55 protein-coding genes (1 of these 55 cut by a window edge) are annotated in these 55,408 nt (G+C 72.8%); 28 read left to right on the top strand and 27 right to left on the bottom strand.

The window, feature by feature from the left end; translation table 11 throughout:
- A protein-coding gene (locus tag IG88_RS0128605) for a flavin-containing monooxygenase (protein WP_031047300.1) crosses the window boundary here: on the top strand, positions 1 to 1,064 show its 3' portion. 235 nt of this gene lie to the left of the window's left edge; only the last 1,064 of its 1,299 coding nucleotides appear in the window; its start codon lies off the left edge, out of view; its stop codon occupies positions 1,062 to 1,064.
- Between the two features lie 92 nt (positions 1,065 to 1,156).
- Here the strand turns inward: IG88_RS0128605 and IG88_RS0128600 are convergent, their stop codons facing one another.
- The 6 genes from IG88_RS0128600 to IG88_RS0128575 form a co-directional block, all read right to left on the bottom strand.
- Entirely contained in the window at positions 1,157 to 2,284 is a 1,128-nt protein-coding gene (locus IG88_RS0128600; protein ID WP_031047298.1) for a tryptophan dimethylallyltransferase family protein, read from the bottom strand.
- Positions 2,285 to 2,491: 207 nt separating this feature from the next.
- On the bottom strand, positions 2,492 to 3,841 hold the full coding sequence (locus IG88_RS0128595) for a cytochrome P450 (RefSeq protein WP_031047297.1): 1,350 nt from the start codon (positions 3,839 to 3,841) through the stop codon (positions 2,492 to 2,494).
- The gene (locus IG88_RS0128590; protein WP_031047295.1) at positions 3,838 to 4,449 is read right to left on the bottom strand and encodes a GTP-binding protein; all 612 of its coding nucleotides are present in this window, start codon (positions 4,447 to 4,449) and stop codon (positions 3,838 to 3,840) included. The genes IG88_RS0128595 and IG88_RS0128590 overlap by 4 nt, the downstream gene beginning before the upstream one ends.
- Complete coding sequence (locus tag IG88_RS0128585) at positions 4,424 to 4,801, bottom strand: DUF742 domain-containing protein (RefSeq protein ID WP_031047291.1); 378 nt, start codon at positions 4,799 to 4,801, stop codon at positions 4,424 to 4,426. The genes IG88_RS0128590 and IG88_RS0128585 overlap by 26 nt, the downstream gene beginning before the upstream one ends.
- Positions 4,798 to 5,199, bottom strand: coding sequence for a roadblock/LC7 domain-containing protein (locus IG88_RS0128580; protein ID WP_031047288.1), 402 nt, complete (start codon positions 5,197 to 5,199; stop codon positions 4,798 to 4,800). Before IG88_RS0128580 ends, IG88_RS0128585 begins: the two co-directional genes overlap by 4 nt.
- Positions 5,196 to 6,395, bottom strand: coding sequence for a sensor histidine kinase (locus IG88_RS0128575; RefSeq protein ID WP_031047284.1), 1,200 nt, complete (start codon positions 6,393 to 6,395; stop codon positions 5,196 to 5,198). Before IG88_RS0128575 ends, IG88_RS0128580 begins: the two co-directional genes overlap by 4 nt.
- 315 nt (positions 6,396 to 6,710) lie before the next feature.
- Between IG88_RS0128575 and IG88_RS0128570 the strand changes: the two genes are divergently transcribed.
- The 8 genes from IG88_RS0128570 to IG88_RS0128540 all read left to right on the top strand — a co-directional run bounded on the left by IG88_RS0128570 (position 6,711) and on the right by IG88_RS0128540 (position 13,626).
- Positions 6,711 to 7,478: a sulfite exporter TauE/SafE family protein gene (locus IG88_RS0128570; protein ID WP_031047281.1), complete on the top strand. Its 768-nt coding sequence runs from the start codon at positions 6,711 to 6,713 to the stop codon at positions 7,476 to 7,478.
- A 127-nt stretch (positions 7,479 to 7,605) separates the two neighbouring features.
- Positions 7,606 to 8,334 (top strand): S1 family peptidase, encoded by a 729-nt coding sequence (locus IG88_RS0128565; protein ID WP_031047278.1) that lies wholly within the window; start codon positions 7,606 to 7,608, stop codon positions 8,332 to 8,334.
- Positions 8,335 to 8,541: 207 nt separating this feature from the next.
- Positions 8,542 to 9,381, top strand: a complete 840-nt coding sequence (locus IG88_RS0128560) for an ABC transporter ATP-binding protein (protein ID WP_031047275.1) — start codon at positions 8,542 to 8,544, stop codon at positions 9,379 to 9,381.
- An 86-nt stretch (positions 9,382 to 9,467) separates the two neighbouring features.
- A complete protein-coding gene (locus IG88_RS45345) occupies positions 9,468 to 9,542 on the top strand; it encodes a putative leader peptide (RefSeq protein WP_420712106.1) in 75 nt (24 codons plus the stop codon).
- Between the two features lie 76 nt (positions 9,543 to 9,618).
- Positions 9,619 to 10,695: an ABC transporter substrate-binding protein gene (locus tag IG88_RS0128555; RefSeq protein WP_031047271.1), complete on the top strand. Its 1,077-nt coding sequence runs from the start codon at positions 9,619 to 9,621 to the stop codon at positions 10,693 to 10,695.
- The gene (locus IG88_RS0128550; RefSeq protein WP_031047268.1) at positions 10,692 to 11,546 is read left to right on the top strand and encodes an ABC transporter permease; all 855 of its coding nucleotides are present in this window, start codon (positions 10,692 to 10,694) and stop codon (positions 11,544 to 11,546) included. The genes IG88_RS0128555 and IG88_RS0128550 overlap by 4 nt, the downstream gene beginning before the upstream one ends.
- Positions 11,522 to 12,307: an ABC transporter ATP-binding protein gene (locus IG88_RS0128545; RefSeq protein WP_031047266.1), complete on the top strand. Its 786-nt coding sequence runs from the start codon at positions 11,522 to 11,524 to the stop codon at positions 12,305 to 12,307. Before IG88_RS0128550 ends, IG88_RS0128545 begins: the two co-directional genes overlap by 25 nt.
- Positions 12,304 to 13,626: an LLM class flavin-dependent oxidoreductase gene (locus IG88_RS0128540; RefSeq protein WP_031047262.1), complete on the top strand. Its 1,323-nt coding sequence runs from the start codon at positions 12,304 to 12,306 to the stop codon at positions 13,624 to 13,626. The genes IG88_RS0128545 and IG88_RS0128540 overlap by 4 nt, the downstream gene beginning before the upstream one ends.
- An 18-nt stretch (positions 13,627 to 13,644) precedes the next feature.
- On the opposite strand, the gene IG88_RS0128535 is transcribed toward IG88_RS0128540, so the two are convergent.
- On the bottom strand, positions 13,645 to 14,010 hold the full coding sequence (locus IG88_RS0128535; RefSeq protein WP_031047260.1) for a transglycosylase family protein: 366 nt from the start codon (positions 14,008 to 14,010) through the stop codon (positions 13,645 to 13,647).
- 211 nt (positions 14,011 to 14,221) lie between these two features.
- On the opposite strand from IG88_RS0128535, the gene IG88_RS0128530 reads away from it, so the two are divergent.
- Positions 14,222 to 14,713, top strand: a complete 492-nt coding sequence (locus IG88_RS0128530) for a DUF5949 family protein (RefSeq protein WP_031047257.1) — start codon at positions 14,222 to 14,224, stop codon at positions 14,711 to 14,713.
- Between the two features lie 43 nt (positions 14,714 to 14,756).
- On the opposite strand, the gene IG88_RS0128525 is transcribed toward IG88_RS0128530, so the two are convergent.
- Both IG88_RS0128525 and IG88_RS0128520 read right to left on the bottom strand, forming a co-directional pair.
- Positions 14,757 to 15,293, bottom strand: coding sequence for a cysteine hydrolase family protein (locus IG88_RS0128525; RefSeq protein ID WP_030403262.1), 537 nt, complete (start codon positions 15,291 to 15,293; stop codon positions 14,757 to 14,759).
- A 74-nt stretch (positions 15,294 to 15,367) separates the two neighbouring features.
- Entirely contained in the window at positions 15,368 to 16,171 is an 804-nt protein-coding gene (locus tag IG88_RS0128520; protein WP_037836901.1) for a restriction endonuclease, read from the bottom strand.
- 144 nt (positions 16,172 to 16,315) lie between these two features.
- Between IG88_RS0128520 and IG88_RS0128515 the strand changes: the two genes are divergently transcribed.
- Positions 16,316 to 17,386 carry a right-handed parallel beta-helix repeat-containing protein gene (locus IG88_RS0128515; protein WP_031047253.1) on the top strand — a complete coding sequence of 357 codons (1,071 nt, stop codon included), beginning with the start codon at positions 16,316 to 16,318 and terminating at the stop codon, positions 17,384 to 17,386.
- 64 nt (positions 17,387 to 17,450) lie between these two features.
- Positions 17,451 to 18,479 carry a methyltransferase gene (locus tag IG88_RS0128510; protein ID WP_031047250.1) on the top strand — a complete coding sequence of 343 codons (1,029 nt, stop codon included), beginning with the start codon at positions 17,451 to 17,453 and terminating at the stop codon, positions 18,477 to 18,479.
- Between the two features lie 83 nt (positions 18,480 to 18,562).
- On the opposite strand, the gene IG88_RS0128505 is transcribed toward IG88_RS0128510, so the two are convergent.
- From IG88_RS0128505 to IG88_RS0128485, 5 genes are all read right to left on the bottom strand, one after another.
- Entirely contained in the window at positions 18,563 to 19,714 is a 1,152-nt protein-coding gene (locus IG88_RS0128505; RefSeq protein ID WP_031047247.1) for a SchA/CurD-like domain-containing protein, read from the bottom strand.
- A 231-nt stretch (positions 19,715 to 19,945) separates the two neighbouring features.
- Positions 19,946 to 20,647: a class F sortase gene (locus IG88_RS0128500; protein WP_031047243.1), complete on the bottom strand. Its 702-nt coding sequence runs from the start codon at positions 20,645 to 20,647 to the stop codon at positions 19,946 to 19,948.
- A 110-nt stretch (positions 20,648 to 20,757) separates the two neighbouring features.
- The gene (locus tag IG88_RS0128495) at positions 20,758 to 21,489 is read right to left on the bottom strand and encodes a hypothetical protein (protein WP_031047239.1); all 732 of its coding nucleotides are present in this window, start codon (positions 21,487 to 21,489) and stop codon (positions 20,758 to 20,760) included.
- Between the two features lie 486 nt (positions 21,490 to 21,975).
- Complete coding sequence (locus IG88_RS0128490; RefSeq protein ID WP_037836897.1) at positions 21,976 to 22,449, bottom strand: ATP-binding protein; 474 nt, start codon at positions 22,447 to 22,449, stop codon at positions 21,976 to 21,978.
- A 103-nt stretch (positions 22,450 to 22,552) separates the two neighbouring features.
- Complete coding sequence (locus tag IG88_RS0128485) at positions 22,553 to 23,290, bottom strand: SAM-dependent methyltransferase (RefSeq protein WP_031047232.1); 738 nt, start codon at positions 23,288 to 23,290, stop codon at positions 22,553 to 22,555.
- Between the two features lie 164 nt (positions 23,291 to 23,454).
- Between IG88_RS0128485 and IG88_RS0128480 the strand changes: the two genes are divergently transcribed.
- Positions 23,455 to 24,651 (top strand): cytochrome P450, encoded by a 1,197-nt coding sequence (locus IG88_RS0128480; RefSeq protein WP_031047228.1) that lies wholly within the window; start codon positions 23,455 to 23,457, stop codon positions 24,649 to 24,651.
- 39 nt (positions 24,652 to 24,690) lie between these two features.
- On the opposite strand, the gene pgm is transcribed toward IG88_RS0128480, so the two are convergent.
- From pgm to IG88_RS0128465, 3 genes are all read right to left on the bottom strand, one after another.
- Entirely contained in the window at positions 24,691 to 26,331 is a 1,641-nt protein-coding gene (pgm, locus tag IG88_RS0128475) for a phosphoglucomutase (alpha-D-glucose-1,6-bisphosphate-dependent) (protein WP_031047225.1), read from the bottom strand.
- Positions 26,332 to 26,431: 100 nt separating this feature from the next.
- Positions 26,432 to 26,884 (bottom strand): hypothetical protein, encoded by a 453-nt coding sequence (locus IG88_RS0128470; RefSeq protein ID WP_051852106.1) that lies wholly within the window; start codon positions 26,882 to 26,884, stop codon positions 26,432 to 26,434.
- 87 nt (positions 26,885 to 26,971) lie between these two features.
- Positions 26,972 to 27,910, bottom strand: a complete 939-nt coding sequence (locus IG88_RS0128465) for a LysR family transcriptional regulator (protein ID WP_031047219.1) — start codon at positions 27,908 to 27,910, stop codon at positions 26,972 to 26,974.
- A 94-nt stretch (positions 27,911 to 28,004) separates the two neighbouring features.
- Between IG88_RS0128465 and IG88_RS44540 the strand changes: the two genes are divergently transcribed.
- The 4 genes from IG88_RS44540 (at position 28,005) to IG88_RS0128450 (ending at position 32,507) form a co-directional block, all read left to right on the top strand.
- The gene (locus IG88_RS44540; RefSeq protein WP_234332341.1) at positions 28,005 to 28,889 is read left to right on the top strand and encodes a thiamine pyrophosphate-binding protein; all 885 of its coding nucleotides are present in this window, start codon (positions 28,005 to 28,007) and stop codon (positions 28,887 to 28,889) included.
- Entirely contained in the window at positions 28,811 to 29,587 is a 777-nt protein-coding gene (locus tag IG88_RS44535; RefSeq protein WP_234332339.1) for a thiamine pyrophosphate-dependent enzyme, read from the top strand. Before IG88_RS44540 ends, IG88_RS44535 begins: the two co-directional genes overlap by 79 nt.
- Positions 29,588 to 29,697: 110 nt before the next feature.
- Positions 29,698 to 31,152 (top strand): benzaldehyde dehydrogenase, encoded by a 1,455-nt coding sequence (locus IG88_RS0128455; protein ID WP_031047218.1) that lies wholly within the window; start codon positions 29,698 to 29,700, stop codon positions 31,150 to 31,152.
- Positions 31,153 to 31,244: 92 nt separating this feature from the next.
- Positions 31,245 to 32,507 carry an MFS transporter gene (locus tag IG88_RS0128450; protein WP_031047211.1) on the top strand — a complete coding sequence of 421 codons (1,263 nt, stop codon included), beginning with the start codon at positions 31,245 to 31,247 and terminating at the stop codon, positions 32,505 to 32,507.
- Between the two features lie 77 nt (positions 32,508 to 32,584).
- On the opposite strand, the gene IG88_RS0128445 is transcribed toward IG88_RS0128450, so the two are convergent.
- On the bottom strand, positions 32,585 to 33,346 hold the full coding sequence (locus IG88_RS0128445) for a PepSY domain-containing protein (protein ID WP_031047209.1): 762 nt from the start codon (positions 33,344 to 33,346) through the stop codon (positions 32,585 to 32,587).
- A 93-nt stretch (positions 33,347 to 33,439) separates the two neighbouring features.
- Positions 33,440 to 34,426 carry a LysR family transcriptional regulator gene (locus IG88_RS0128440; protein WP_031047207.1) on the bottom strand — a complete coding sequence of 329 codons (987 nt, stop codon included), beginning with the start codon at positions 34,424 to 34,426 and terminating at the stop codon, positions 33,440 to 33,442.
- Positions 34,427 to 34,640: 214 nt separating this feature from the next.
- On the opposite strand from IG88_RS0128440, the gene snpA reads away from it, so the two are divergent.
- Complete coding sequence (snpA, locus tag IG88_RS0128435) at positions 34,641 to 35,321, top strand: snapalysin (protein ID WP_031047204.1); 681 nt, start codon at positions 34,641 to 34,643, stop codon at positions 35,319 to 35,321.
- Positions 35,322 to 35,393: 72 nt separating this feature from the next.
- Here snpA and IG88_RS0128430 read toward each other — a convergent pair whose 3' ends face one another.
- Positions 35,394 to 36,092 (bottom strand): adenosylcobinamide amidohydrolase, encoded by a 699-nt coding sequence (locus tag IG88_RS0128430; RefSeq protein WP_031047201.1) that lies wholly within the window; start codon positions 36,090 to 36,092, stop codon positions 35,394 to 35,396.
- Positions 36,093 to 36,267: 175 nt separating this feature from the next.
- Between IG88_RS0128430 and IG88_RS0128425 the strand changes: the two genes are divergently transcribed.
- Positions 36,268 to 36,618, top strand: coding sequence for a hypothetical protein (locus IG88_RS0128425; RefSeq protein ID WP_031047200.1), 351 nt, complete (start codon positions 36,268 to 36,270; stop codon positions 36,616 to 36,618).
- 62 nt (positions 36,619 to 36,680) lie between these two features.
- Here the strand turns inward: IG88_RS0128425 and IG88_RS0128420 are convergent, their stop codons facing one another.
- Positions 36,681 to 37,877: a globin domain-containing protein gene (locus IG88_RS0128420; RefSeq protein WP_031047198.1), complete on the bottom strand. Its 1,197-nt coding sequence runs from the start codon at positions 37,875 to 37,877 to the stop codon at positions 36,681 to 36,683.
- Positions 37,878 to 37,949: 72 nt separating this feature from the next.
- Positions 37,950 to 38,396: a nitric oxide-sensing transcriptional repressor NsrR gene (gene nsrR, locus IG88_RS0128415; protein ID WP_031047196.1), complete on the bottom strand. Its 447-nt coding sequence runs from the start codon at positions 38,394 to 38,396 to the stop codon at positions 37,950 to 37,952.
- 151 nt (positions 38,397 to 38,547) lie between these two features.
- Between nsrR and IG88_RS0128410 the strand changes: the two genes are divergently transcribed.
- Entirely contained in the window at positions 38,548 to 38,991 is a 444-nt protein-coding gene (locus IG88_RS0128410) for a hypothetical protein (RefSeq protein WP_031047193.1), read from the top strand.
- A gap of 12 nt (positions 38,992 to 39,003) precedes the next feature.
- Here the strand turns inward: IG88_RS0128410 and IG88_RS0128405 are convergent, their stop codons facing one another.
- Positions 39,004 to 40,725, bottom strand: coding sequence for an MFS transporter (locus IG88_RS0128405; RefSeq protein ID WP_031047190.1), 1,722 nt, complete (start codon positions 40,723 to 40,725; stop codon positions 39,004 to 39,006).
- Complete coding sequence (locus IG88_RS0128400) at positions 40,722 to 41,186, bottom strand: MarR family winged helix-turn-helix transcriptional regulator (protein ID WP_234332338.1); 465 nt, start codon at positions 41,184 to 41,186, stop codon at positions 40,722 to 40,724. Before IG88_RS0128400 ends, IG88_RS0128405 begins: the two co-directional genes overlap by 4 nt.
- Before the next feature lie 114 nt (positions 41,187 to 41,300).
- On the opposite strand from IG88_RS0128400, the gene IG88_RS0128395 reads away from it, so the two are divergent.
- The 3 genes from IG88_RS0128395 to IG88_RS0128385 all read left to right on the top strand — a co-directional run bounded on the left by IG88_RS0128395 (position 41,301) and on the right by IG88_RS0128385 (position 43,413).
- Positions 41,301 to 42,005, top strand: a complete 705-nt coding sequence (locus tag IG88_RS0128395) for a GAF and ANTAR domain-containing protein (protein ID WP_031047184.1) — start codon at positions 41,301 to 41,303, stop codon at positions 42,003 to 42,005.
- A gap of 79 nt (positions 42,006 to 42,084) precedes the next feature.
- Complete coding sequence (locus IG88_RS0128390) at positions 42,085 to 42,489, top strand: hypothetical protein (protein WP_031047169.1); 405 nt, start codon at positions 42,085 to 42,087, stop codon at positions 42,487 to 42,489.
- Positions 42,490 to 42,609: 120 nt separating this feature from the next.
- The gene (locus tag IG88_RS0128385) at positions 42,610 to 43,413 is read left to right on the top strand and encodes a hypothetical protein (protein WP_031047167.1); all 804 of its coding nucleotides are present in this window, start codon (positions 42,610 to 42,612) and stop codon (positions 43,411 to 43,413) included.
- 26 nt (positions 43,414 to 43,439) lie between these two features.
- Here the strand turns inward: IG88_RS0128385 and IG88_RS0128380 are convergent, their stop codons facing one another.
- From IG88_RS0128380 to IG88_RS0128370, 3 genes are all read right to left on the bottom strand, one after another.
- Entirely contained in the window at positions 43,440 to 44,474 is a 1,035-nt protein-coding gene (locus IG88_RS0128380) for an SDR family oxidoreductase (protein WP_031047165.1), read from the bottom strand.
- Positions 44,471 to 46,273, bottom strand: a complete 1,803-nt coding sequence (locus IG88_RS0128375) for a thiamine pyrophosphate-requiring protein (protein ID WP_031047163.1) — start codon at positions 46,271 to 46,273, stop codon at positions 44,471 to 44,473. Before IG88_RS0128375 ends, IG88_RS0128380 begins: the two co-directional genes overlap by 4 nt.
- A 102-nt stretch (positions 46,274 to 46,375) precedes the next feature.
- Positions 46,376 to 47,476: a LacI family DNA-binding transcriptional regulator gene (locus IG88_RS0128370; protein WP_063760652.1), complete on the bottom strand. Its 1,101-nt coding sequence runs from the start codon at positions 47,474 to 47,476 to the stop codon at positions 46,376 to 46,378.
- Between the two features lie 193 nt (positions 47,477 to 47,669).
- Between IG88_RS0128370 and IG88_RS0128365 the strand changes: the two genes are divergently transcribed.
- The 5 genes from IG88_RS0128365 (at position 47,670) to IG88_RS0128345 (ending at position 55,236) form a co-directional block, all read left to right on the top strand.
- Positions 47,670 to 48,596 carry a carbohydrate ABC transporter permease gene (locus tag IG88_RS0128365; protein ID WP_031047156.1) on the top strand — a complete coding sequence of 309 codons (927 nt, stop codon included), beginning with the start codon at positions 47,670 to 47,672 and terminating at the stop codon, positions 48,594 to 48,596.
- A gap of 7 nt (positions 48,597 to 48,603) precedes the next feature.
- On the top strand, positions 48,604 to 49,554 hold the full coding sequence (locus IG88_RS0128360; RefSeq protein ID WP_031047153.1) for a carbohydrate ABC transporter permease: 951 nt from the start codon (positions 48,604 to 48,606) through the stop codon (positions 49,552 to 49,554).
- A 92-nt stretch (positions 49,555 to 49,646) separates the two neighbouring features.
- Positions 49,647 to 51,002 carry an ABC transporter substrate-binding protein gene (locus tag IG88_RS0128355; RefSeq protein ID WP_037836893.1) on the top strand — a complete coding sequence of 452 codons (1,356 nt, stop codon included), beginning with the start codon at positions 49,647 to 49,649 and terminating at the stop codon, positions 51,000 to 51,002.
- A gap of 28 nt (positions 51,003 to 51,030) precedes the next feature.
- A complete protein-coding gene (locus IG88_RS0128350) occupies positions 51,031 to 53,076 on the top strand; it encodes a beta-galactosidase (RefSeq protein WP_031047149.1) in 2,046 nt (681 codons plus the stop codon).
- Between the two features lie 123 nt (positions 53,077 to 53,199).
- Positions 53,200 to 55,236 carry a glycoside hydrolase gene (locus IG88_RS0128345; protein ID WP_031047146.1) on the top strand — a complete coding sequence of 679 codons (2,037 nt, stop codon included), beginning with the start codon at positions 53,200 to 53,202 and terminating at the stop codon, positions 55,234 to 55,236.
- Positions 55,237 to 55,408 lie beyond the last annotated feature (172 nt).

Genomic DNA, 55,408 nt, shown 5'->3' with positions numbered 1-55,408 from the left:
GGCACAGCCAGGTCGCCGCCTACCTGCGGTCGTTCGCCGAGTGGGCGGGGCTGCTCGACCACGTCGAGCTGCGCACCGAGGTGGTCTCCGTCCGTCAGGACGAAGACGGCGGGTGGACGGTCGTCAGCCGGGACGCGGACGGCGAGCAGTCCTCCCGCCGGTTCGAGCAGGTGGTCGTCGCCTCCGGCCACCACACCGACCCGGCCCTGCCCGATCCCCTTCCGGCCGGCGCCGACTCCTTTGCCGGAACGATTCTTCATTCCCTCGACTACCGCGACGGCAGCGACTTCACCGGCCGGCGTGTCGTCGTGGTGGGCCTCGGAGCCTCCGCGGTGGACATCGCCGCGGACCTCTCCCGGCACGCGGAGCGGACCCTGCTGTCGGTGCGCCGGGGGCTGCACATCGTGCCCAAGCAGATCTTCGGGAGGTCCCTCGACGAGATCGCCGAAGCCCCGTGGTGGAACGAGATGCCCTTCGCCGAGCGGCGCGAGTGGGTGGAACAGGCCCTGCTGGTGGCCCGGGGCAGACTGTCGGACTACGGCCTGCCCGAACCCGACCACCCGATCCTCTCCTCCGCGACGACGGTCTCGGACGAGATCCTCAGCCGGATCCGGCACGGTGCCGTGACCCCGAAGCCCGCGATCGCCTCGTTCGAGAACGACCGGGTCGTGTTCACGGACGGCAGCTCCGAGACCGCCGACACGGTCGTCTACTGCACCGGCTTCCACATGACCTTCCCCTTCCTGCCCCCGGGCTGCCCGGTCGCGGCCGACGGCTCGGTCGAGCTCTACCGGCGGATCGTCCCGGCCGACCGGCCCGGGCTGTACTTCGTGGGGCTCGTGCGGCCCGCGGGCGCCCTCACCCGGCTGGTGGAGGCCCAGGCCCAGTGGGTGGCACGCCTCGTCGAGGGCACCGCCGCGCTGCCCGGGACCGAGGAGATGCGCGAGGAGATCGGCACGTACCTGGCCGGCATCGTCGAGCGCTACGGCCGGACTCTCGGCTCCTCGATCCAGGTCGACGTGGGTCCCTACCTGGCGGAGTTCCGGGAGCCGCTGCCCGTGTGACCGTCCCGCCGGCCGCTGTCGGCGGCGGTGACCGTGCCCGGGGCTCCCGGCGGATCGCGCCGGGAGCCCCGCCTCGGGCGCGGGCGCCCCGCTCAGCGAACGGACACCGGCCGGCGGACGGTCTCCACGACCGGCGGCCGGACCGAGTAGGCCTCCGAGGAGAGGTACGCCGTCACCCGCGGCGGCCGGTCCCCTTGGTGGGCGAGGGCCAGGTAGGCGATCAGGCCCACCCCGTCCTCGAGCCGCCGCTCGGTGAGGGCGGCCAGGGCACGGTCGAGCACGGAGGCGTCCAGACCGTGGTCGCGCAGCACTCCGTACGCCCGCTCCAGAGCCTCCCCGTCGTGGCGGACGTAGTCACGCACCGGGACGTACAGGGTGAACCCGCTCGGCCGTGCCGCGCCGAGGTCGGTGAAGGAGTGGCAGGACTGAACGGGCCGGGCGTCGAGCCCGCCCCCGTCGGGACCGAGGCCCCCGGCCGTGCGGAAGAAGTCCTCGACCGCCGCCGGCGCGGGACCCGGTTCCATCCGGGACAGCCGGCCCGCCCGGTCCGCCGTGAGGTTGTCGTGGCGCAGGTACACCTTCACCCGTGGGGCCGCCCAGTCCCCGAGGTCCAGGGCGAGGAACGGGTATCCACTGCCCGCGGGGAGGCTGTCGAAGGCCCGGTGGTGCCCGAGCCGGCGCAGGGCCTCGCGCAGCGTCGCGGCGGAACGTTCCTCCCCGTTCGCCGCCGGATTCAGGTAGACCTTGACTCCCGGTACACCGCCGGGCCTGAGTTCCAGGGCGCACCACAGGGCGAGGGGGCCGTGCGGAGCGGGTGGCAGGAACAGATCCAGGATTCCGTCGAGGGCGTCGGTGGTGAAGGACCAGCGCCGCGCCATCCTCCGGACCGCCTCCAGTCCGGCACGGCCGTTGTCCGCCAGACCGGCTGCGCCACAGCCCGGCTCCACCAGGACCCGCATGGCGGGCGACGCCTCGGGCCGGAAGGAGAGGGAGAACTCCACCGGGGTGTGGTCGTCGGACAGGAAGCTGCGGGTGGGCGGCGCCAGGCTCAGCGGCCGCTGGGCCACCGGCCCCAGGGCGTCGGCCAGGACCTGTGCGTAGGTCTCGACGTCGGCGCGGGACAGGCCGGCGACCGGGCCGAGTCTTCGCAACTGGCCGCCGGTGAAGGTGCCGAGCGTGGGTGTGCCCTGCGGGTCCCCGCCCGTCGGCGCGGCCGTCAACGGTCCGCCCCCGGCCGGAGCCGCGCAAAGCGATACCCGCCTCGGGAGGCGGGTACCAGGGGATTCGGCGGCGGGAAAGCGGCGTTCGTGGATATGTGGTCCACGACACCTCCTTTGGCTCATAAGCAACTTGAATACCGCGTTGCTCACTACCCGTGCCGTTTGATCTTCATGCGGAAGGGGCGGATCGGGAGGGTGTTGCGCACGTCACCGTGTGAGCCAGTTGAGGAACTGGCTCCACATGCCCTTGTGTTCGGCCGGACGGGCCGGACCCGCCGGCTTCTCCTGCCCGGGCACCGCGGCGGCCCGCGCCGCCTCGCCGCGCCGTGCGGCGCGTACCGGGGTGAACCGGGCCGGAAGAGTGGCCAGGGCCCGGTTGAAGGGGCCCGGACGCCACGTCAGGCTGTCCTCGGGGACGGCGAGTCCGACGTCGGGCAGTTCGTTGAGCAGGTGCTCGATGGCCGTGACGGTGATGTGCCGGGCCGGTTCCTTGGACGGGCAGGCGTGCGGGCCCGCGCTCCAGGCCAGGTGCGCGCGGTTGCTGCCCGCCTGGCGGGACGCCGTGAGGGCGGGACCGGTGTTGGCGGCGGCGAAACTGACGAGCACGAGGTCGCCCGCCTGCATCTGCTGTCCGGCCAGTTCCGTGTCGACGGCCGGGTAGTGCGGGGCGAAGTTGGCCATGGGCGAGTTCTCCCACAGCGTGTCCTCGAGCGCCTCGTCGATCAGGCCGCCCTCACGGGCGTAGCGCTCGTGGGTCAGCAGCCGGTGCAGGGTGTTGCCGAGGAGGTTGCGCAGGGGTTCGGCTCCCGCGCTGAGCAGCAGGGCGATCTGGTGGAGCATCTCCTCGTCGTCGAGCCGGGCCTCGTGCTGCATGAGCCAGGAGGTGACGTCGTCGCCGGGCTTGCGCCGCTTCAGCGCGACGAGTTCCCCCACGGCCTGGAAGAGCACCGCGGCGGCCTTCTCGGCGTTGACGCCGTCGAACATGCCGGAGATGCCGAACATCACCCGGTCACCGATGTCGGCGGGGCAGCCGAAGAGTTCGTTGAACACGAACAGCGGTAGCTGCTTGGCGTAGTCGCCCAGCAGGTCGGCCGAACCGCGGGCGGCGAACTGGGAGATGAGGTAGGCCGAGGTCTGCTCGGTGCTGCGGCTCAGCCGGCGGGTGTCCACCCGCGCCATGCTGTCCGTGACCGCCTGGCGCAGCCTGAGGTGGTCGGCGCCGTCGGCGAACATGCAGTTGTGCCGGTGGGCGAGCAGCGGCACGACGGGGCTGTCCGGGCTGATCTTGCCCTCGTTGAAGGCCCGCCAGCGGCGCGCGTCCTTGCGGAAGGTGCCGGAGTCCTGGAGCAGTTGGAGCGCCGCGGCGTAGTCCGTGACCAGGGTCGCCTCGACCCCCGGGGCCAGTTCGACGGGGGCCGCGGCGCCGTAGTGGCGCAGGTACTCGTAGTACGCCTGCGGGTGGGCGGCGAACTCCGGTCCGTGCAGGGGAACACGGGCGCCGGAGCCGTGGGCCGGGCAGCCGGGCGGCGGCACCGGCGCGGTGTCGTGGGCGTTCATGGGTGCTCCAGCTCCTGGCGGGTGCGGTCCAGCAAGTAGCGGACGAGGGTGGTCAGTGCGGCGGCCGAGGACTTCTCGTCGCGGGCGTCGCAGGTGACGACGGGGGTGTCGTCGAGCAGGTCGAGTGCCTCGCGCAGCGCCCGCTCGTCGCGCAGCGGCGTGCCGTCGAAGTGGTTGACGGCGATGGCGTAGTCGAGCCCGTAGTGCTCGATGAGGTCGATCACGGGGAAGGAGTCCGCCAGCCGCTCCGGGTCGACCAGCACCAGGGCGCCGAGCGCCCCGCGGGCCATGTCCTCCCACATCTGCACGAAGCGCTGCTGGCCCGGGGTGCCGAAGAGGTAGAGCACGACGCGGTCGCTGATGGTCAGGCGGCCGAAGTCCATGGCGACCGTGGTGGTGGTCTTGCCCCGGACGCCCTTCAGGTCGTCGACCTGCTCGGCGGCCTGCGTCATCGTCTCCTCGGTGGACAGCGGCTCGATCTCGGAGATCGAGCCGATGAGGGTGGTCTTGCCCACCGCGAAGTGCCCGACGACGAGGATCTTGACCGCCGTCTGGGTCGCTCCCTCGCGTACGTAGTCCCGCTCATCCAAACTTGGCGCGGAGCCCATTGAGCACCTCCTCCAGGATCTCTCGGTCCGCGAGGCGGGCGCGGGCCACCGGCGGGCGGGTCATGAGGTGACCGCCCTCCATCAGGGAGGCCAGCAGGATCCGCACGACGCCCAGCGGGAAGTGGGTGTGTCCGGCGATCTCGGCGACCGAGAGGTAGCCGGCGGAGCAGAGGTCGAGCAGGCTCTGCTCCTCGGGGGACAGCCGGGCCGGCCGCTGCTGCTGGTCGGCGGAGGCCGTGACCAGGGTGATGAGGGAGAGGTCGTCCTCGTCGGGCAGACCGCGCCCCTTGGTGATGACGTACGGACGTACTAATTCGGGCGCCTCGGGCTGCCAGCCGTCCTGGCCCGTCACGAGCGGGTGCCCAGGTTCTCGCGCGGCGGTGTCGTCAGCCGCTTGCCGAGCTGGGCGACGAGCTGCTGCATGCGGAAGGTGATGTCCGCCATGTCGACCTCCGGGGAGGCGGAGACGCCGAGGTAGGCACCCTCGCCGGCGGAGATCAGGAAGACCCAGCCGCCGTCGAACTCGACCAGGGTCTGCCGCCAGGTCTGGCTGGGGTCCTCACAGAAGAAGGCGAGGGTGCGGCTGAGAGACTGCACACCGCTCATCGCCGCGGCGACCCGGTCGGCGTCGTCCTTGTCGAAGTCCTGCGTCCGGGCCATCAGCAGGCCGTCGGCGGATATCAGGACCGCGTGCAGGGCGCCCGGAATCTCCAGCGCGCTGTCGAGCATCCATGACAGATCGTCGTTCACGAGACCTCATGTCCTTCGCTGCTTGCACCAGGTGTTTCGCTCGTCCGGCCGGCGGGGTCCGGGGTGTCCGGCCCGGTGACCCGGCCGGACTGCGTTCCGCGCTGGAAGGCACCCATGACCTGTGCCTGCTCGGAGTCGGAGCGGCCCGTCGCGCGCGGGGTGGACGCGCTGCCGGGGACGATGGCCATCGGCCGCTTGCGGCGGCGCCGCGGCAGACCGTCGCCGGTCTGGGAGGAGGTGAGCGCCGGCTCCGGTCCTCCGTCGGGAACCGGGCGGGCCGTGCCGTGGGCGGCGGACGCGGGAGCGGGGGCGGGCGCGGGGGCCTTCTTCTCGGGCATGGCGGTGAGCAGTTCGTGCGGGAGCAGGACCACCGCCCGTACACCTCCGTAGGGGGAGGAGGAGTCCACCGACACCTCGAAGCCGAATCGTTCGCACAGCAGGCCGATGACGGCGAAGCCGAACTGCGGCGGGTTGCCGAGCCCCGCCACGCCCGAGGCGCGCTCGGTGGCGAGCAGCTTGTCGGCGCGGGCCCGCTCCTCGTCGCTCATGCCGACACCCGCGTCGTCCACGACCACGCAGATGCCCTTGGGCACCGTCCGGATGTTGATCTCGACGACGGTGTCCGGGCTGGAGTAGCTGGTGGCGTTGTCGAGCAGCTCGGCCAGGGCCAGGGCGACGGGCTCGACGGCCCGGCTGGTGATGCCGAAGTCGACCTGGGAGAGGATGTCCACGCGGCGGAAGTGCCGGATGCGTCCCTGGGCGCTGCGCACCACGTCGTACACCGAGGCGGTGTCGCGCCGTCCGCCGAGCCAGCCGTCGCAGAGCACGGCGATGGACTGGGCGCGCCGGCCGAACTGCGAGTTGGTGTGGTCGATCTCCAGCAGGTCCTGGAGGAGGGCCGAGTCGCCGTACTTGGTCTGCAGCCGGGAGAGCACCAGTTGCTGTTCGGCGGCGAGGCCCTGAAGGGTCCGCATGGCGGATTTCAGCACCGTCTTCGTCTCGTCCTCGGCCCGCTCCTGGGCGGCCTGCACGGACTTGCCGTAATCGCTCTCCAGCTCGGTGTAGTGATCCCTGAGCCCCTGGACCTGCTGCCGCAATGCCCGTGCCGCCTTGCGCTGGCGACTGATGAGCACGGCGGCGGCGACGAGGGCGACGAGGGCGACCCAGAGCAAGGGGTTCCCTGTGTATTCCGTCATAAGACTCTCTTCAGGCGACTGACAGCCGGCTTGCTGAATTCCGTCCGTGCGGGCGGTCCGGTGGACTGCCCGCACCGGGGAAGCTGCCCGGGCTGCCCCATGTGTCGGGGATGCCGTCTGTCACCCATCCGCCCGCTCCGCAAACGCGGTGATCGTATCACCGCATGATCAGGTGAACTGACGTCAAGAAGCGCCCACACATGAACGGTTGAGACCGGCGAAGTCGGCCTTCGACGCGGTGGGTACAGTCGGCCCCGTGACAGATGCACAAGACACGTTCCGGCCTGCCACGGGGCCGGGGCCGGGCGGTCCGGGATGACACCGGAGGCGATGGCCGCGGTGTTCGCGGCCGGCGTCGGGGCCGGCGCCATCAACAGCGTCGTCGGCTCCGGCACCCTGATCACCTTTCCCGTGCTGCTGGCCACGGGACTGCCGCCGGTCACGGCCACCGTCTCCAACGCGCTCGGCCTGATCCCGGGCTCCATCAGCGGGGCCATCGGCTACCGCGAGGAGCTGCGCGGCCAGCGCCGGCGCGTGCTGAAGCTGGGCTCGGGAGCACTGGCGGGCGGCCTCGCGGGAGCCACGCTCCTGCTGATGCTGCCGGCCGGTGCCTTCGAGACGATCGTGCCGGTCCTGGTGGGCCTCGCCCTGCTGCTGGTGGCGTTCCAGCCGCAGATCGGCCGGCTGGTCCAGCGCCGCCGGGCCCGCACCGGCGCCTCGCCCCGCCGGGACGGCGGTCCGCTGCTGTTCGGCGGCCTGACGCTGGCCAGCGTCTACGGCGGCTACTTCACCGCGGCCCAGGGGATCATCTACCTGTCCCTGATGGGCATGCTCCTGGACGAGCCGCTGCAACGTCTCAACGGCGTCAAGAACGTCCTGGCCGCCGTCGTCAACACCGTCGCCGCGCTCTTCTTCCTCTTCGCCGCGGACTTCGAGTGGACCGCCGTCGGGCTCCTCGCGGTCGGCTCGGGCCTCGGCGGCTACGTCGGTGCCAAGGTGGGCCGCCGCTTCAGCCCGACGGTCCTGCGCATCCTGGTCGTGACGGTCGGCACGGTCGCCCTCGTACAACTGCTGCTGCGCTAGGGGGCGTCCGGCATAACGCCGCGTTATGCGAAGCCGGGACTGTTGGCCGGCCACCGGGCCCGGCATGCTGTGGGCGCCCCCACACACCAGCACGCGCCCCGGCGCGTGCCGTCGGAATCGAGGAGCCTTGCGAACAACGAGACTCGTCCCCGCCCTGCTGGCCGCCGTCGTGGCCGCGCTGCTGTCCGCCCTCGCCCTCGCCCCGACCGCCTCGGCGGTGGAGCCCCGGCCCGGTGACGGCGGCCCCCAGCCGATCATCGGCGGCGGCTACGCGCAGAACGCCCCCTGGGCGGCGCGGCTGTTCTCCAACGGCCAGCAGACCTGCACCTCGACCATCATCTCCCCCACCTGGATCCTCACCGCCAAGCACTGCGTCAGCGGCGGCGGCCTCGCCTTCCGCATCGGCAGTCTCGACCAGGGCTCCGGCGGCACGGTGGCCAACGGCGTGCAGACCGTCACCAGCCCGTCGGCGGACCTCGCGCTGGTCCGGCTCGACCGCTCCGTCTCCGCCACCTACGCCCCGCTCGGCCGGCCGGGCACGGTGCAGGTCGGCCAGACCGTGCAGGTCTACGGCTGGGGCGCGACCTCCCGGTGCGGCTCGGAGATCAACTGCCAGTCCCAGTACCTCAAGGTCGCCAACGTGAGCGTCACCCAGGGCTGCTACGACGCCTACAACGGCCAGGCGATATGCGCCCGCCCCGTCGACGGCATCACCGCGGGCGGCGACTCCGGCGGACCGATGATGGCCGGCGGCGTCCAGGTGGGCGTCGCCTCGACCAGCGACCGGCAGAGCACCACGGCGTACACCAACGTCACCGCCTACCGCTCCTGGATCCAGTCGGTGGCGGGCGTCTGACGCCTCCCGCTCCCGGGTCCCGTGCCCGCCTCCGTCACCGCGGAGCCGGGCACGGGGCCCCGCGGCCGTCCCGAGCCGCCCACGGCCGGGGCCACCCGCCCGCCCGCCGGCCGTCCAGGAAACGGACGGCCCGGCGGGCGGGTGGTGGCTACATCTAGTGTGCACGGTGACCGACCACGGGTGTCCCGCGCGCGAAGGAGCCACGGCATGACCGGCCAGACAGCCATCTCCCGGGAGAACGAGCAAGCGGCGGCCGTGCTGCGGCTCCAGGACGTGAGCGTGCGCCGCTTCACCACGGACCAGTTGATCCTCGACGCCGTCGACTGGACGGTCCGGCCGGGCGAGCACTGGGCACTGCTGGGGGCCAACGGCGCCGGAAAGACCACCCTGCTGCGACTGCTCGGCGCGCTCATGCACCCCACCACGGGCACGGTCGAGGTCCTCGGCAGCCGGCTGGGCCGGGTGGACGTCCGTGAGCTGCGGGCACGCATCGGCCACGTCAACTCGGCCCAGCGGGTGCCGCAGGACCTCACCGCCCACGCGGTCGTGCTCACCGGCCACAGCGGCACCGTGCAGCCCCTGTGGCGGACGTACGGCGAGGAGGTGCGGCTGCGCGCCCGGGACCTCCTGACCGAGCTGGGCGTCAAGGAGCTGGCCGACCGGCCGTACGGTGTCTGCTCGGGCGGGCAGCGGGCGCGGGTCCTGATCGCGCGGGCGCTGATGGCCGATCCGGCCCTGCTCCTGCTGGACGAGCCGTTCAACGCCCTGGACCTCCCCTCCCGCGAGGACCTCGTCGAGGCGATGCACCAACTGGCCGAAGGGAGGCCGCAGTTGGCCACCGTGACGGTCACCCATCATCTGGAGGAACTGTTCCCGGCGGTCAGCCACGCCCTGCTGCTGCGCGAGGGCCGGATCCTGTCCCGGGGCACGGTGGACGACGTCCTCACCGACCCCCTGTTGACTTCCTGTTTCGGCCGGGACATCACGGTGACCCGACGGGACGGCCGCTGGTCTGCCTATTCGGGGCGGCGCGTTTCCGGAACATGACGGCCCGCGAAGGTGTCGTTGCGGTCCCGGTGGGGCCCGCCGGCACACCTTGACCGCGTTTCACCCCCCTGGCTAGCGTCCACGGCATGCGGAACCACCGGCAGTTCACGAAGCGGCGCGCGATCGATCTGATGCGCGTCGCGACCGCGGTGTGTAGCTGAACTCCACACCGGCCCCCGCCGAACTCCACGGCTCGACTGCCCCTTTTTCCTTCTCCCGCATCCCGTGAAGGCCGTCATGACCTCTCGCACACGCATGCCCGGACACCGGCGCCTTTCCCTCCCGGCCGTCCTCGCCCTTCCGTTCCTCCTGGCGTCCTGCGTGACCCCGGCGCAGTCCTCGCCGGACGGCAGGGACCTCTCGGACCGGCCGATCCCGGCCTCGGCCGACCGTGACACCACGCTCACGGTCGGGGCACCCGACCTCAAGGTCGCCCTCGAACTGTCGGGCCGGATCGACCAGCTCCCCTTCAAGGTGAAGTGGGCCAACATCAGCGGCGGACCCCAGTGCTCGGAGGCGTTCCGCGCCGGCGCCCTCGACGTCTGCTCGGCCGCGGACATCCCGGCGATCAACGCGCACTGGACGGGTCTGGACACCAAGCTCGTGGCGGTGAAGTTCCGGGCGGACCCTCTGGAGAACCCCGTCTACGAACTGGGCACGGCCCCGGGTTCCGGCATCAAGTCACTCGCGGACCTGCGGGGGAAGAAGATCGCCTACAGCCCCGGGCAGGCCCAGGGCGCCCTCGTGCTGCGCATCCTGCAGAAAGCCGGCCTCACCCAGCAGGACGTCGAACTCGTCGAACTCGCCAGCACCGGAGACGTCTATCCCACGGCCCTGGGCAACCGACAGGTGGACGCCGCACCCATCGCGGACGTCAACATCAAGCGGTATCTGGCGCATTACGGAAAGGAGGGCGGCGCGACGATCAAGCACGGCCTCCGGGACGACCCGGCGCATCTGTGGGCGCTGACGGACTCCGTGGCCGACGCCGGGAAATCGGCTGCCGTCCGTGAACTCGTGAAGTTCTGGGCGCGGGCCCAGACCTGGATCTACCGGCACCCGGAGGAATGGGTGGCGGGCTATTACGTGAAGGACCAGGGCCTCAGCCGCGAGGACGGCGCATACCTCGTGCGGCGTGCCGGCCGCCCGGACCTGCCCGCGGACTGGACCGAGGCCGTCCACCGGCAGCAGCGGACCATCGACCTGCTGGCGAAGGAACAGGACCGCGAACCCTTCGACGCGGGCCTGCTCTTCGACCGCCGCTACGAGACGGTGGCCGCGCGGGCCGTCGCCGGAGAGGAGAACCGGTCATGAGCACCACGGCCATGGGGAAACAGGCACCCCAGGCGCCGCCCGCACCGGCCGCGCTCCGCCCCGGACGCACCCGCCGCAAACGCCTGGGCCCCGGCAGGCCCGTCCCGTACGGCTGGGCGATCGGCCCGGTGCTGCTGCTCGTGCTGTGGGCGGCCGGCTCGGGACTCGGGTTCTTCGACGTCCGCGCGCTGCCCGCGCCGTGGACCGTCGCCGCCACCGCGGGTGATCTCGCCGACAGCGGCAAGCTCCAGTCCCACCTCGGCACCTCAGCCCAACGCGCCCTGCTGGGGCTCCTGTTCGGCGTGGCGGCCGGGCTGGTGCTCGCGCTCGTCTCCGGGCTCAGCCGGATCGGCGAGGCGCTGATCGACGGCCCCGTGCAGATCAAGCGGTCCATTCCCTCGCTGGCCCTGATCCCGTTGCTGATCCTGTGGTTCGGCATCGGCGAGACGATGAAGGTCGTCACGATCGCCCTCGGCGTGCTCGTGCCGGTGTACATCCACACGCACAACGGTCTGCGCACCATCGACAGCCGCTACGCGGAACTCGCCGAGACGGTACGCCTGGGCCGGTCCGCCTTCGTCCGGCACGTCGTGCTCCCCGGCGCCCTGCCCGGCTTCCTGCTGGGCATGCGGTTCGCGGTGACCTCGGCCTGGCTGGCCCTGGTGGTGGTGGAACAGGTCAACGCCACCAGCGGCATCGGCTACATGATGGAGCTGGCCCGGACGTACGGGCAGACCGACGTCATCATCGTCGGCCTGGTCGTGTACGGCCTGCTCGGCCTGGCCTCCGACGCACTCGTACGGCTCGTGGAGAGGAGGGCCCTGTCGTGGCGACGCACGCTGGCGGGCTGAGGACGGCCGGGGACCGCGCGGCGGTCCGCATCGAGAACCTGGTGCGTTCCTTCGGCGACCGCAGGGTGCTGGACGGGCTCGACCTGTCGATCGCACCCGGTGAGTTCGTGGCACTGCTCGGCCGCAGCGGTTCCGGAAAGAGCACGCTGCTGCGCGCCCTTGCGGGGCTCGACCACGAGGTGGCGGGCAGCGGCGGGCTGACCGCACCCGAGCACGTGTCCGTCGTCTTCCAGGACGCGCGGCTGCTGCCCTGGAAGCGGCTGCTGGACAACGTCGTCCTCGGCCTGTCCGGGCCCCTCGCCGCGGACCGGGGCCGGGACGCGCTCGCCGAAGTCGGGCTGGCCGGGCGCGAGCGTGCCTGGCCCGTCGAGCTTTCGGGCGGTGAGCAGCAGCGCGTCTCGCTCGCCCGCTCCCTCGTCCGCGAGCCGCAACTGCTTCTCGCCGACGAGCCGTTCGGCGCGCTGGACGCGCTGACCCGGACCCGGATGCACGCGCTGCTGCGCCGTCTGTGCGAGCGGCACCGGCCCGCCGTGCTGCTGGTCACCCACGACGTCGACGAGGCCGTCGCGCTGGCGGACCGGGTCGTGGTGCTGGACCGGGGCCGCATCGCGGCCGACCTCCCCGTGGAGCTGCCGGCCCCGCGCCCGCACGCCGGCGCCGCGTACACGGCCCTGCGCGCCCGGCTGCTGGCCCAGCTCGGCGTGGACACCGCCGCAGGTGTGGACGAGACCGACGCGACCGACGAAGGGAAGGCGGCATGAGCGTCCGGAAGCTGCACCTCAACCTGTTCGTCTACCCGGGCGGACACCACGAGGCCGCCTGGCGCCACCACGGCACCGACCCCGGCCGATTCCTGGACATCGGCTTCTACCAGGATCTCGCCCGCCGCGCCGAGGCGGCCGCCTTCGACGCCGTGTTCTTCGCCGACGGCCCCTCCCTCGCGGACAACGTGCGCTACGCGAGCCGCTTCCGGCTCGAACCCCTGACGTGGCTGTCGGCGATCGCCGCCGCCACCGAACGCATCGGCCTGATCGCCACCGCGTCGACCACCTACACCGAGCCGTACAACCTGGCCCGGCTCTTCTCCTCGCTCGACCATCTCAGCAGGGGCCGGGCGGGCTGGAACATCGTCACCACCGGCGCCCCGCAGGCCGCCGGCAACTTCGGCCTGGACGAGCACCCCGTGCACGCCGAACGGTACGACCGCGCACGGGAGTTCGTGGAGGTCGTCACCAAGCTGTGGGACAGCTGGGAGGACGAGGCACTGGTCGTCGACCAGAAGACCGGCGTCTTCGCGGACACCGGGCGCATCCACGAGATCAACCACGCGGGCCGCCACCTGAAGGTGCGCGGACCGCTGAACCTGCCGCGCTCGCCGCAGGGCCGCCCGGTCTACGTCCAGGCCGGTTCGTCGCAGGACGGCCGTTCCTTCGCCGCCGCGTACGCCGAAGCCGTGTTCACGGCCCACCAGACGCTGCGCAGCGGCCAGGAGTTCTACGCCGACCTCAAGGCCCGGGCCGCGGCGCTGGGCCGCGATCCCGGCCGGTTGCTCGTCCTGCCCGGCATGAGCCCGTTCATCGGCTCGACCGAGGCGGAGGCACGGGCGCTGCACAAGGAGTTCGACGACCTCACCCAGCCCGAGTACTCGCTCCACCTGCTCCAGCGCCTGCTGGGACTGGAGCTGAGCACCGCCGAGCTGGACGGCCCGGTCCCCCGGCAGCTCGTCGAGACGCGGGGCGAGCGCGGCAACGGCAGCCGCTTCCGGCTGGTCCTTGACATCGTCGACCGCGAACAGCCCACCGTGCGCCAACTGCTGCACCGGCTCGCGGGCGCACGTGGTCACCGGGTGGTGGCGGGCACTCCCGAGCAGGTCGCCGACCAGCTCCAGGAGTGGTTCGAGCACGGGGCGGCCGACGGCTTCAACATCATGCCGCCCTGGCTGACCGGTGGCTTCGACCTCTTCGCCGACCACGTGGTACCGATCCTGCGGCAACGGGGCCTGTTCCGCGGCACGTACGAGGGCAGCACACTGCGCGAGCACTACGGTCTGCCGCGGCCGGCCACGGAACCCGTCCGCTGAGGGCGCCTGGGGCTGCGGTCAGGCGCAGCCCCAGGCGCCCATCCCCTGCATCCGCGCGAGGCGTTCGGCCACGGCGATCTGCTCGGCGCGGCTGGCGAGGTCCGCGCGCGGCGCGTACTCGAGGCCCCCGGCCGCGGCCCAGCTCGACGGCGCGAACTGCAGCCCGCCGTAGTAGCCGTTGCCGGTGTTCGCCTGCCAGTTGCCGCTGGACTCGCAGGCGGCGATGGCGTCCCAGTCGGTACGCAGCGGCGCCGACGGCGCGGCCACCGCCTGGCCGGTCGCGCCGAGGGCGGTGGCGGCGACCAGGGTCGCCGCGGCGGTGCGGAGCCTGCAGCCACGCGAACCGCGCACGCCGCTCCGACGATCATTTCGTCTACGGATCATAAGATCACTGCTACACCAGACGACCGGGGTCCGCCGCTCAACAGCGCCCCGCCTTGGCCCGGTCGGACCACGAACTCACCCTGCCCGCGCTCCGCCGCACGAGAGGGACCGGGCGGCGGACGCCCCTCGTTCGTGTGAAGAACCGCGAGGGTGTCGTCCAGTCGGGTGACGGCCGGGCGGGTGCGCGCCCGCGCCCGCTTACGGTTTCGCGATGACCTCGATCTCCACTGCCCCGCGCCCCCTGCGTACCGCCGACCTCGGAACGCTCGTCATCATGTCCTGGAGCCGTGACACGCCCGACGGCGCCGTCCCCTTCCTCCTCGCCTGCTCCCTCGGCGACGGGGCGGGCGGCCCCGAGGCGACCCCGGCCGCCGTCGAGGGACTGCTCAGCCGCTCCGGTCTCGCCGTGGGCGGCGACGGCGTCGTCGACGGCACCGTCCTGCCCGCCCTGCCGATCAGCCTGCTGGTCGTGCCGGGTGCCGCGGCGCTCACCATGCCGGGCGTCAGCGCCCAGTTCGCCCCCACCCCGCAGTGGCGGGCGGCGGCCGGCGAACGAGGGTACGCCTGCCTCATCTTCGCCACCCGCCCCTGGCCCGGGGGCGAGACCGGCGACGCCGCGACAGTCGCCGCCTTCGCCAACCACGAGGACACGCTCTCCACCGCCGCTCAGGTCGTCCTGCCGGTACGCAGCCTGCGGACCTGACGGGCGGGCGCCCGCTCCGCCCACCCCGCGGCGTCGGGTCGTCTCACGTCCACAACTCGCCGCTGTCGCACACCCGGGCGCCCATGTTCCGCTCCATCATGCGCAGCGCCGCGTCCGCCAGATCGGCGTGGATGTGGGCGACCGCGTCGCGCGGCACGATGACCTGCAGATGGCGGATGTGCGCGTCGAGGGCCGAGTAGAGCACGCACTGCTCGGTCACCTGCCCGCACAGCACCAGCCGGTCGATGCCCTGCTGGTGGAGCAGATAGGTCAGCGGGGTCTCGAAGAAGATCGAGTGGCGTGCCTTGACCACGAAGAGCGAGGACTCGTCCGGCTTCAGCGGCTCGACGAGCCGGGAGTGCGGTCCCGAGAGGGCCTTGTCGAGGATTTCGCCGTGGTGCGAGCGCCACTCCCCGAAATTGTCGTTGACGTAGATCACGGGGACGCCTTGCCGTCGCGCCCGCTCCAACAGGCCGGTCACCCGCGGCAGTACGGATTCCACGGCGGGGATCAGGAACTCGGCGTCCTCGTGGTCGTAGGTGTTGATCATGTCGATGACGATCAGCGCGGTCTTGCCCATGCCGCCCAGGTTGCCACCGCGGGGCGCGGAATCCCCGCTCCACCCGCCGACCGCGGGCGGGCGAGCCGCCCGGCTCACCACGACGCGCCGCCGGAGGGCCGCGCCTCGTCCGGTCCGGGCGGGAGCGGTTCCCAGGGCACCGGTCCACCGCCCTCGCGCCAGTCGCGCAGCCACTGGGCGTCCACGCAGACTATGCCGCACTGCTCGGCGTAGTCCGCCGCCGGTGCGGTGAACCCGGTGCTGGCGACGAGGACCGCCACGTCGGCCTCGTGCACGGTGAAGCAGGTGCCGCCGAAGCGCTGGAGGTCCTGGGAGCCCACCTTGTGGTCCTCGCTGTAGCGCTTGCACTGGATGACGACCCGCCGGCCGTCGGGCGCCACCGCCAGCACGTCGGCGCCGAGGTCGCCCGCCCCGCCCACGACCTCGACGTCGACGCAGCCGTCCCGCCGGCACAGGTCGGCTATCGCCTCCTCGAACTCGTCGGGGGTGAGTTCCTCGTCCCCGGCGGGGACGACGGCCACGGTGGTCTGCTCCCCGCGCGCGTACGGTGCCGGTGCCGGTGCCGGCTCGCGGTCCTGCTCCAGCGCGTCCAGTGTCGTCGCCGTGGCCGCCGCCAGGGCGTCCGTGGTCCGCAGGGCCGCCCGTGCCGCGACGGGCCGGCCGCGTGTGCGACGGCGCAGGAGCACGGCCGTGACCGCCCCGAGCACCAGGACGAACACCCAGACCGGTCGCCGCTGCGCCGCGTCGAGCGCCATGCGCGCGGCCCATCCCAGCAGGACCAGGGCGAGGGCGGCGAGACCGAAGGTCACGGTGGTCGCCCGCAGGTCGAAGCGGCGCCCCGCGCGTCTGCCGCGGGCACGGTGTTCGGGCACGGTCACGGTGGTCGTTCCTCCCCGGGTGGCCGACATGAAGATCACGTACGCCTTGTGCCCAAGAAGCACGGGTTCAGCGCCCGTTCGTGACACGCCGTCGGATGGCTCATCCCGGCGGTCGGGGAATATGTCAGGCATACCTTCTCGAATATGAAGAAATGCCATGTCGTGTACCTCGTGTGCACCGCAGCGATGATCGGGACGGGGCTCGGTGCGGCCCCGGCGTCCTCCGTCCCCCGGACCCACCTGGTCCACCCCGGGCAGTCGATCCAGAAGGCGGTGGACGCCGCCCGCTCCGGCGACACCGTCCTCGTCACGCCCGGCGTCTACCGCGAGAGCGTCAAGGTGAGCACCCCCGGGCTCACCCTGCGGGGTGTGGGCCGCAGCACGGTCATCCAGCCCGGCACCGAGAAGGCGGCCGACAACACGTGCGCCGAGGGCGGCAACGGCATCTGCGTGATCGGCACGAAGGACAAGAACGTCAAGGGCGTCACCGTCGCCGACCTGACGGTGACCGGGTTCACCCGTACCGGCGTGTTCTCGATGGCCACCGACGGGCTGACGGTCCAGAACGTCAACGCGGTGAAGAACGGCGTGTGGGGCATCGCGCAGGAGCGGTCCGTCCACGGCGTCGTCCGCGGCAACACCGCCCGCGACAACGGCGACGCGGGCATCTTCCTCGCCAACAACATCAAGGCCGAGGAAGGCGCCGCCGACACCGAGGGCACGCTCGTCGCGCACAACCGGCTGGAGGGCAACCGCGTCGGCGTCACCGTCCGGCGCCTGCGCAACCTCGCCGTCGCGGACAACGACATCACGGGCAACTGCGCGGGCGTGTTCGTCGTCGGCGACGAGAACACCCCCAAGGCCGGTGACCTCGTCGTGCGCGACAACCGCGTCGTGCGCAACAACAAGTCCTGCCCGAAGACCGACCGCCTCGAGGCGCTCCAGGGCTCCGGCATCGTCCTGACCGGCGTCGAGAAGGTCCTGGTCGCCGACAACACGGTGGAGGGCAACTCGGGCAAGTCCTCGATGTCGGGCGGCATCGTCCTGGCCGCGAGCATGGTGGGCACCGCCAACGCGAAGAACGAGGTCAACGGCAACCGGCTGCGCGACAACTCGCCCGCCGACCTGGTCAACGCCGGGACCGGCGACACCGGCAAGAGCAACACCTTCACCGGCAACACCTGCGGCGCGTCCAAGCCCGCGGGCCTGTGCTGAGCCGGCCGTAACCACCCGTGGACCGAAGACGGCCCATGGACCGAAGAAGGAAGGAAAGCGGCACATGACGACCGCACAGACTGCCCCGCCCCCGCCCATGCGGCTGAGGGAGCTCGTGTTCGGGGCGGCATGTGCCGCCGCCCTCCGCGCGGCCGCACGGCTCGGCGTCGCCGACGCCCTCGACGACACCCCGATGGCCGTGGAGGACCTCGCGGCCGCGGTGAAGACCGAGCCCAAGCCGCTGCGCCGGCTCCTGCGTGCCCTGACCTGCTACGGCGTCTTCACCGAGCACCGCGACGGGACGTTCGCGCACACCGACATGTCCCGGCTGCTGCGCGAGGACGACCCCCACAGCCTGCGCAACATCACCCTGTGGTGCACCGAACCGTGGACCTGGGACGCCTGGCCCCTGCTCGACGAGGCGGTGCGCACCGGCTCCAACGTCGTCGAGGGCCTGTACGGCAAGGAATTCTTCACCTACCTCAACGAGGACGCGCCCCAGTCGGCCGAGGTCTTCAACCGGGCCATGACCACGTCCAGCCGGCAGTCGGCCCAGGACGTCGCCGCGCTCCTCGACCTGTCGGCGAGCAGCTCGGTGGCCGACATCGGCGGCGGCCAGGGGCACGTGGTGGCGAGCCTGCTGGAGAAGTACCCGGCCATGCAGGGCACCCTGCTCGACCTGCCGCGGGTGGTGGAGAACGCCGACCCCCGCCTGCGCGAGGGCGGTTCGCTCGCGGACCGGGTCCGCATCGTGCCGGGCGACTGCCGCGAGGCCATCCCCGTGCGGGCCGACGTGTACGTCATCAAGAACATCCTGGAGTGGGACGACGACAGCACCGCCCGCGCCCTGGGCAACGTCATCGCGGCCGGCGGTCCGGGGGCCCGGGTCGTCGTCATCGAGAACCTCGTCGACGACACCCCGTCGATGCGGTTCAGCACGGCCATGGACCTGCTGCTGCTCCTCAACGTCGGCGGTGCCAAGCACACCACCGACAGCATGGTCGGCCGGCTGACCGACGCGGGCCTCGTGATCGACGACATCCGCCCGGTCAACCCGTACCTGCACGCCTTCGACTGCACGGTGCCGAAGTGAGCTGACCCGCGCACCCGCACAGGCGTCGGCCGCCGCACCGCGACTCAGCGGTGCGGCGGCCGACGCCTGTGCGTGCGGGCCGGTCAGGCCTCCGGCGCGCGCCGATCGGTGACCAGCTCCATCCGGGCGCCCTCGAGTGCGCGGACGAGTCCGCCGCCCGTCGGGGAACCGGCGTCGGTGAAGCCGTCCAGGAGGGTCGTCAGCTCGGACACCCGGCCGGCGTCCGGCAGGCCCAGGGTCACGGCGGGGTCGCCGTCGTGGAGGTCGCCGCGTACGTCGACCAGCCGGACGACGACGTCGTCGCGCTGGAAGATGGTGCTGCACAGGACGGGGCTCCGAGCATCGTCCGCCGCGGCCTCGTCGTGCTCGGCGAGCACCTGGGCCAGCCGCATCCCGCAGCCCGGCCGGGCCGGGTAGGACAGCGCGTGCCGCTGCGCCGCCGTGCCCACCTCCCCCGCGGTCACGTGGTGGACGGCGGGCAGCGCCGCCCGCGTGTAGAACACCCGGGCGGACTCCGGGTCGGCGAGGTCGCGGTCCTGCTCCAGGTACGGGTTGATGGCCTCCTCGACGGCCCGCACCTCGGGCTGCTCGGCCACGTGCCGCAGGGCCGCGAGCAGGTCGCCGCGCACCTCGATGGCCCGCACCACCCGGTTGCCGTGCAGGAACAGGGACGTACGGCACAGGCGCGTCGTGTCGTCCACGCGCGGCTCGGGAGAGGCGTAGTCGGCGAGGATCTTGCCGACCTGCTCCTCGCTCCCCGGCTTCACCGTGAACGTGAGCGCGTGCCGGATGACGCCGTCGCCGACGCGGGGCGCGGACTGCAGTCCGCCCCGGGCGGCCTCGTCGCCGGCCGCCGCACGGCCGGTCTCGCGGACCACGTGGAAGCGCAGCGACCTGGTGTCCCGGACGCAACTGTGCAGCGGCTTGACCATCCGCACGTGCTCCTCGCTGCTCACCCAGTTCAGGAACGGCGGCGCGCTCTCCCACTCGCTGGTGATGAGCCACTGCGAGGGGTTCTCGATGGACTGGCAGAGCTGCTCGCCGATGTGCCCGGGAACGGACTCGACGTGGCTGCGCAGGTTCTCGTACGTCTCGAGGAACTGCTGCTGGGCTCCGTCGTAGACCTCCACCAGGAGGACGACCCGCAGGCGGGAGCCGTCGAAGACGGACTGGGAGACCTGGTGCGACACCTGTCGCGTCAGCGGTTCCGCAGCGGCGGGGGGCGTGGTGGTCATCTGGCGCACATCTCCTTCGCGGGGCGGTGCTGAACGTCGGCCGCGGTGATGCGACGCCGGCTTGCCTCGATCCTGTGGCCGGCCCCCGCGCCGCGCGACCCGGATGCGTTGGGCGGGTGACCGGCACGCGGCGGTCGGCCGGCGGGCGCGGCCCGGAGCGGGGTGCCCGGGCGGGCGGCTCGGCGGGGCGGCACAGGTGGGCGGCTCGGCGGGGCGGCACAGGTGGGCGGCTCAGGCGAGGTGGGCGAAGACGACCAGGTTGTCGGTGTAGTCCTTGACCTTGTGGTCGTAGTCGCCCGCGCAGGTGATGAGCCGCACCTCGGGCCGGGCGGCGTCGCCGTAGACCCGGTCACTGGGGAACTGGTCCTTGGCGAAGGTCTCCAGGCTGTCGACCACGAAGGTCGCCGTGCGCCCGTCCGCGCGCTCCACCTGGAACTTGTCGCCCTTGTCGAGCTGGTCGAGGCGGGCGAAGACGGCGGCGGACGTCTTGGTGTCCACGTGCCCGGCGATGATCGAGGTGCCCCGCTCGCCGGGGGAGACGCCCTTGGCGTACCAGCCGACGAGGTTGGTGTCACCGGCGGGCGGCGGCTGGAGCTGCCCCTTGTCGCCGATGGCGAGGTCGGTGAAGGGGGCGTCGACGGAGATCTCCGGGATCAGCAGGCGCACGGGATTCGACCGGGGCAGGACGGATCCGGTCCCGCCGGTCCCGCCGGTCCCGCCGGTCGCGGGCGGGGCGGAGGATGCGGTGGTGCCGGGCTGCGCGGGCAGCGGGGGGCGGGAGGAGTCACCGGACGTGTCGTTGCCGCCGATCAGGCTCACCGCCAGGATCAGCAGGGCCACGCCGCACAGCACCATCAGGCCGGAGCGGGAGCCCTGGCCGGTGGCCGTCTCGTCGTCGGGAAGGGGGGTGGGGGCGGGGGGAGGAACGGACATCGGACGACCTCACTGGGGCGCGGCGGCAGGGCGGACGGATGAGCGCGGGCGAGCCGGGCCGCCCCGTGGTTCCTGGGTGGCGGCCCGGCTGCTATCGCGCCCGGCACGGCTTACGCCACTCCGTGAGCCGACTTCTTGCGTCGGACGGCGTACAGGCCGGTCGCGGCGACGGCCAGGACGGCGAGTCCGCCCGCGGTCGTGGTCGGCGTGGCCAGCGCGCCACCGCCGGTGTGCATGCCACCGCGCGGCTTCTCGTGGTCGCCGCCGCCCCGGGAGCCCTCACCCTCGTCCTGCTGGTAGGTCTGCGAGCCGCCCTCCTTGGACTCACGGCCGCCGCCGTCCCAGCCGCCCTCGTTCACCGCGGCCAGCGCACCGCCACCGGTGTGCATGCCACCGCGCGGCTCGTCGTGCCGGCTTCCGTCCTCGCGCTCGTCGCCCGAGTGCCGGTTCTCGCTGCCGCGCTCGTCGCCCGAGTCCTCGTGGCCCCGGCCGCCCTCGTTCACCGCGGCCAGCGCACCGCCACCGGTGTGCATGCCGCCGCGCGGCTTCTCGTGCCCGCTCTCGTCCTCGCGCTCGTCGCCCGAGTGCCGGTTCTCGCTGCCGCGCTCGTCGCCCGAGCCGTCGTGGCCCCGGCCGCCCTCGTTCACCGCGGCCAGCGCGCCACCACCGGTGTGCATGCCGCCGCGCGGCTCGTCGTGCTTGCTTCCGTTGTCGTGCTCCTTGCTGTAGGAAGAGTCGTCGTGGTCCCAGTTGCCGCCGACCGCCGCGTAGGCGCCGGGTGCGCCGAGGACGAAGACGGCCGAGGCCGCCGCCGTGGTCAGGAGCATGCGAGCAGAACGCATCTGAGGTTCCTTCCGTCACGACCGGGTAGCTGCCGCTTCGTCAGCTGAGAGGGCCCGGCCCCGACGTGAATCACCGTCAGCCCGACGCCCGTCTCGCACCACTGGGGCCGCTCAGCCGGGTGAACACGGCGCCCGTCCGGGTGCCGGGGCCGCTCCTCGCCGAAGGCCTCAACACGTGTCAGTGGCCGCGGAGTTGGTTCGGACCGGACGGGCTGCCGTCAGGTGGCCGGCCCGTCACCCGCGCCGCTCCCGCTCCCCCGGTCCAGTCGGCGGGCGGGAGGTCCTCGTTTCCAGACCGACCTGAGCGGCCGGGGCTGGGGGCGGTGACCTCGTTCCGGCTCCGGGACTCCGGCGAGCGGCGTCCGGGCTCTCCGGCACTGGTGGGCGGCATCCTGGCTCCCCGGGGCCGGCGGGCGGCGTCCCGGTCCGCAGGTGTGTCGGGCCGGTCCTCGCGGGGCGTGGGCCCGGTGGGTGCGGGGGCGGGGGTCAGGCGGAGTGGTCGAGGGCGGGGGTGCGGTGCAGGTCCTCGGCGAGGGCCACCGCGGCTCTCATGCGCTTGCCGACCTGTTCCCTGTGCACCTCGAAGCTCTGGCAGACCGCCATCACTATCTCCAGCCCGTGCCGCCCCACCCGGTCGGGGTCCGGGGTGCCGGGCACGGGCAGCGCCGGCTCGCTGTCCCACACCGTGACCTCCACCCGGTCCCCGGCCAGTTCGAGGTCGACCGTCGAAGGGCCGGGCGCGTACTTGCAGGCGTTCGTCAGCAACTCGCTGACCACCAGTTGCACCACTTCCACCGCTCGGTCGGTCACTCTGGCCCCGTGCGCCGTCCGCGCTCGTGCCAGGAACCCCCGGGCCAGCTCCCTGCCCCGGGCGATGTCGCCGGGAATGCCCTCGTACCGCGCCGATACCTTGACCCGCTCGTCACTCAGCCGGTCCCCCATGCGGGCAGCCCCGTCCATCCGATCCGCCCTCTTCCTGAGCCTCGACCGTGTACGCCAGCCCGTCTACCCCCGAATCCGGCGGCATCACCCGTCCCGGCACGGAACCCGCGTGACAGCGGCGTCAGGCGTCCGTCGGGCGCAGGACCAGACACAGGAAGCCGAAGGAGTCCCGGTAGCCCCGCAGCCATCCCTCGCGGTGGGCGGCGGCCGCCTCCAGGGCCTGCGCACGGTCCGGGTCGCCGGGGTGGTCCAGGGCCCACCCGGCCAGGGTCCCGGTCCACGCCCACTCGTAGTCGTCGAGTTCCCGCCGGGTGCTGATGTGCCCGCCCACGGGCGTCCAGCCGTCCGCGGCGACCCGGTCGAGCGTGGTCGGCAGGTCGTCGAGGTCGCCGAGCATCCCGACCGCCTCGGGCGAGGGATCGCCTTCCCAGAATCCGTCGCCGACCAGCACCCGTCCCCCGGGCGCCAGGTGTTCGCGCGCGGCGGCGAGGGTGGCGGTCAGGCCGCCGAAGGCGTGTGCGGAACCGACGCAGAGGACGAGGTCGAAGCGGTGCGGGGCGGTGAAGCGGGCGGCGTCCCGGTGGTGCAGGGTCAGCCGGTCCCCCACCCCGAGCCGGGCCGCCGCCGCGCGGGCGTGGGCGAGCGCGCCCTCGGAGGTGTCGACACCTTCGGCGGTCAGGCGCGGATGCTCGGCGAGGGCGCGCAGGAGCCATTCGGCGCCGCCGCAGCCCAGGTCGAGGACGCGGGCGTCGTCGCCGGGTATCGCGCGGGCCAGGAGCCGCTGTACGGACGCGTCGTCGAGCGGGGCCGCGATCGGGTGGTCCGCATGGGCGAGTCTGGAGATCTGGTCACGTTCCACCGGGGGAGCCTCGCACGACGGGTCCCGGGGGCGCACCCCGTTTCCGGGTCCGCCGAATCGGCGGCTTCCGGGGCTGGTCGGCGTCCGGCCGGTGGCCGATCCTGGTGAACGTGTCGTCGAGCCGGGTGGCAGCGGGCCGCGCGGCCGGAGCCGGGGGTGGCCACGTGACGCAGGACGGACAGGTCTCCGCGAGGAAGGCGGACCGGGGGCGGACCCGGCCGGGCTGCCCGGTCGGCCGGGCCGCCGACGGGACCTGGCAGGTGCGCGATTTCGCCGCCGCGCGGGCGCTGCTGCGCGCCCCCGGCACCGTGCAGGCCGGTCTGGGCATCGAGACGGTGGAGAAGCTGCCGGCGCGGGTCCGCCGGCCGGTGCTCTACCGGGACGGCCCCGAGCACCGCGAGCACCGCAGGCAGACCGCCCGGTACTTCACACCCCGCAGGGTGGACGAGCACTACCGCGGGCCGATGGTGCGGATCGCGCAGGAGCAGCTCACCGCGCTGCGCTCGGCCGGCGAGGCGCCGCTCTCCGACCTCGCCTTCGGTCTGGCCGTCGGTGTGGTGAGCGAGGTGGTCGGGCTGCGGTACAGCAGGCCCGGCATCCGCCGCAGGCTGGAGCGGTTCTTCCCGGAGGAGTTCGGCGAACCGGGGCTGACCAGTGTCCGGGGCCTGTACTGGCTGGTGCGGCAGAACGTCAACTGGCTGCGCATCCACCTGGCCGACGTGCGCCCGGCGATCCGCGCGCACCGCCGCCGCGAGCACGACGACCTGATCTCCCACCTGCTCGCGGAGGGCTGCTCGGACGTCGAGATCCTGGGCGAGTGCCTGACGTTCGCGGCGGCGGGCATGGTCACCACGCGGGAGTTCGTGTGCCTGGCCGCCTGGCACCTGTTCTCGGACGCCGAACTGCTCGGCCACTACCGGTCTGCGGACGAGGCGGGGCGTCTCGCCGTCCTCCAGGAGCTGCTGCGGCTGGAGCCGGTCGTCGGACGGCTGCGCAGGCGGGCCACCGAGCCCGTGGAGCTGCCCGGCCCCGACGGGGCGGTGACCGTGTGCCCCGGCGAGTACGTCGAGGTGTGCCTGGACGAAGCCAACGCCGACCGGAAGGCCGTGGGCGAGTACCCGCTGCGGGTGCGTCCCGAGCGTGCCCGGACGGTCGGTGCGGGCCTCTCCTTCGGCGACGGGCCGCACCGGTGCCCCGGGGCGCACATCGCGCTGCTGGAGACCGACGTCTTCCTCAGCCGCCTGTTCGCCCTCGACGGCGTCCGGATGGACGGCGAGCCGCGCGTGGCCTTCCAGGAGGCCATCGACGGCTACGAGATCCGGGGGCTGACCGTGGCACTCCCCCGGGCCGGCCGCGGCTGACCGGCCCGGAGACCGGCGTACGGCGCCGGTGACGCGGCGTCAGCCGCCGAGGGCGGCGAGAACGACCTCCTTCGCCTCGTCCTGCACCTGGCGGAGGTGGTCCGCGCCGCGGAACGACTCGCCGTAGATCTTGTAGACGTCCTCGGTGCCGGAGGGGCGGGCCGCGAACCAGGCGTTCTCGGTGGTCACCTTGATGCCGCCGATCGGGGCGCCGTTGCCCGGTGCCTCGGTGAGCACGCCGGTGACCGGCTCCCCGGCGAGGGTGTCGGCGGTGACCTGGGCCGGGGACAGCCTGGCCAGGCGGGCCTTCTCCTCCCGGGTCGCGGGGGCGTCGATGCGGGCGTAGGCGGGTTCGCCGAAGCGGGCGGTGAGGGCGGCGTAGTGCTCGGAGGGCGTTTTGCCGGTGACGGCGGTGATCTCGGAGGCGAGCAGGGCGAGGATGATGCCGTCCTTGTCGGTGGTCCACACGGAGCCGTCCCGGCGCAGGAAGGAGGCCCCGGCGGACTCCTCGCCGCCGAAGCCGAGGGAGCCGTCGACCAGCCCGTCCACGAACCACTTGAAGCCCACGGGGACTTCGACCAGTCGCCGGCCCAGGTCGGCGGCGACGCGGTCGATCATGCCGGAGGACACCAGCGTCTTGCCGACGCCCGCGCCGGCCGGCCAGTCGGTGCGGTGGGCGTAGAGGTGGGCGATGGCGGTGGCGAGGTAGTGGTTCGGGTTCATCAGGCCGCCGTCGGGGGTGACGATGCCGTGGCGGTCGGCGTCGGCGTCGTTGCCCGTGGCGATGGTGAAGCGGTCGCGCTGCTCGATCAGCGAGGCCATCGCGTGCGGCGACGAGCAGTCCATGCGGATCTTGCCGTCCCAGTCCAGCGTCATGAACCGCCAGGTCGGGTCGGCGAGCGGATTGACCACCGTCAGGTCGAGGCGGTGCTGTTCGGCGATCCGGCCCCAGTACGCGACGGAGGCCCCGCCGAGCGGGTCGGCGCCGATGCGCACGCCGGCCGAGCGGACGGCGTCGAGGTCGAGGACGCTCGGCAGGTCGCGGACGTAGGCGTCGAGGAAGTCGTACCGGCCGGTGCCCGGCGCGGCGAGTGCCCGCGCGTGGGGCAGGCGGCGTACGTCCTTCAGTCCCGCCGTGATGATCTCGTTGGCCCGGTCCTGGATCCAGGAGGTGGCGTCCGAGCCCGCGGGGCCGCCGTGCGGCGGGTTGTACTTGAATCCGCCGTCGGCGGGCGGGTTGTGCGAGGGGGTGACGACCACGCCGTCGGCGAGGCCCGAGGTGCGGCCCCGGTTGTGGGTGAGGATGGCGTGGGAGACCGCCGGGGTGGGGGTGTAGCCGTCCGCGCTGTCGATGAGGACGCTCACGTCGTTGGCGGCGAACACCTCCAGTGCGGTGACCCTCGCGGGCTCGGACAGGGCGTGCGTGTCGGCGCCCAGGAAGAGCGGGCCGTCGGTGCCCTGTGCCGCGCGGTACTCGCAGATGGCCTGGCTGGTGGCGGCGATGTGGTCCTCGTTGAACGCCGCCGCGAGGGACGAGCCCCGGTGTCCGGAGGTGCCGAAGGCCACGCGCTGGGCGGGCTCGGCCGGGTCCGGGTGCAGGGCGTAGTACGCCGTCACCAGCCGGGCGACGTCGATCAGGTCCTCGGGGCCGGCCGGCTGTCCGGCTCGGTCGTGCTGCATGCGCCCACTCCTCCGGGTAGGTCGGGACTTCGCTCGCGGGTCCCATCTTCCCCCGTCCGGGCGGTGGCGGCGGCACGGGCGCGGTGCGTTCCGGCCGGTGTCAGATGCGGCCGCCGGTGAGACGGGTGAGGGGCCCGTGCGTGTGCCGTCCGGCGCGGCGGCCGACGGCGTACGAGGCGGCGCTCACGGCGGTGAGGCCGGCGCCGACGCCGGCGGCGACGAGTTTGCGGTGTGCGAGGGCGGTCCACGCGGTCTTCGCCGTGGCGGCGGCCCGGCCGGAGGCGGTGGTGACGGCCTGGCGGCCGGCCGCGACGCCCTTGGCCGCCGACTGCACGGCGCCGTTGGCGGCGTCGGCCGAACGCCGGGCACCGGCCTTGGCGGCCGACGCGGCGTCATCCGCCTTGCCCGCGGCGGCCTGCCGGGCGCCCGCGGCGGGTGCGGTGGCCTTCTTCGCGGCGCCGCGCGCCGTGGCATCGGCGGTCCGCGTACCGGCGGTCTTGTTGCTCGTGTCCTTGCTCATGTCCTTGCTCGTGTCCTTGTTCGGATCGCTCATGGACACCGCCTTGCCCGGCGCCGCGCCCGCAAACGCGCCCGTCCCGCACGGGTGCCCAACTCCCGCCGCGGGGAAGGCCGGTGGCGCTCAGCTCGCCGTCGCGGTCGGGGGAAGCTGGGCCGCACTCACCTGCTCGCCCAGCACCTCGGCCATGAACTGCACCAGCCAGCGCTGCGCCGGGCTGCGCGAGGACTCGTGCCGTGCGTACAGGGCGATCTCGATGGGCTCCGTCTCGAACGGCAGCCGCACCAGGCGCACCCGGTGGGAGACGGTGAAGACCTCGCCGACGTACTCGGGGACGATGGCCACCAGGTCGGTCTGTTCCAGCAGGTAGGGCAGCATCGAGAAGCGGGTGGCGTCCACCGCGACCTGCTCCAGCAGCCCGTGGGCGCCCAGCAGGGCCCGGGGCGTGACGTGGCCGCTCGGGCCGAACACCGTGGCGTGGCGCTCCGCCGCGAGGTCGGCCGCAGTGACCGCGTCGCCCCGCACGCGCGGATGGTCCGCGGCGACCATCAGGACGTAGCGCTCGCGGAAGAGCGGGATGCGCACGGTCAGGTGCGAGGTGATCACGGGGGTGGCCACGAAGGCGTCGAGGTCGCCGCGGCGCAACTGGCCCTCGGCGTCGTCCACGTCGAAGGGGCGGACGGTGAACGACACGCCGGGCGCCCGCTCGCGCGTCGCCGCCACGAGCCGGGGCAGGAGTGTCGCCTCGCCGAGGTCGGACAGGGCGATGGTGAAGCGGCCCGACATGCTCCCGGCGTCGAACACGTCGCCCTGGCGGACCGTCCCGTCGATCTCCGCCAGCGCGCGCTGCAGGGGCAGGTACAGCCGCCGGGCGCCGGCGGTGGGGGTCAGTCCGCGTCCGTTGCGGCGGAACAGCTCGTCGTCGAAGTGCCGCCGCAGCTTGCCCAGGCTGTAGCTGACCGTGGGCTGCGTGACGTGGAGCGTCTCCGCGGTGGCCGTGACGCTGCCGGTCTCGTAGAGCAGTACGAAGACGCGGGCCAGGTTGAGATCGAAGGTGCCCATATCGATTGACTCTATATCGGGGTGGCGAAACATTTATTGGTGCCCATGTCGCGGGGTGCCTAGCGTGTGCCGCGTCACTGCGAAAGGAACGTCCGTGCCATCCGTGCGTCGTGTCTCCCACGATTTCCTGGAGCGCCAGGGGCTCACCACCGTCTTCGGCAACCCGGGCTCCAACGAGCTGCCCTTCCTCGCCGAACTGCCCGACGGCTTCCGCTACGTCCTCGGTCTGCACGAGGGCGCCGTCGTCGGCATGGCCGACGGATACGCGCAGGCCACCGGCCGCCCGGTGCTGGTCAACCTGCACGCCGCCTCCGGTTCCGGCAACGCGATGGGCGCCCTGACCAATGCCGTCGCCTCCCGTACGCCGCTGGTCGTGGTCGCCGGACAGCAGGTGCGGCCCGCCATCGGCCCCGAGGCCAACCTGGCCAGCGTCGACGCCCCCGCCCTGATGAAGCCGCTGGTCGGCTGGGCGGCGGAGCCCGCGTGCGCCGGGGACGTGCCGCGCGCGCTCGCCCAGGCCGTCTTCGAGGCGCGGCTCCAGCGCCGGCCGACATACCTGTCGGTGCCGTACGACGACTGGTCGGCCGAGGTCGACGGCAACGCCCTGGCCGTGCTCGACCGGCGGGTGCTGCGGGCCTCGGTGCCCGGGGGCGAGCAGAGCCGGTGGCTCGTCGAGCGGGTCGCCTCGGCCGAGCGGCCCGCGCTGGTGCTGGGCGGCGACATCGACTCGGCCGGCCGCTTCGACGACGCCGTGCGGCTGGCCGAGCGGCTGGGCGGGCCGGTGTGGGCGGCGCCCTCCCAGTTCCGGCTGCCGTTCCCCAACCGGCACCCGCAGTTCCGGGGCGTGCTGCGCCCGCCGGGATCGCGCCGGTCTCCGAGGCGTTCGAGGGGCACGACCTGGTGCTCGTGCTGGGCGCGCCGGTCTTCCGCTACCACGAGCACCTGCCCGGCCGGTACCTGCCCGAGGGCACCCGCCTGATCCAGGTGACCGAGGACGCCTCCGCCGCCGCGCGGGCGCCCATGGGCGAGGCGCTGGTCGCGGACCCGGGTGCCGTCTTCGACGTCCTCCTGGAATCGCTCGGTGCGGCCGGTACGCCCGCGGGTCCCTACCGTCCCGCGCCCGAGCCGCCGACCGCCGAGGGGCCGGGCCTGCACCCCGAGCAGGTCTTCGCCGCGCTGCGCGACGAGATGCCCGGGGACACCGCGTACGTCGTCGAGTCGACCTCGACCAACGCCGCGTGGTGGCGCCAGATGGACCTGCGCCGCCAGGGTTCCTACTACTTCCCGGCGGCCGGCGGGCTCGGTTTCGGCCTGCCCGGCGCGGTCGGCGTCGCGATGGCGCAGCCCGACCGCCCGGTGGCCGGCGTGATCGGGGACGGCTCGGCCAACTACGGCATCACCGCCCTGTGGACGGCCGCGCAGCACCGGGTCCCGCTGACCGTCGTCCTGCTGCGCAACGGCACGTACGGGGCGCTGCGCTGGTTCGGCGGACTGCTCGGCGTGCCGGACGCGCCCGGCCTGGACATCCCGGGCCTGGACTTCACCCGCATCGCGGAGGGCTACGGCGTCCGTGCCCAGCACGTCGGCGGAGTGGCGGAGCTGCGCGCCGCGCTCGCCGAGCGGCCGGAGGGGCCCCGGCTGATCCAGGTGGACACGACGCTGACCACGCCCTCCTGAGCCCGCTCGCGTCCGGGCGGCAAGCGCGGCACACCACCCGACCGACGACACCGACCGACCACACCGACCGAAGATCCCGACCGAAGATCCCGACGAGAGGGAAGAAGACGATGACACTCCTGGACAGCGCCGTCTGGGGCGGGAAGTTCCACAGCGACGGCTGGCAGGACTCCCCCGCCGGGCAGCCCGTGACCGAGCCCGCCACCGGTGACCGGCTCGGCACGGTGGGCCTGGCCACGCCCGGGGACGTGAACCGCGCCGCGGCCCGGGCCGCCGAGGCCCAGCGCGCGTGGGCGGCGACCTCGCCGCAGCAGCGGGCCGCCGTGCTGCGGCGCGCGGGTGAGCTGTTCACCGAGCACGCCGCCGAGATCGAGGACTGGCTGGTGCGCGAGGCCGGCTCGGTACGGTCCAAGGCGGGCTTCGAGGCGGGGCTGGCGATCGGCGAGTGCTTCGAGTGCGCCGGGCTGCCGAGCCATCCCCACGGCGAGGTGCTCACCTCGCAGGAGGCCCGCTGGTCGCTCGCCCGGCGCCGTCCCGCCGGTGTCGTCAGCGTCATCGCGCCCTTCAACTTCCCGCTCATCCTCGCCCTGCGGTCCGTGGCCCCCGCGCTGGCGCTCGGCAACGCGGTGCTGCTCAAGCCGGACCCGCGCACCGCGGTGAGCGGCGGCGTGGTGATCGCCCGCGTCTTCGAGGAGGCGGGGCTCCCCGCCGGTGTCCTGCACCTGCTGCCGGGCGACGGGTCGGTGGGCCGGGCGGTCGTGGAGGCGCCCGAGGTGCGGGTGATCTCGTTCACCGGTTCCACGCCGGTCGGGCGGGCCATCGGCGAGCAGGCCGGGCGGCTGCTGAAGCGGGCGCACCTGGAACTGGGCGGCAACAACGCGCTGGTGGTGCTGCCGGGCGCGGACGTGGCGAAGGCGGCCTCGGCGGGCGCGTTCGGCTCGTATCTGCACCAGGGGCAGATCTGCATGACGACGGGCCGGCACATTGTGCACGAGTCGCTGGTGGAGGAGTACACGGCCGCGCTCGCCGCGAAGGCCGAGGCCCTGCCGGTCGGCGACCCGGCCCGCGAGGACGTGGCGCTGGGCCCGATCATCGACCGCCGGCAGCTTGAGCGGGTGCACGGCATCGTCACCGACAGTGTCGCGGCGGGCGCCAAGGTCGCCGCGGGCGGCGAGATCGACGGCGCCTGCTACCGGGCCACCGTGCTGACCGGTGTCACGCCGGACATGCCGGCCTGGCGCGAGGAGGTCTTCGGCCCGGTCGCGCCCGTCCTCTCCTTCTCCACGACGGAGGAGGCGGCGCGGATCGTCAACGACTGCGAGTACGGGCTGTCGGTCGGCATCCTCGGCGACGTCGGCACGGCGATGAAGCTCGCCGACCGGATCGACTCCGGCAAGGTGCACATCAACGAGCAGACGGTCAGCGACGAGCCCAACGCCCCCTTCGGCGGGGTCAAGGCGTCCGGCACCGGCTCCCGGTTCGGTGGTGCCGCGGCCAACATCGAGGCGTTCACCGAGACCCAGTGGCTCACGGTCCGCCCGGACATCGCCGACTACCCGTTCTGATCCCTCCGGTCACCCGTACCGGTCCCACCCGGCCGCCCCGGCCGGTCGTCCGGCTCCGCTCACTCACACCGTCCCCCGGGGGGAGAGTCATCATGGCTTCCACCACCACGTCCGGCGCGCCCGCGCAGACGGGCCGCGCCGTCGGCGGCACCTGGACGGTGATCCTGTGCTGGATCACCGTCCTGCTGGAGGGCTACGACCTCGTCGTCCTCGGCGCCATCATCCCCACCCTGCTCAAGACCCATCACCTCGGCATGACCGCGGGCGACGCGACCACCATCGCGACGCTCTCGCTCGTGGGCGTGGCCGTCGGCGCGGTCTGCGTCGGCCCGCTGGCCGACCGGCTGGGCCGGCGGCGCCTGCTCATCGGCTCGGTCGTGCTCTTCTCGGTCCTGACCATCGTGGTGCCGCTGGCGAACTCCGTCGCGATGTTCGCCGCGCTGCGCCTCCTGGCCGGCCTGGGCCTGGGCGCCTGCATGCCGGTCTCGCTGACGATGATGGCCGAGCACATGCCCGCCAGCCGCCGGGCGCGGGCCAGCACCCTGACGATGACCGGCTACCACACCGGTGCGGTGATCACCTCGCTGCTGGCCCTGCAGGTCACCGACGACTGGGAGATCCTCTTCTACCTGCTCGGCGTCGTCGGCCTCGTGATCGCCGCGATCCAGTGGTTCAAGCTGCCGGAGTCCGAGGTCTTCGTGCGGGCCCGGCAGGACGGGGCGCAGCGGGTGCCGTTCACCGAGCTGCTCAAGCCGGCGTACCTGCGCGCGGGCATCGGCATCTGGGTCGCCTCGTTCATGGGCCTGCTGCTGGTCTACGGCCTCAACACCTGGCTGCCGAAGCTGATGAACGACGCCGGCTACCCCGTGCCGACGGCCGTGACCCAGCTCCTGGTGCTCAACATCGGCGGTGTCGTCGGCCTGGTCCTGGGCGGGTACGTCGCCGACCGGCGGGGCATCAAGGGGACCACGATGGTCTGGTTCGCGGTCTCGGTGCTCATGCTGGGGTGTCTGAGCATCAAGATGCGGAGCGATCTGCTGCTCAACGTGGTCGTCTTCTTCACCGGTGTGTTCGTCTTCTCGGCGATGGTGCTCGTCTACGCCTACGTGACGCACTTCTACCCGGCGTCCGTGCGCGGCACCGCGCTCGGCTCGGCGTCCGGGATCGGCCGGATCGGCTCGATCGTCGGCCCGTCGATCACCGGCGCGCTGGTCGCCTCGGGGGTCGGTCACCCGTGGGGCTTCTACTTCTTCGCGGCGGTCGCGGTCCTCGGTTTCCTGGCCGTACTGACGCTGCCGCGCGGCGGCGGGAACGATCCGGCCGAAGCGGCGGCGCCCGCCGCACCGGCCGGGTGACGGCATGACGGCATGAAGAACGGGAGCAGTGGGCCGCGCGGCCCGCTGCTCCCGTCGCCGTCCTGGGGTGGGGGGGATCAGTTCTTGTCGACGTCCTGGCTCAGGACCTTGCCGTTGGCCGCGTCCACGACGACGGTGGTCTTGTCCCAGTTGTCCTTGTTGACCACGTCGACGTCCCACACGACCTGCTGACTGTCGTTCTCGTCGAGTTCGACCTTGGTGACCGTGCCCTTGGTCTTGTCGGTGGCCGCCTTCACCGCCTGCTGCGGCGTCTGCTTGGCCTTGCCCAGCCAGTCGGTGACCTGCGTCTTGTCGTCGGGGTCCTGGTCCGGGTCGACCATGGTGCGGAAGACCTTGCCGTTCACCGCGTCGATGTCGATGCGGTGCAGGGTGCCGTCGGACTGGGCGACCTTGGCCTCCCACTCCGGGGTGCCCGCGCTGGGGGCCGGGTTCGGCATGCTGGGGCTCGCCGAACCCGTCGGTGAGCCACTGGGCGAGGCGGTGGCGTCGGCGTCCGTGCGCTTGAGCTCGAGTTCCACGAGCTTGCCGCCGGGGACCTCCTTGACGGCGGTGTCGGCCGCCTTGTCCCAGGCGACCTTCGTCGCGGAGACGAGGTCCTTGCGCTTGGTCTTGTCCTCGCTCATCGAGGCCGACGCGGAGCCGGAGGGGGACTTGGACATCGATTCGGTGGCGGACGGGGACCCGGTCGGGGCCGCCTCCGCGACGCTGGAACGGTTGGTATCGGCGTTCGTGCAGGCCGTCAGCAGCAGCGCGGAGGTGCCCAGCGCGCCGATCACGGCAAGCGAACGCAACGGGGGGAGTCGTCGTGCAGAGCTCATGATGCTGTCCGTAACCGCTCCGTCACGGAGGCACACCGATCCAATACGACAATCACCCTGTTGGTGGAGGATTCGGGCGAGTCGGCACCGACCTCAGCGGGCCCGCACGAACTCCACCCGGCCGCCTCCCGTGACGGCCGCCGGACACCGGGGCAGCGTCCGGATCCCGCCGCCCTCCAGCCACTCCCGGTAGGCGGTGGACTGGCGGGCGACCTCCCAGTACGCGTCCTCCAGCGCCGGAAAGACGGCGTCCAGCTCGGCGCGGGTGCGGGCCGCCAGCAGCAGCCGTACGCCGAGGGGGTCGCCGGACAGGCGCCGTACCACCATGTCGGGGCGGGACTGGGAGCTGGGCTGGCAGACGGTGACGACCTCGCCGGTGGCGACGAGGGAGGCGGCGGTGTGGTAGTCGCCGTGCAGCACCCGGGGGTTGAGGCCGACGGCGCGCAGCATGCGGTGCACGCCGTCCCATTCGCCGTCGACGGTGGGGTCGACCATCCACCGGTCCTCGGCGAGGTCGGCGAGCCGCACGACGGGCCGGGCGGCCGCGGGGTGGTCGGCGGGCAGCATGACGAACTGCGGTTCGCGCTCGACGAGGACCCGCACCCGCAGGCCCTCGGGGATGTGCAGGGCACTGCCCTCCACCTCGTGCACGAAGGCGACGTCGAGCTGACCCTCGGTGACGCGGCGCAGCAGCGCGTTGGCGGAGACGTCCATCTGCAGGGTGGGCTCCAGGCCCGGCCGTCTGAGCCGGCGCAGCCAGCCGGCCAGGGCGCGGCTGGCGGTGGAGCCGATCCGCAGTCTGCTGTCGCCGCCGGCCGCCGCGGCGCGGGCCTCGCGGACCAGGGTGCTCATGTCGGCCAGCAGCGGACGGGCGCGGCCGAGCACGGTGCGGCCGAGCGGGGTGGGGCGGCAGCCGGTGCGCTCCCGCACGAACAGCGGGCCGCCCAGGGCCTGTTCGATGCGCGCCAACTGGGTGCTCAACGTGGGCTGCGCGACGCCCAGTCGGCGTGCCGCCCGGTGCAGGCTGCCGGCGTCGGCGATGGCGCACAGCGCACGTAGGTGCCTCACCTCGAGCTCCATGCAGGGAGCGTAAGGCGGAACAGTTGGTTGCGCCAGGTGAACAAAAGGCGGCGGATCAGGGCGAGTTCTGCACTCTGGTCAAAGCCGTGACGGGTGGCCGGACGGTGGTGATAGCCCGGCCCTATCGCCTGTTGCCATCATCACAGCCCGCTCGTGGGCGCCCCACACTCACCGGTGACGACTTCTCCCCACTCCCCCACTCAAGGAGTCATCGATGCGTATCAGCCTGCCCCTGCTGTCCACCGCGGTGGGTCTCGGCCTGACGGCCGCCGTGCTCACGGCTCCGGCCGCGACGGCTGCCGCTCCCCAGGAGCCGGTCCGCGGCGCGCAGCTCGGCTACGAGCCCTCGGCCGGCTCCGGCGAGGACGCCGCCGCCAACCGGGCGTTCTTCGAGGCGGTCATCAAGTCCGTCGCCGAGAAGCGCGCCGCCAACCCCACGTCGGCGGCGGCCGTCACCGTCTACTACAGCGCCACCAACGCCCCCAGCTTCCGCTCCCAGATAGCCAGTTCGGCGCAGATCTGGAACAGCTCGGTGTCCAACGTGCGGCTCGCGGAGTCGAGTTCGGGCGCGGACTTCGCGTACTACGAGGGCAACGACCCGCGCGGCTCGTACGCCTCGACGAACGGGCACGGCAGTGGCTACATCTTCCTCGACTACCAGCAGAACCAGCAGTACAACTCGACTCGTGTGACCGCCCACGAGACCGGCCACGTGCTCGGTCTGCCCGACCACTACTCCGGGCCGTGCAGCGAACTCATGTCGGGCGGCGGCCCCGGCCCGTCCTGCACCAACCCCTACCCGAACTCCGCCGAGCGCAGCCGGGTGAACCAGCTCTGGGCCAACGGCTTCAAGGCCGCCCTGGACAAGGCGCTGGAGAAGGCCTCCCAGCGCTGACGTCGCGGTGAACGACCGTGTGGGCGGCCCTGTCCGGGGCCGCCCACACGTGTGTGCCGGAGCGGCCCCGGCTCACGGACGTGCGTCGGCGGGCAGCGCCGCGCGTACGGCCCGGTGGACGGCGCGGGCGAGCCGGGCGCCCCACTCGGAGCGCGGGCCCGCGAAGGCGTGCGCGCCGGCGCCCCCGCCCTCGCCCGGGGTCCGGGCGGCCACGCAGACCGCGTCGGTGGGGGTGCCGGAGCAGTCCAGGCCGACCTCGACGAGGGCCTGCACCTTGGCCTCGGTGGCCGTCATGACCGCGTTGACGAGGGCGGCGTCGCTCAGCGCGACGGGCAGCGCGGCGACGATGTTGATGGTTCCCGGGGGTGCCGCCCCGGTGGTGCCCTCCCCCGGCACGGCCGCCCAGCCGCGCACCGAGATGCCGGCCGTCGCGACAGCCTCGGCCCCGCCGTCCCGCGCGCGGCCGTGGGCGGACACGTCGGCGGCGGTCATCAGTCCCACACCGGGCCCGCAGACCCCGGCGGCACGGGCCAGGTCGCCGAGGTGCCGTCCGGGGTCGGTGCGCCGGTAGCCGTGGGCGACCTGGGCGTTGAGCACCCAGGCGCGCTCGGCGAGCCCGCCGCCGAGCACGGCGCTGCTGGCCATCCGCCAGCCCGGCCCCGCGCGCCACAGCAGGGCGTGCAGCCGTTCGCCGTCCTCCACCCGGGTCAGGTGTTCCAGGTCCAGTACGGCGGTGTCCCCGGTGCGGGGCGGAGGCAGGAGGGCGGGCACGGTCGGGGGCTCCCGGGGGCGATCGGCACAGGTCGGAGGTGGACCGGACGATCGTACTCACCGCCCGGGCCGCGACGGCCGGCCGCCCGGGCGGCCGCCGGGGCGCATTGCGGACCCGGGTCCGGGAACCTTCACTGAACACAACGTCGCACGAGGCGACGGATCGGAGGCCGCGATGCTGTCCCACACCCTGGAGCACGGGGTCCTGGTCATCACGGTGGACCAGGACCCGGGAATCGACGGGCGGGCCGCGCTGACCACGCAGATCACCAACCTGGTCGACGCCCATCGGCCGGCCCCGGTCGTCATCGTCCTGACCGAGCGGGCCGCCGGCCATGCCGCGGTCAGCGCCGTGCTCCGGGCGCACCAGTGGTGCGGGCGGCTCGACGTCCTGATGTCCGTCGTGACCCACAGCGCGCCGGTCCGGCGGCTGCTGGAGGACAACGCCGACTCCGCCGGTCCGCGCCTGGTGGTGCACGCCCGCGCCGACACCGCGATCAGCACCGCGTTCACCGCGGCGGTCTAACGCCGCACCGCGGTTCCGCGGCGGCCGGGCGTCCCCGCACCCGGCCGCAGGGGTCCGTGCTCCTACTGCTGTCCGAGCCAGAGGTCGGGGCCGAAGACCTCGTAGTGGACGGCCTCGGCGGGCACCCCGCGCCGCAGCAGGTCGCCCCGGACCGCGCGCATGAAGGGCACCGGCCCGCACAGGTAGGCCGTGAGGCCCTCGGGAAGGTCGAGGCCGGTGAGGTCGGCTCGGCCGGCGGACGCCTCCGGCGCCCGGTCGCCGGGCTCCTCGTACCACAGGTGGAGCCGGGCGTCGGGCAGCGCGCGCACCAGGTCGAGCTGCTCCTGCCGGTGGGCGTGGTCGTCGGGGGTGCGGTCGGCGTGCACGACGGTCACCGGGCGGGTGGCGCCCGAGGCGGCCAGGTGGTCGAGCATCGCCAGCACGGGGGTGACGCCGATGCCTGCGGAGGCCAGCAGCAGCGGGCCGTCGTGCTCGGCCAGTCCCAGGTCGCCGAAGGGCGCGGACACGGTCAGCAGGTCGCCCTTGCGGGCGTTCGCGTGCAGCCAGTTCGAGACCTCGCCGTCGGGCCGCCCGTCGCCATGGACGCGCTTGACGGTGATGCGCAGGTCGGCCCGGCCGGGGGCGGCGGAGAGGCTGTACTGGCGGATCTGCCGGGCGCCGTCGGGCAGTTCGACCTGGACGCTGAGGTACTGGCCCGGACGGAAGGGTGCCGGGGCGCTCCCGTCGGCCGGGCGCAGGACGAGGGAGACCGCGTCGGCGCTCTCCTCCACCCGGTCGGCTATCTCCATGGACCGCCAGACGTCCCCGGCCTCGACCCCTGTCTGCGCGTAGAGCCGCGCTTCGAGGGCGATGAGGGCGTTGGCCATGAGCCAGTACACCTCGTCCCAGGCACGGGCGACCTCGGGGGTGACGGCGTCGCCGAGCACCTCGACGATGGCGGCCATGATGTTCTCGTGCACGACCGTGTACTGCTCGGGGGTGATGCCGAGCGAGGCGTGCTTGTGCGAGATGCGGGAGAGCATCACGTCGGGGCGTTCGTCCGGGTTCTCCAGCAGTATGCCGGCGAACGCGGCGATGGAGCCGGCCAGGGCCCGCTGCTGCTCGCCGTTGGCCTGGTTCCCGCGGTTGAACAGGTTCCGCAGCAGGTCGGGGTGGGCGTCGAAGAGCCTGCGGTAGAACACGTCGGCGATGTCACCGATGGCCGCCCCGACGGCGGGGAGAGTGGCTCGGACCACGGGAACGGACTGTTCGGAGAGCACAGCGACTCCTTAATTGGTAGATGAGATTCGTGTTTTGGGTCACAGGTCGGCGGCCCCGCGGACCGCCGCCCGTCACCCCGGAGGGCGCTCCGTGAGGCCGATCAGGACCGGGCCGGTCGGCGAGGCCACCAGGTCGGTCACGGTCAGCGGGTCGAGTGCGGCGTAGAACGCCTCCTGGGCGTCGCGGAGCGCACCGCGCAGCCGGCAGGCCCCGCGCAGCGGGCAGGGGTTGTCGCCCTCGCAGTCGACCACCTCCGCGTCGCCCTCGAGTTCCCGCACCAGCCAGCCCACCGAGGCGCGCCGCCCGCGGTCGGTCAGCGTCAGGCCCCCGCCGCGACCGCGCCGCGCCTCCACCACACCGAGGTGCTGCAGGCGGGTGATGGCCTTCGCGGCGTGCGTGTACGGCACACCGACGACCTCGGCCACCTCTCGGGTGGCCATCGGTTCGTCACCGTCTCTCACGACCGCCAGGCGCATGACGGAACGCAGCGCCAGGTCGGTGAACTTCGTCAGCCGCACGCCTGAAAGCTACCAAATACGCATGCTAGATTCGCCTTTACCCGGGGTACGGACGCTGTGCGGTGGGTCACCGGGCGGACCGTCCCCGGGCGACCCGCCCACGCGGGCGGCGACACCGGCACGGTCGGGCACACGGAACGGGCGGCACCTGATGGCAGTGGAAGACGGCGGCTCCTCCGGCGCGGAGGCGCACTCCCCCCTCCCCCGGCTGCTGGCCGACACGGCGCAGCTCGTGTCCCTCGGCGACGACGCGCCGGCCGGCGCGCTGTGGAAGCTGGCGGAACCGGGCCGGCAGCTCGACGCCAACGTCGTCCGCCTTCCCGGCGGAGGCCGGGTGGACCCGCACACCGAGCCCGACCTCGACGTCCTGCTCCTCGTCCTCGACGGCGAGGCCCGCCTCGACTCGGCCGACGGAGGGCACCCCCTGCGCGCGGGGGTGCTGACCTGGCTGCCGCACGGCTCGACCCGGGCCGTCCTCGCCGGGCCGGACGGGGTGACGTACCTGACCGTGCACCGCCGCCGTCCCGGCATGCGCATCCAGCCGCCGGAGGCCGCCGACCGGCTAAGGAGGCCGCTCGGCGGCGACGGCGCCTGAGCGGCCGGGCGTTCACCGCGCCCGGGCGCGCAGCTCCGTGAGGGAGCGCGCGGTCAGCGGGCGGGGTTCCGCGTCGGGCTCGACGAGGACGACGGTGCAGGCGGCGGCGTGGGTGAGGGCGCTGGTGAAGCTGCCGTCGGCGAACTGGGCCAGCGGGCCGCGCGGGGAGCGGCCGACCGCGATCGTGCGGGCCCCCGCCTCGGCGGCGTGCCGGGCCAGGGCGCGGCCCGCGGCGGCGTGGTCGCCGACGCCGGTGAGGATCTGGCCGGTGGCGGCGACACCGAGGCCGCCGAGCCGGTCGAGGTGCGCGGTGACGGCGGCCTGCGCCTCCGCGTCGCTCTCGGTGTCGGCGGCCTGTTCCTCGACGACGGCGGTCTGCCGTACGTGGACCACCTCCAGTGGGCTGCCGGTGTCGCGGGCGAGCCGTGCCGCGGCGTCCACGACGGCGGCCGCACCGTGGTGGGCGCCGACGGCCACGACCACGGGCGGCGCGTCGGTCGTGGCCGGAGAGCCGACCGGGGTCAGCGTGGGCACCACGGGTTCGCCCTCGCCGGAGGCGGTCTCGGCCCTGGCCAGCAGCCGGTGGCCGCCGGCCAGGACGGGAACGGCGAGGAGGAAGGTGGCGGCACCGAGGTAGAAGGGCACGCTCAGGTCGGTGGCGTCGGCGAGCTTCCCGGCGACGTAGGGCGCCAGGCCGCCGCCGATGAAGCGCAGGAAGCCGTACGCGGAGGAGGCCACCGGGCGCTCGACCGGGGAGACGAGCATGACGGCCTGGGTGGTGAGGGTGTTGTTGATGCCGATGAAGGCACCGCTGACGACGACCGCGACGATCACGGTGGTGGGGTCGTCGACCCCGGCGGCTATGACGGCCATGACCACGGCGAGGCCGAGCAGGTTGGCGTAGAGGACGGGCGCGGTGCCGTAGCGGGCCTGGAGGCGGGGGGCGAAGAAGACGCTGAAGGCGGCGACCAGCAGGCCCCAGGCGGTGAAGACCAGGCCGAGTTCGTGGGCGTTCAGCTCCATCGGGTAGGGGGCGTAGCCGAGCATGGTGAAGAAGCCCCAGTTGTACAGCAGGGCCATGAATCCCATGGTCAGCAGTCCGCGGTGGCGCAGGGCCCTCAGCGGGGCCAGGGGCGAGGTGACCCGCTCGGGCCTCGGCAGGTCGGGGACGAAGGCGAGGGTGGCGATCAGCGCGACGGCCATCAGGGCGGCGACGCCGAAGAAGGGGCCGCGCCAGCTGATGCCGCCCAGTTCGCCGCCGAGCAGGGGCCCGACGGCGATGCCGAGGCCCAGCGCGGTCTCGTAGAGGATGATCGCGCCGCTGAAGCCGCCGCTGGCGGAGGCCACGATGACCGCGAGCGAGGTGGCGATGAACAGGGCGTTGCCCAGTCCCCAGCCGGCGCGGAAGCCGACGATGCCGTTGATGGAGTCGGTGGCGCCGGCCAGGGCGGCGAAGACGACGATGACGGCGAGACCGGAGACCAGGGTGCGCTTGGCGCCGATGCGGCTGGAGACCCAGCCGACGAAGAGCATGGCGACGGCGGTGACGATCAGGTAGCTGCTGAACAGCAGGGAGACCTGGCTGGGGGTGGCGTCGAGACTCTCGGCCAGCGCCGGCAGGATCGGGTCGACCAGGCCGATGCCCATGAACGAGATGACACAGGCGAAGGCGACCGCCCAGACGGCCCCCGGCTGCCGGAAGGGACTGGCGGCCTTTCCACGTGGTGCACTCATGCGCGGTCTTCCTCCGAGGCTTCCTGCGGGGTTTCCTGACGGTTGTGGATGACCCGGGCCAGGGCGAGGAGCGCGGTCGTGGTGGCCTGCCGCTCCGGCCCGGTCATGTCGTCCATGAGCAGCCGGAGTGCCGCGGCCCGCTCGGCGCGGCGCCGGGCCAGCACTTCGAGACCCGCGGGCGTCACCGCCACGAGCACACCGCGGCCGTCGCTCGCGTCGGCGGCCCGTTCGGCCAGGCCCGCCCGTTCCAGGCGGGTGACGAGCTGGGTCATGTTCGGCTGCGAGACACCCTCGGCCCTGGCCAGTTCGGTCAGGCGCCGGGGGCCCTCACGGTTCAGCCTGGCCAGCGTCGAGGAGGCGGCGGTGCTCAGGCCGCCGGACCGGGCGCTGTGCCGTACGTACCGGACCATGTCCTCCACGGCGAGGATCAGATCGTCCGGGCCCTGCGTCGGCATGTCCATAAGCGCATGATGCATTTAGATGTAACGTGAAACAAGACGCGTCGCGCCGGCCCCTCCCTATTGCGTCCCGCCGTCTCCGGGCACACCTTCGGAAACAGTGAGGGAGGAATCGGCATGGACGACTGGCGCGGTTTCGCCGAGCAGATGGCCTCATTGGCCCGTGACCTGCTGGCCCAGGAATCGGTGCACGACACCCTCGAACGGATCACCACCTCGGCCACGGAGCTGGTGACGGACTGCGACGCCGCGGGCATCCTGATCCTGCGCCGCGGTCACGTGCAGTCACTGGCCCCCACCGAGCAGGTCGTCGTCGACAGCGACGAACTGCAGGGACGCGTCGGGGAGGGCCCCTGCTTCGACGCCGCCCGCTCCTCCACGGGCGAGCGGCAGTTCCGGATCGCCGACTTCACCCGGGAGGCACAGCGCTGGCCCAAGTACGTCCCCGAGGCGCGCAAGCTGAACCTCGGCAGCATGATGGGCTTCCTGCTGTTCACGGAGGACGAGGACCTCGGCGCCCTCAACCTCTACTCCTACAAGCCGGGCGCCTTCACCGCGGCCGACGAGACGGCCGGCTGGCTGCTCGCCTCCCACGCGGCGGTCGCCTTCTCCAGCGCCCGTACGCACGCCCAGTTGCAGGAGGCCGTCGGCACCCGGCACACCATCGGGGAGGCCATGGGCATCCTCATGGGCAGGCACCGCCTCAGCGAGGACCAGGCCTTCGCGGCCCTGCGCCGGTACTCGCAGGACAACAACGTCAAACTGCGGGACGTGGCGGCGCGGGTCTGCGAACAGGGCGGCCTGCCCCGGCAGACGCAGTGAAGGAGTGCCGCGGCGGGGCGTTTGCTCCCCGCCCCACGGGTAACTCCGGCATTCCGGACACCGATTCCCGGGAGTCGCCATGTGGAAGCGCAAGGGCAGAAAGGGCCGCCGGACCGCCAAGCCGGTCCCCATGGAGCTGTGCGACCTGTGCGCCAGGGTCTTCCCCGAGGACGAGTCCGTGAGCGGCTACGTGCCGGACTCCTCCGCGGTGCACGCCACCAACGAGTGGTTCGACGGGCTCCGGCTCATCACCACGTGCTCGGACGAGCACTTCGACGAGATCAAGGCGGGGTACGCCGACCGGCCCTTCGTGGACGAGGAGCTGTGGGCGGCGAAGCTGACCCGGGCCCTGACCACCGGACCGCAGGCCCTGACCATGGACCAGCTCGGCTGCCGCACGGGCCTCCAGGAGCCCCAGATACGGGCCGCCATCGACTGGCACAACGAGCGCATGCGGGAAGCCCAGCAGCGCACCGATCCCTGAGCCGGGGCGGCGTCCGGACCCCGTCCGGGTGCACCGACGTTTGTCCGGGCGCCGGCCGGGTCACCCAGTTCCCCGTCGCGAGCCGTCGAAAGGACGTCCGAGGAGCCCCGAGGAGCCCCCGTGAACCGGTTGTGGCGGCCGTTCCACCGTGCGTGGGACTGGTTGGCCGCGTCCTCCCTGGTCCGGCGCGGCCGGGACCTGGAGCTGATGCACCGGGCCATGGGGTTCGCCACGCTCGCCCTGGTGACGCTGGCACCGTTGCTGATCGTGGTGGCCGCGGCCGATCCGCTGGGCCGCGGGGGCTTCGCCTCCTGGCTGGCCGACGGGATGGGGCTGTCCGGGAGGTCGGCCCGTGTGCTGACCGACATCATCAGCCCGCCGACCAAGGTGGTCGGCACCACCAGCGTGTGGGGCGGCATCCTGCTCGGCGTGTTCGGCGTGTCCTTCGCGGCGAGCGTCCAGAACGGATACGAGCGCATCTGGGAGCTGCCGGCCGGCCCTTGGCACCGCATCTGGCGCCAGATGACGTGGGTGATCCTGCTGACCGCCTACCTCTATCAGGAGGTGCAGACGCGCGCCGCCCTGCACGGCGGTGCGCGGATCGCCCTGTCGACCGTCAGCGGCATGCTCTTCTTCTGGTGGGGCCAGCACTTCCTCCTGGGCGGCCAGGTCCGCTGGCGCGACCTGCTGCCGGGCGCGGTCGCCACGATGGTGGGCCTGATCGGGCTGCGCGGCTTCTCCTACCTCTTCTTCACTCCGCTGATCCTCGACAACGCGTTCAGTTACGGCGCGGTCGGCATCGTGCTGGTGGTGGAGTCCTGGCTGATCGGGGTCGGGTTCGTCGTCTTCGGCGGCGCGATGGTCGGACACTGGTTCTGCGAACACCACTGGTGGGCGCGGAACATCGACCGCCGGCCGGACTGACCGAACCGGGAACCGCGGCGGCCGGGTCAGCAGCCGGCGCGCCGCCGCCGGCCGCCCGCGAGGGCCGCGGCGGCCGTCCCGGCCACGGCGGCGGCCAGGGCCAGCGGCCTGCGGTGGCGGGAGATCCAGAACTGGACGCTGCGCGGATGGGCCTCGTCGTCGAAGACGCCGTGCGCCCCGTAGTCGTCCGGGGCGGTGCCGTCCTCCGGCTCCCAGAGGTTGGCCGGCCGTGACGGGTCGACGGGCCGGTCGGTCTGCTGCCCGTCGTAGCCCGTGCGGGCCAGGTAGCGGTCCAGGAGCCCGGGGGCGAGTTTCTGGCCCAGCAGGGTGGCGACGGTGGAGCCGCCGACCCAGTACACGCGCCGCTCGGGGTGGTCGGCCGCGTACAGCACGGCCTCGGCGGCCACCTCGGGCTGGTAGACGGGGGCCACCGGGCGGGGATGGCGGGGCAGGCGGGTGAGGACCCAGCTGAACTGGGGCGTGTTGAGCCCGGGCATCTGGACCATGGTCACCCGCACCCCGCTGCGGTCGTGCAGCAGCTCGCAGCGCAGCGACTCGGTGAACCCCTGGATGGCGTGCTTGGCCCCGCAGTAGACGGCCTGGAGCGGAACGCTGCGCTCGGCCAGGGCCGAACCCACCTGGACGACGGTGCCGCGATCGCGCGGCGTCATGCGGCGCAGTGCGGCCTGGGTGCCGTGCACGAACCCGAAGTAGGTCACCTCGGTGGCCCGCCTCAGTTCCTCGGGCCGGATCTCGGCCACGGGTGCGAAGACGGTGGAGAACGCGGCGTTCACCCATACGTCGATGGGGCCGAGTTCCTCCTCGATCCGGCCGGCCGCCGCGTCCACGGCCTCCGCGTCGGCGACGTCCACGACCAGGGGCAGTGCCCGCCCGCCGGCCTCGCGGATCTCCTCGGCCGCCCGTTCCAGGGCGTACTCGCCCCGCGCGAGCAGGGCCACCGCGGCGCCCCGGGCGCCGAAGGCCCGGGCGGCGGCGCGGCCGACGCCGCCGGTCGCGCCGGTGACGACGACGACCTGTTCCCGGCGGTGCGCGCCGCTCACTTCCTGCCCCGGCCGGGAAGGTGCTCGGCGTACTCGGTGAGCTTCTGGCGTACGCCCTTGGTGGCGATCCCGGTGGCCTGCGGGTCGTGCAGCGCGGCCTTGACGGCCTTCTTGCCCTGCTCCTTCATGATGTGCGGCGGGATCGGCGCGATCTCCGCGTCCACCTTGAACTCCAGGACCACGGGCCGCCCGGCGGAGAGCGCCTCGTCCCAGGCGGCGCCGACCTTCTTGGGGTTGTCGCAGACGATGCCCTTGAGGCCCAGCAGTTCGGCGTAGGCGGCGTAGGGCACGTCGGGGATGTCCTGGGAGCCCGGGTACTTGGGGTCGCCGGCCATGGCCCGCTGTTCCCACGTGACCTGGTTGAGGTCCTGGTTGTTGAAGACGCAGAAGACGAACGGCGCGGGCCCGGACAGGCGGTCCAGGTACCGCTTGATGGTGATCATCTCGTTCATGCCGTTCATCTGGAACGCACCGTCCCCGACGAACGCGATCACCGGCCGGTCCGGGTAGGCGAACCGCGCCGCGATGGCGTACGGCGTGCCCGGACCCATCGTGGCCAGCGTGCCGGACAGCGAGGCGCGCATGCCGTCGCGGAGCTTGAGGTGGCGGGCCCACCAGTTGGTGCCCGAGCCGGAGTCGGCCGACAGGATGGCGCCGTCCGGCAGCCTGGACGAGAGTTCGGCGGCGACCGACTGGGGGTTGATCGTCTTGCCGAAGTGCTCACCGGCCCAGCGGTCGCACAGGTCGTTCCACTCCCGGACGTCCTTCTCGATCTTCTCCCGCCAGCCGCGGTCCTTCTTGCGTTCGAGCAGCGGGATCAACTGCTCCAGCGTCTCCTTGGAGTCGCCGACGAGGTGGGCGTCCATCGGGTAGCGGATGCCGATCATGCGACCGTCGATGTCGATCTCGACGCCCTTGGCCTGTCCCTCCTCCGGCAGCCACTCCGAGTAGGGGAAGCTGCTGCCGATCATGAGCAGGGTGTCGCAGCCCCGGATCATGTTGTCGCTGGCCTTGCTGCCGAGCAGGCCGATGGGCCCGGTGACGTACGGCAGGTCGTCGGGCAGGACCTCGCGGCCGAGCAGGGCCTTGGCGACGCCGGCGCCGAGCAGTTCGGCGACCTCGATCACCTCGGTCTCCGCCTTGGCCGCGCCCTGGCCGACCAGGATCGCGACCTTCTCGCCCGCGTTGAGGACGTCCGCGGCCCTGCGCAGCTCGCCGGGGTCGGGCAGCACGCGGGGCCGGCTCCAGCCGACGCTGGAGAAGACCGAGCCGTGCGTCCTGGGCGGGGAGGGCATGGCCTCCTCCTCCTGCACGTCGTTCGGGATGATGATCGTGGCGACGCCCCGGGTGGTCAGCGCGGTCTTGAAGGCACGGTCGATGACGTGCCGGGCCTGCCCCGGGTGGACGACCATCTGGCAGAACTCGGAGACGTCCGCGAAGAGCCGGTCGAGGGCGATCTCCTGCTGGTAGTTCGTGCCCAGCGACAGCCGCTTCTGCTGGCCCACGACCGCCACCACGGGCTGGTGGTCGAGCTTCGCGTCGTACAGGCCGTTGAGCAGGTGCACCGCGCCCGGCCCCGAGGTCGCGACGCAGCAGCCCACCTCGCCGGTGAACTTCGCGTGCGCGCAGGCCATGAACGCGGCCATCTCCTCGTGCCGCGCCTGGATGAACTCCGGGTCCCCGTCGGCCCGGTCGAAGGCCCCCAGCAGACCGTTGATGCCGTCGCCCGGATAGCCGTACACCCGCTGGACGCCCCACTCGGACAGACGCTGGAGGACGAAGTCGGAGACTTGGGTCATGGGGCTCTCCCGGACGTGTGCGGACGACGGTCGGCTTGTGGGGTTGCCCTGCGCGCCGCCCCTAAACCGGCCGTCCGTCCCCTTCGGCCCTCCTCGCCCGGGTTACGCCGGGGGGTCGTCCCACGCGTCCGGGTCGCGGCCGGTGCGCACCGGTGGCGGCGCCGTGCTCGCCCGGGTCACCAGCCGGGTCGGCACCAGGGTCGTGCCCCGCTCCTCACCCGCCTCGCGCATCTTGCGCAGCACCGCCTGCACGCACAGCCGTCCGACCTCGGCGAAGTCCTGGTGCACGGTGGTCAGCGGGGGCAGGAAGGAGCCGGCCTCGGGGATGTCGTCGAAGCCGATCACGCTGACGTCCTCGGGCACGCGCCGTCCGCGTTCGTGCAGGGCGCGCAGCAGGCCGAGGGCCATCTGGTCGTTGGCCGCGAAGACGGCGGTGCACTCCGGGCGGGCGGCGAGTTCGAGGCCGGCCCGGTGTCCGGACTCCGCCGACCAGTCGCCCCGTACCAGCGGCGGCGGGGTGCGGCCCGCCTCCGTGAGCGTGCGCCGCCAGGCGTCGGTGCGTCGCTGGGCGGCGAAGGAGTCCTCGGGACCCGCCAGGTGCCACACCGTGTCGTGCCCGAGGTCCAGCAGATGGCGTACGGCGGCCCGGGTGCCGCCGGCCTGGTCGGTGTCGACGACGGTGTAGTGGTCGCCGGCGTCGGAGTCGACCACGACGACCTGGACGTGGGGCGGCAGGGTGAGGGAGGCCGCGTCCAGGAGATGCACCTCCATGATGACGATGACGGCGTCGACGGCGAGTTCCTCCAGCCGCGAGAACGCGCCGCGCACCTCGTCCTGGGTGGGCACGGCGACCGGCAGCAGCGTCACCGCGTACCCCTCGCCGGCCGCGGAGGTGGCGATGGCCTCCAGGGTGCGGACGTTGCCCGTGGTGGCCAGCGAGAAGGTGATGACGCCGATGGTGCGGAACTCGCCCCGCTTGAGGGCCCGGGCCGCGCTGTTGGGCCGGTAGCCGAGTTCCTTCATGGCCGCCAGCACCTGCCGCCGGGTCTCCTCGGTCACGCCCGCGTAGCCGTTCGAGACCCGGGAGACGGTCTGGGAGGAGACCCCCGCCAGCCGGGCGACGTCCGCCATGGACGCCGTGGGCACCCGGCCGCGCCGGGGGCGCGCCGGTGCGCCGGTCGGGGCTTCCTCAGCCGTGCTCACTCTCCGTCAGCCGCCTCTCTGTCGCTGCCGGGTCCTGACGCGGAAGGACCCTTGACCGTCGTCATCGGGGCAGTGTAGACATGCCGCCATCAGATGTTTACGTAAACATAACAGCTCGGCACCCTCTCGCGGTGCGCGATGTTTGCGTAAACATCGCGCAGGGGTTCCAGAACGTGGACGAGCGAGGAACGACATGACGACGCTGCAACCGCCGGCCGCCGCCGAGCCGCGGCCGGCCCCACCCCCGGTGCGGCGGGACCGCCGTTCCTGGACCGGGTGGGGCTTCCTCGGCCCCTTCGTGGCCGTGTTCGCCCTGGTGTTCCTCGCTCCGATCGCCTACTCGGTCTACCTGAGCCTCTTCCGCGACCAGCTCATCGGCGGGACGACCTTCGTCGGCCTCGACAACTACGCCGAGGCGCTGCGGGACGACCAGTTCTGGGCCTCGCTCGGCCGGGTCTCGCTCTTCCTCGCCGTCCAGGTGCCGATCATGCTCGGCATCGCGCTCCTGGTCGCCCTGGCCCTCGACAGCGGACGCCTGTACGGCCGGGACTTCTTCCGCATCTCCATCTTCCTGCCGTACGCCGTCCCCGCCGTGGTGGCGACCCTCATGTGGGGCTTCATGTACGGCACCCGGTTCGGCCTGGTCGGTGACATCAACAGCGCGCTGGGCGTCTCGCTGCCCGACCCGCTCTCCCCCGGCCTGGTGCTGGCCTCCATCGGCAACATCGTCACCTGGGAGTTCGTCGGCTACAACATGCTGATCTTCTACTCGGCGCTGCGCGTCGTCCCGCACTCCCTGTACGAGGCGGCCGAGATCGACGGCGCCGGCCAGATCCGGGTGATCACCGCCATCAAGCTCCCGGCCATCCGCGGGGCCCTGGTGATCGCCACGATCTTCTCGATCATCGGCAGCTTCCAGCTCTTCAACGAGCCCAGCATCCTGCAGCCCCTGGCGCGCAACGCGATCACCACGGACTACACGCCGAACTACTACACGTACGCGCTGTCCTTCAACGGCCAGCAGCACAACTACTCCGCGACGGTCGCCATCGTCATGGGGCTGATCACCATGGTCATCGCCTACGTCGTGCAGCTGCGCGGCATGCGCAAGGGAGTGTGATGCGGCGATGACCAGTCCCGTCGCCACCGTCCCCGGCCGTTCCACGGCCGAGCCGTCCGGCCCGTCGGGCCCCGTGCCCCGGCTGCGCGCCTCCCGGCGCCGGCACTCCGCCGACCGGCCCCGGCGCAGTGTGCTGCTGACCGTGCTCACCTCGCTCGTGCTGCTGTACAGCCTGGTGCCGCTCGTCTGGCTGGCCGTCAGCGCCACCAAGACCCAGGAGGGGCTGTCCCGTTCCGCCGGTCTCTGGTTCGACGGCGACTTCGCCCTGTGGGACAACATCGCCGAGACGTTCACCTACGACGACGGCGTCTTCACCCGCTGGCTGCTCAACACCCTGCTGTACGTGGGGCTCGGCGCGGGCGGTGCCACCCTCCTCGCCGTGCTCGGCGGCTACGCGCTCGCCAAGTTCGACTTCCCCGGCCGCCGGGCCGTCTTCGCCGTCGTCATCGGCGCGGTGGCCGTGCCGGGTACGGCGCTGGCGGTGCCGACCTTCCTGATGTTCAGCAAGATGGGGCTCACCAACACGCCCTGGGCGGTGATCGTCCCGTCCCTGATCTCGCCGTTCGGCCTCTACCTGATGTGGGTGTTCGCCACCGAGGCCATCCCCACCGAGCTGATTGAGGCCGCGCGCATCGACGGGGCGGGCGAGGCGCGCACCTTCTTCACGGTCGCCCTGCCGCTGCTGGCGCCCGGCATCGTCACCGTCCTGCTGTTCACCATGGTCGCGACCTGGAACAACTACTTCCTGCCGCTGGTCATGCTCAAGGACCCCGACTGGTATCCGCTGACCCTGGGGCTCAACAGCTGGAACCAGCAGGCCGCGACCGCGGGCGGCGAGGCCGTCTTCAACCTCGTCGTCACCGGGTCGCTCCTCACCATCCTGCCGCTGATCGTCGCCTTCCTGCTGCTCCAGAAGTACTGGCAGTCCGGTCTCGCCGCCGGAAGCGTCAAGGAGTAGCCCCTCCCCCGCTCCCGCCCCTCACCGACAGTCCCTCCCCTCCCACCCTCAACCGGTGCCGGTTCCGGCCACGAAGAAGTGGAAGCACGCCCATGCCCACACACCTGACCAAGCACGCGCGCCGCCTGCTGCGCGGCACCGCCCTCGTCTGCGCCCTCGCCCTCGGCGCGACCGCCTGCGGCGGCTCCGACGACTCGGGCTCCAGCGGCAAGGCCGTCTCCGAGGCGGACATACAGGCGGCCCTCGACAAGGGCGGCACCCTCACGGTCTGGGCGTGGGAGCCCACGCTCAAGCAGGTGGCCGCCGACTTCGAGAAGGCCCATCCGAACGTCAAGGTCGACCTCGTCAACGCCGGTACCAACAAGGACGAGTACACGGCGCTGCAGAACGCCATCTCGGCGAAGAAGGGCGTCCCGGACGTCGCCCAGATCGAGTACTACGCCATGGGCCAGTACGCCCTGACCAAGCAGCTCACCGACCTCAGGTCCTTCGGCGCCGACAAACTCTCCGCCAAGTTCTCCCCGGGTCCGTGGAACGGGGTGAAGGCCGGTTCGGACGGCATCTACGCGCTGCCGATGGACTCGGGCCCGATGGCGCTGTTCTACAACAAGAAGGTCTTCGACAAGTACGGCATCGAGGTGCCCACCACGTGGGCGGAGTACCTGGAGGCCGCCCGCGCCCTGCACAAGGCCGACCCCAAGGCGTACATCACCGCCGACAACGGCGACGCCGGGTTCGCCACCAGCATGCTCTGGCAGGCCGGTTCGCGTCCCTACACGGTGAACGGCACCAAGGTGAAGATCGACTTCTCGGACGAGGGCGCCAGGACCTTCACCGGGACCTGGCAGCGGCTCATCGACGAGAAGCTGCTCGCCGCCGTCCCCTCCTGGACCGACGAGTGGTACAAGGGCCTCGCCGACGGCACCATCGCGACGCTGGCGACCGGCGCCTGGATGCCCGCCAACCTGGAGTCCGGCGCGAAGGCCGCCTCCGGCGACTGGCGGGTGGCCCCGATGCCGCAGTGGACCGCCGGCGGCAAGGTCAGCGCGGAGAACGGCGGCAGCGCGCTCGCACTGCCGGAGCTGGGCGGGAACGAGGCGCTCGCGTACGCCTTCGTGGAGTACGCGAACGCCGGGGACGGCGTGCAGACCCGCCTGAAGAACGGCGCGTTCCCGGCGACCACCGCGGACCTGCAGTCCACGAAGTTCCAGGACACCGCGTTCCCGTACTTCGGGGGACAGAAGGCCAACAAGATCTTCGCCGAGTCGGCCGCGAACGTCCCCGGCGACTGGGCGTACCTCCCCTACCAGGTGTACGCGAACTCCGTCTTCAACGACACCGTCGGCAAGGCCTACGTCTCCGGCACCACGCTGGCCGAGGGCCTCAAGTCCTGGCAGGCGGCCTCGGTCAAGTACGGCGAGGAGCAGGGCTTCACCGTCGAGAAGTAGCGCACGCCCCCACACCGGAAGGACCGGCATGATCTCCACCCTGCACTCCCGCGCGCACCGCGGCGCGGACGGTGCCCCCGCCCCCCGTCTCGCCTTCGGCGCCGACTACAACCCCGAGCAGTGGCCCCGGGAGGTGTGGCAGGAGGACGTACGGCTGATGCGCGAGGCCGGCGTCAACATCGTCTCGCTCGGCATCTTCTCCTGGGCCCGCATCCAGCCGGGCCCCGACATCTGGGACTTCGCCTGGCTCGACGAGGTCATGGATCTGCTGCACGACAACGGCGTCGGCGTCGACCTGGCGACCGCCACGGCCTCCCCGCCGCCCTGGCTGACCACGGCCCACCCCGAGATCCTCCCGGTCACCGAACGGGGCGAGACGCTGTGGCCGGGGGCCCGCCAGCACTGGCGCCCGACCTCGCCCGTCTTCCGCGAGCACGCCCTGCGCCTGGTGCGGAAGCTGGCGACCCGTTACGCCGGCCATCCGGCCCTGGTCGCCTGGCACGTCAACAACGAGCTGGGCTGCCACAACGTCTACGACTACTCCGACGACGCGGCCCGTGCCTTCCGCGACTGGCTGCGCGCGCGGTACGGCACGACGGACGCCCTCAACCACGCCTGGGGCACGGCGTTCTGGTCGCAGCGCTACGGCGACTGGGCGGAGATCCTGCCGCCCCGGCTGGCCGCCTCGCACCCGAACCCGACCCAGCAACTGGACTTCAAACGCTTCTCCTCGGACGCGCTCAAGGACCACCTGCGCGCGGAGCGGGACCTGCTGCGGGAGCTGACCCCGGACGTTCCGGTCACCACCAACTTCATGGTGATGCCGGGAACCAAGGGCATGAACTACGCGGACTGGGCGGAGGAGGTGGACTTCGTCGCCAACGACCACTACGTCGTGCCGCACCCGCAGGCCCGTGACGAGCTGTCGTTCTCGGCGAACCTCACCAGCGGCATCGCGGGCGGGCGGCCCTGGTTCCTGATGGAGCACTCCACCAGCGCGGTGAACTGGCAGCCCGTCAACCTGGCCAAGCGGCCGGGCGACATGGCCCGGGACTCGCTGACGCACGTGGCGCACGGCGCGGACGCGGTCTGCTTCTTCCAGTGGCGCCAGTCGGCGGCCGGCGCCGAGAAGTACCACTCGGCGATGGTCCCGCACGCGGGTGCGGACAGCGACCTGTTCCGTTCGGTCACCGCGCTCGGCGACACGCTGAAGACGCTCGCGCCGGTCGCCGGGAGCGAGCGGGAGCCCGCCGAGGTCGGCATCCTCTTCGACTGGGAGTCGCGGTGGGCGAGCGAGCAGGACTCGCACCCCACCTCGCTGCTCGACTACCACCAGGAGGCGCTCGACTGGTACTCGGCGCTGCTCTCCCTCGGAGTGCGCGCCGACGTCGTCACGACCGGTTCCGACCTGAGCCGCCACCGGGTGCTGATCGCGCCGGTGCTGCACCTGGTGCCGGCCCCGCTGGCCAAGGACCTCACCCGCTGGGCCGAGCAGGGCGGGCACCTGGTCACCACGTACTTCTCCGGCATCGTGGACGAGAACGACCACGTGTGGCTCGGCGGCTACCCGGGCGCGCTGCGGGACCTGCTGGGCATCCGCGTCGAGGAGTTCGGCCCACTGCCCGCCGGGCAGAGCGTCGAGCTGGACGACGGCAGCACCGGCGGCCTGTGGACCGACCACGTCACGGTCACCGACCCCGGGACCGAGGTCCTGGTCCGCTACCGCACCGGCGCGCAGGCGGGCCGCCCCGCGGTCACCCGGCGCGGCACGGGCAGCGGTTCGGCCGCCTACGTCTCCACCCGCCTCGGCGCCGACGGCCTCGCCGCGCTGCTGCCGAGGCTCCTGGAGCCGGCCGGGGTGACGAGCGAGCTGCCCGCCGAGGCGCGGGGCCGCGTCGAGGCCACCGTGCGCCGCGGCCCCGGCGGACGGTTCCTGTTCCTGGTCAACCGCACCGACGAGACGGTGACCGTCCCCGGGCTCGCCGGGGAGGTCCTGGTGGGCACCGCCGGCGACGAGGGGGGCGTCGTCCTGGCGGCCCGGGAGGTCGCCGTCCTGCGCACGCCCACCGGCTGATCCCGCCCCCCACCCCCGACACCCCCCGGAGCGGCACGCGGCCGCTCCGGGGCCGTCCCCTCCTGCCCCGGGCGGGCGGAGGGGGCCACCGCAGCGACCACACCTTTCCGTTGGGAGCACACGATGGCACGCCGTACCCGCAGCAGACGCCTCCTCGGGGCCGCTGTTCTCACCTCCCTGGCCACCGGGGCCGCCCTGCTCGGCGCCCCCGTCCAGGCCGCACCCGCCGCGGCCGCCGCCTCCGTCACGGTGCGGCCGGACCCGTCGTACCAGCAGGAGGAGTTCGAGGGCTGGGGCACCAGCCTGGTCTGGTTCGCCAACGCCACCGGCGACTACCCGCCCGAGATCCGCGAGAAGCTGGCCCGGCTGCTCTTCGACGACGACGGGCTGGGCCTGAACATCGCCCGGTACAACATCGGCGGCGGCAACGCGCCCGACGTCGCGGACTACCTGCGGGCCGGTGGCGCGGTCGAGGGCTGGTGGAACGCGCCCGCGGGCACGACCCGCGAGGACACCGACTGGTGGAGCGCCGACGACCCGGCCGACTGGAACGAGAACGCCGACGCCACGCAGCGCTGGTGGATCCAGCGCATCAAGGACGACATCGACCACTGGGAGACGTTCAGCAACTCCCCGCCCTGGTTCATGACCGTCAGCGGATACGTCTCCGGCGGCTTCGACTCCTCGGCCGACCAGCTCCGGCCCGAGTCGGTGGACGACTTCGCCGCGTATCTCGCGGGCGCGACCCGGCGGCTGGAGAAGGCCGAGGGCATCCGGGTCGACACCGTGGACCCCTTCAACGAGCCCAACACCCCGTACTGGAGCACCGTGCTCGGCGCGGACGGCGAGCCCGTCGGCGGCCGGCAGGAAGGGGCCCACATGGGTCCCGAGCTGCAGCGCGAGGTGCTGCGAGCCCTCGCCCCGGCTCTTCGGAAGGCGAAGGTCGAGGCGGACGTCTCGGCGATGGACGAGACCAACCCGGGAACCTTCGCGACGAACTGGAGCGCCTACTCCGCGGCCGACCGCGCCCTCGTCGGCCAGATGAACGTCCACACCTACGGCACCGGGCAGCGCACCACCGTGCGGGACCTCGCCAAGGCCGCGGACAAGCCGCTGTGGATGAGCGAGGTGGGCGGTGACTGGGGCGACGGCCAGGACTTCGAGGACATGCGGCCGGGGCTCGGCCTCGCCCAGCAGATCGTCGACGACCTGCGCGAACTGGAGCCGCGTGCCTGGGTGTTCTGGCAGCCCGTCGAGGACTACGACAACATGAAGCCGGGCGGCGAGTCCGCGAAGGGCGGCAACTGGGGCAGCATCCAGCTCCCGTTCGACTGCACCGCCGGGGACACGCTGGAGACCTGCCCGATCCGCACCAACACCAAGTTCGACACCGCCCGCAACTTCACCCACTTCATCAAGCCCGGCGACCGGCTGATCAAGACGGACGACACCTCCAGCGCCGCCGCCGTCACCCGCGACGGCAAGGGCGCCTCCCTCGTCCACGTCAACCGCACCACCGAGGCCCGTACCGTCACCGTCGACCTGTCCAAGTTCCGCGACGTGAGCCGCCGGGCCACCGTCACCCCGGTCGTCACCAGTGCCGACGGCAAGCTGGAGCGGCGGGCCCCGGTCCGGGTGAGCGACCGCACGGCCACCTTCACCGTGCCCGCCCAGTCCGTCACCTCCTTCGCGATCGAGGGCGTCTCGGGCGTCGCGAAGGACGCCGCCACGCTGCGCAAGGGCCACACCTACACGCTGACCGGCGTGCAGAGCGGCAAGGCCGTCACCGTGGCCGGGGACGGCACCGGCCTGGTGCTCGGCGGGGCCGGCACGGGCGCCGGGCAGTGGCGGCTGAGCGCGGTGCGCCACGACGGCGGGACCCGCGACCGGTACGTCTTCACCCGGCCCGGGGACGGCACACGTCTGGCCGTGCGGGACGACGTCCCGGTGGCCGAGCCCGACAGGGGCGGGCGCGACGCGGCCGCCGAGTGGCTGGCGTCGACCACCGGCGACGGCACCTGGACCCTGGTCAACGCGGCCACCGGGCGCCTGCTCGAGGTCGGCGGCCAGGCGACCCACGAGGGCGCGGCCGTCACGACCTGGCCGCCCAACTCCGGCGCCAACCAGCGCTGGACGCTGACGGACGTGTCCGCCGGCTGAGGTCCCCGACGGCGGTCCCGTCCGCGCCGCCACCCGTGCCGCGGACGGGACCGCCGCCCATCCCCCCCGACCACGAGGAGTCTCAATGACGGAGTCAAGCCGCTCGCGCGACCGGCAGCTCGGGGGTGAAGACCCGATTGTCGCGCAGGAGAGCCCACAGGACGCTGGCCCG

This window comes from Streptomyces sp. NRRL F-5650 (assembly GCF_000721365.1).
GTDB lineage: Bacteria > Actinomycetota > Actinomycetes > Streptomycetales > Streptomycetaceae > Streptomyces > Streptomyces ardesiacus.
Note: the sequence above shows the minus strand (reverse complement) of the source record. Positions and strands in the feature narration are given on the sequence as shown.

Excerpts from the sequence above, each read along its gene's own strand:
- IG88_RS0128595 (WP_031047297.1), bottom strand. The coding sequence starts at position 3,841 with ATGAACGCCCACGACACCGCGCCGGTGCCGCCGCCCGGCTGCCCGGCC.
- IG88_RS0128590 (WP_031047295.1), bottom strand. The coding sequence starts at position 4,449 with ATGGGCTCCGCGCCAAGTTTGGATGAGCGGGACTACGTACGCGAGGGA.
- IG88_RS0128575 (WP_031047284.1), bottom strand. The coding sequence starts at position 6,395 with ATGACGGAATACACAGGGAACCCCTTGCTCTGGGTCGCCCTCGTCGCC.
- IG88_RS0128570 (WP_031047281.1), top strand. The coding sequence starts at position 6,711 with ATGACACCGGAGGCGATGGCCGCGGTGTTCGCGGCCGGCGTCGGGGCC.
- IG88_RS0128560 (WP_031047275.1), top strand. The coding sequence starts at position 8,542 with ATGACCGGCCAGACAGCCATCTCCCGGGAGAACGAGCAAGCGGCGGCC.
- IG88_RS0128555 (WP_031047271.1), top strand. The coding sequence starts at position 9,619 with ATGACCTCTCGCACACGCATGCCCGGACACCGGCGCCTTTCCCTCCCG.
- IG88_RS0128550 (WP_031047268.1), top strand. The coding sequence starts at position 10,692 with ATGAGCACCACGGCCATGGGGAAACAGGCACCCCAGGCGCCGCCCGCA.
- IG88_RS0128540 (WP_031047262.1), top strand. The coding sequence starts at position 12,304 with ATGAGCGTCCGGAAGCTGCACCTCAACCTGTTCGTCTACCCGGGCGGA.
- IG88_RS0128535 (WP_031047260.1), bottom strand. The coding sequence starts at position 14,010 with ATGATCCGTAGACGAAATGATCGTCGGAGCGGCGTGCGCGGTTCGCGT.
- IG88_RS0128530 (WP_031047257.1), top strand. The coding sequence starts at position 14,222 with ATGACCTCGATCTCCACTGCCCCGCGCCCCCTGCGTACCGCCGACCTC.
- IG88_RS0128525 (WP_030403262.1), bottom strand. The coding sequence starts at position 15,293 with ATGGGCAAGACCGCGCTGATCGTCATCGACATGATCAACACCTACGAC.
- IG88_RS0128515 (WP_031047253.1), top strand. The coding sequence starts at position 16,316 with ATGAAGAAATGCCATGTCGTGTACCTCGTGTGCACCGCAGCGATGATC.
- IG88_RS0128510 (WP_031047250.1), top strand. The coding sequence starts at position 17,451 with ATGACGACCGCACAGACTGCCCCGCCCCCGCCCATGCGGCTGAGGGAG.
- IG88_RS0128505 (WP_031047247.1), bottom strand. The coding sequence starts at position 19,714 with ATGACCACCACGCCCCCCGCCGCTGCGGAACCGCTGACGCGACAGGTG.
- IG88_RS0128500 (WP_031047243.1), bottom strand. The coding sequence starts at position 20,647 with ATGTCCGTTCCTCCCCCCGCCCCCACCCCCCTTCCCGACGACGAGACG.
- IG88_RS0128495 (WP_031047239.1), bottom strand. The coding sequence starts at position 21,489 with ATGCGTTCTGCTCGCATGCTCCTGACCACGGCGGCGGCCTCGGCCGTC.
- IG88_RS0128490 (WP_037836897.1), bottom strand. The coding sequence starts at position 22,449 with ATGGACGGGGCTGCCCGCATGGGGGACCGGCTGAGTGACGAGCGGGTC.
- pgm (WP_031047225.1), bottom strand. The coding sequence starts at position 26,331 with ATGCAGCACGACCGAGCCGGACAGCCGGCCGGCCCCGAGGACCTGATC.
- IG88_RS0128470 (WP_051852106.1), bottom strand. The coding sequence starts at position 26,884 with ATGAGCGATCCGAACAAGGACACGAGCAAGGACATGAGCAAGGACACG.
- IG88_RS0128465 (WP_031047219.1), bottom strand. The coding sequence starts at position 27,910 with ATGGGCACCTTCGATCTCAACCTGGCCCGCGTCTTCGTACTGCTCTAC.
- IG88_RS0128455 (WP_031047218.1), top strand. The coding sequence starts at position 29,698 with ATGACACTCCTGGACAGCGCCGTCTGGGGCGGGAAGTTCCACAGCGAC.
- IG88_RS0128450 (WP_031047211.1), top strand. The coding sequence starts at position 31,245 with ATGGCTTCCACCACCACGTCCGGCGCGCCCGCGCAGACGGGCCGCGCC.
- IG88_RS0128445 (WP_031047209.1), bottom strand. The coding sequence starts at position 33,346 with ATGAGCTCTGCACGACGACTCCCCCCGTTGCGTTCGCTTGCCGTGATC.
- IG88_RS0128440 (WP_031047207.1), bottom strand. The coding sequence starts at position 34,426 with ATGGAGCTCGAGGTGAGGCACCTACGTGCGCTGTGCGCCATCGCCGAC.
- snpA (WP_031047204.1), top strand. The coding sequence starts at position 34,641 with ATGCGTATCAGCCTGCCCCTGCTGTCCACCGCGGTGGGTCTCGGCCTG.
- IG88_RS0128425 (WP_031047200.1), top strand. The coding sequence starts at position 36,268 with ATGCTGTCCCACACCCTGGAGCACGGGGTCCTGGTCATCACGGTGGAC.
- IG88_RS0128410 (WP_031047193.1), top strand. The coding sequence starts at position 38,548 with ATGGCAGTGGAAGACGGCGGCTCCTCCGGCGCGGAGGCGCACTCCCCC.
- IG88_RS0128405 (WP_031047190.1), bottom strand. The coding sequence starts at position 40,725 with ATGAGTGCACCACGTGGAAAGGCCGCCAGTCCCTTCCGGCAGCCGGGG.
- IG88_RS0128400 (WP_234332338.1), bottom strand. The coding sequence starts at position 41,186 with ATGGACATGCCGACGCAGGGCCCGGACGATCTGATCCTCGCCGTGGAG.
- IG88_RS0128395 (WP_031047184.1), top strand. The coding sequence starts at position 41,301 with ATGGACGACTGGCGCGGTTTCGCCGAGCAGATGGCCTCATTGGCCCGT.
- IG88_RS0128390 (WP_031047169.1), top strand. The coding sequence starts at position 42,085 with ATGTGGAAGCGCAAGGGCAGAAAGGGCCGCCGGACCGCCAAGCCGGTC.
- IG88_RS0128375 (WP_031047163.1), bottom strand. The coding sequence starts at position 46,273 with ATGACCCAAGTCTCCGACTTCGTCCTCCAGCGTCTGTCCGAGTGGGGC.
- IG88_RS0128365 (WP_031047156.1), top strand. The coding sequence starts at position 47,670 with ATGACGACGCTGCAACCGCCGGCCGCCGCCGAGCCGCGGCCGGCCCCA.
- IG88_RS0128360 (WP_031047153.1), top strand. The coding sequence starts at position 48,604 with ATGACCAGTCCCGTCGCCACCGTCCCCGGCCGTTCCACGGCCGAGCCG.
- IG88_RS0128355 (WP_037836893.1), top strand. The coding sequence starts at position 49,647 with ATGCCCACACACCTGACCAAGCACGCGCGCCGCCTGCTGCGCGGCACC.
- IG88_RS0128350 (WP_031047149.1), top strand. The coding sequence starts at position 51,031 with ATGATCTCCACCCTGCACTCCCGCGCGCACCGCGGCGCGGACGGTGCC.
- IG88_RS0128345 (WP_031047146.1), top strand. The coding sequence starts at position 53,200 with ATGGCACGCCGTACCCGCAGCAGACGCCTCCTCGGGGCCGCTGTTCTC.